Origin of the sequence: Phocaeicola sp. RTP21359st1_B8_RTP21360_211022 (assembly GCF_040911965.1) — a bacterium.
GTDB classification, from domain to species: domain Bacteria; phylum Bacteroidota; class Bacteroidia; order Bacteroidales; family Bacteroidaceae; genus Phocaeicola; species Phocaeicola vulgatus.
Genome location: NZ_JBDFXP010000035.1, coordinates 1 through 55,404, shown reverse-complemented (window position 1 = coordinate 55,404; position 55,404 = coordinate 1). Strand labels below are relative to the sequence as shown.

The following is a 55,404-nucleotide window of genomic DNA, read 5'->3' as shown; positions in this document are numbered from 1 at the left end:
TATAGTAATTTTGTAACAAGTTATGGATGGAGCTCTTTTCAATTAGAATACAGCGCACTTTTCAATTAGTATCTACAATGATACAGCAAAGCGAATACGCAGGAGGGTAACTTTGCAACAGAAACAATTTAAAGATTATAGTATTTGCAACCAGTTATTACTCAATATTTTGTGAGTTATAAGTCAGAAATATGGGCATAACCTTTAGGGGTACATTCTAAAAGGTGAAGATTTAACCTTTTTATTATTTCTTAACACTCAAAGAGCGGTGGTAGAGGGTATTTTCCCTCTTTTCGGTACTTTATTGATGGTTCGATGTTCCCATCTTTCCACATTGCTTGGCTCGTTCGCACAAGCCACTACAAAGGTACTACAATTTCCAATAAAGGCAAGAGGACAGCAATTCAAATCTATTATTTTTGAGGGAGTGAAATCTGCCGCTTGCCAAATTTCTCTCTGTCGAAAATAATAGTCCTCTGAAAAGAATGAAAACAGCATTGATAAAATTGCCTTATTAAGGGGGGGCTATGCTGTTTTATGCTATTATTTCGTCAGTCGTTTATCTCCGTTGCCGGATGCAGTTTTCAGCCAAGCCGATGAATAAGAAAAGGTTTTGGAGCTGTTTACTCTCCAACGGAGGACGAAACTGCTCCAAATGGTTTACCGCTTGAACTTTTCGTTTTCTAAAAGAGGTTTGGCAACCTTTGCATCCGACAAAAGGAGATAAATGACCAGATATATAACAGTAGTATTACATTAAGGTAAAGAACAACCATGGTATAGTATTATTGCAATTTAACTATTTAAAGTTTGTTTATAATCAAATCATTTAAAGATTTTTGTCCTTCTATGATTTTTTGTATTTGATAAATGTCGTAATTAAATAAAAAATATCACGCATAATGACTTTTTCTTTTTTCTAAATTTCTTCAAATGACAAATTATTGTTACCTTTGTAATGTAATGTAGTTAATGGTTGCGCTTATAAAGTCCTTGGAAAGGATTTATGTATAAAAGAGGTAGATGTTTACTCTGTTCTTGCTTGGATTATCAGCATCACTGATATGAAATAACAAAAAAAAATATACAATGGCTAAGCGGACGGACAGGCAGGGAAATAGTACAGATTCCCAATCCCCCTCTTTATAATACATTGCGTATAAGATTTATTAACTGTCTGGTCTGGGGAATCTACAGAGATTTAACGAATCAAGATGGGAAGAGTCAGTCTTTGTCTTGTCATAATGTTCTTCATCTGTAGTGCTCAAAAAATTGATGCACAAGTACAGAATATCAGAGAGAAACAAGATACCATTTCGGCGACTAAATCATTAGAGCATATCAGGCCCGAGAATATCAAGAAGGGACCATTGAATAATGCTTTGGATGTATTGAGTGGTCAGTCTGCCGGTGTGAACGTCACCACTAATGGGACTGACAGGCTCGCTATGCTGAATAGTATCCGTGTGCGTGGTACCACATCCATTATGGGTGGCAATGACCCGTTAGTAATTATTGACGGAGTGACATCTGACATCGCTACGCTATCTACCATATATCCCGCAGACATCGAGAGTTTCACTATTTTGAAGAATGCTACCGAAACGGCAATGTACGGTTCCCGTGGTGCTTCAGGTGTAATTGAGATTAAGACCAAGAAAGGAACGGGGCGAGGTTTCGAAATATCATATGATGGCAACTACGGATTCGAGTCAATGTATAAACATCTGCAAATGCTCAACGGCCCGGAGTATATAGCTACAGCAGAGGCACTTGGATTAGATTACAATAATGGTGGCTACAACACCAATTTTCACGATGTAATTACTCGTACGGGCTTGATACATCAGCATCACTTGGCTTTTAGCGGTGGTTCGGAAAACTCAAACTATCGAGCATCGTTCGGTTTTATGGATCATAATACAATTGTCAAAGTTAACGATTACCGAAATTTAGTGGTAAAACTTGATGCTACACAAAAGGCTTTCGATGGTCGCTTAGTTGGCGATTTTGGTGTATATGGCTACTCGTCAAAGATACACGACATTTTCGATACACGAATGCTGTTTTACTCGGCAGCTGCACAGAATCCTACATATCCAGCAGGAACTGATGTTAATGGCAACTGGGTGAAGAACTCGGCTGCATCACACATCAACCACCCCGGAGCACTCCTCTATGAGAAAAATGACTCCGAAGAACGGAATTTCAATACACATTTGGGGCTGAAATTTAATATCCTTGACAATTTGATATTGTCGGCTTTCGGCTCTTATTCATATTCATCTACGGGAAATGCTCAATTTTGTCCTACATGGGTGTGGGCGCAAGGCAATGTTTATCGTGGAGAGTTCAAGGGTGAAGACTACTTTACAAATGTGTCCCTCTCATATAACAATGCTTGGGGAGACTCACACCTTGATGCTGTTGTTGGCGCAGAATATCTTAAACAGGTAAGGACTGGTTTATGGGTGCAGGCAAAAGGAATAACAACAAATGATTTCTCCTATAATAACATCGGAGCAACATCATCGCGTCCTTTCGGTGGTACGAGCAGTAGCTATGAAGACCCGTCACTTGCTTCAATAATGGGTAGTGTCACATATAGTTACAAGGATAGATATTCTATTGCGGCAGCACTCCGTGGAGATGGCTCTTCAATGGTAAGCGATAACAATACTTTCGGATTCTTCCCATCAGTATCACTGGGTTGGGATGTAAAAAAAGAAGGCTTCCTCTCTGATACTGACTTTATAACAATGTTGAAACTAAGAACCGGATATGGTCGGTCAGGAAATCTTGGAGGTATAACATCCTATACAACACTTAATACCGTAAAGGAGAATGGTATCGTATCCATCAACGGTGCACCTACCGTAACAATGGGAAGTATACGCAACACGAATCCGGACCTTAAGTGGGAGACTCGTTCAACATTTAATATCGGTTTTGACTTAGGTATATGGGATAATCGGTTGATGCTTACCTCGGAATTATATTACTCAAAGACAACGGATATGCTCTATGAGTATGATGTTCCCGTTCCGACCTTTGCGTTCGATAAACTGATGGCAAATATCGGCTCGATGTCTAACCAGGGTGTCGAACTAGGAATCTCGGTAGTTCCCATTCAACGAAAGGATATGGAGATGAATATCAACTTCAATATGTCCTACCAGAAGAATAAGTTACTTTCGCTTAGTGGAGAGTATAATGGTATGCATATGACAGCTTCAGATATTACTCCGATTGGCTCGCTTTATGGTGCAGGTCAGAACGGTGGAGACAATAATGTAGTATATCAGATTGTAGGTCAGCCATTGGGGGTATTCTATCTACCTCACTGCAAAGGGCTTAAAGAAAATGAACTTGGTGGCTACAGTTACGATATTGAAGATTTGAATGATGATGGCGAGATTGATTTTAGCGATGGCGGAGACAGGTATATAGCAGGTCAGGCAACCCCCAAGGTAACTATTGGATCAAACATCAGTTTCCGTTACAAGTCCTTTGATATTGCCATGCAGATAAATGGTGCTTTCGGTCATAAGATATTCAATGGCACGGGCTTGGCTTATACCAATATGTCTATATTCCCTGACTACAATGTATTGAAGGGTGCTCCTGAAAAAAATATTATTGATCAGAATGTTTCAGACTATTGGTTGGAAAAAGGTGACTATGTAAATATTGAACATATTACCATAGGCTACAATATTCCAATGAAATCCAAGGCTGTGAAGTCATTGCGTCTTTCGGCAGGCATTAGCAACCTTGCAACAATCACAGGCTATAGCGGTCTTACTCCAATGATAAACAGTTATGTAGTAAGCAACACTTTGGGCATTGACGACAAACGCACCTATCCTTTATATCGTACCTATTCGTTAGGTCTTAGTATTCAATTCTAACCGCTTACAGTTATGAAAAGATATATAAACATATTGATGGTTGCTTTGGCAACGATGATGACCTCTTGTCTTACTGAAGACCCTAGAGATCAACTTTATGAAGAAGACATTTACAACAATGCCAACAACATATATATTAATGCAGTGGCTGTGCTCTACAATTACATTGGTGGCAGTGCAGACAGTGAGGGTTTACAGGGGACCTGTCGTGGGATTTATGACTATAACACACTTACTACAGACGAAGCCATGATACCTATTCGTGGTGGCGACTGGTACGATGGAGGTTTGTGGACGAATATGTATCAGCATAAGTGGAGTCCTAATGATTTACCACTCTACAATACTTGGAAATACCTCTACAAGGTTGTTGTGTTATCGAACAAATCTCTGCATATCATCGATAAGTATAGCCATAACCTATCTGAGGAGCAGAGAGTGGCCTACGAAGCTGAGGTGCGAGCTCTGAGAGCACTTTTCTACTACTACATTATGGATATGTATGGCAGAGTGCCCATCGTAACATCCTATGAACAACCGCAGGATGAAGTTGTGCAGAGCGAGCGTAGCGAGGTTTTCCGTTTTATCGTGAATGAGTTGCAGGAGGTTGCCGAGTTGTTGCCAAATGAGCGTAGTAATAAGATGGGTAACTACTATGGTCGTATAACAACACCTGTAGCTAATTTCCTTTTGGCTAAGTTGGCTCTTAATGCCGAGATATATTGTGATGATAATTGGACTGATGGCGTTCCACGGAACGGTAAAGAGATATTTTTCACCGTCGATGGTGAGAAACTCAACGCTTGGCAGACCTGTATCAAATATTGCAATAAACTTGCCGAGGTAGGTTATCGGTTGGAGGACGATTATAGCTATAATTTCTCTGTGCATAACGAGAACTCCAACGAAAACATATTCACCATTCCGTTGGATAAGAACCTCTATGCTGCGCAGTTCTGGTATCTCTTCCGATCACGACACTACAACCATGGCGGTGCGTTGGGTGGCTCATCGGAAAATGGTACCAGTGCCAATATCTCAACAGTCTTAGCCAACGGATACGGCACAGATGATGTAGATGCTCGCTTTGAAAAGAACTTCTATGCCGGCATCGTAGAGGTTGATGGAAAGCCTGTAATGATGGACAATGGACAGCAGTTGGAGTATTTCCCATTGGAGCTAAAGTTGAATCTTACGGGAAGCTCCTATGTCAAGACAGCTGGTGCTCGTATGGCAAAATATGAGGTTGATAGGACCTCACATTCCGACGGTAGACAACCGGATAACGACATCGTGCTATTCCGCTATGCCGATGCTCTCCTGATGAAGTCCGAGGCAAAGGTACGTAATGGTGAGGATGGCTCGTTGGAGTTGAACGAAGTCCGAGGTCGTGTTGGTATGCCATATCGAGAAGCTACGCTTGAGAACATATTGAAAGAGCGTTTGTTGGAGTTAGTATGGGAAGGCTGGCGACGACAAGATATGGTGCGTTTTGGAGTTTATCACAAATCATACGATCAGCGAGTCCAACTGGCTGATGAGAAAAATGGGTATACCACAGTTTTTCCTATTCCACAAAAAAGTATAGACTTGAACCCAAAATTGAAACAAAATGTTGGATATAAATAACTTTAGCCTATGAGTATTCAATTTGACATTGCAAAACAGATTATAGCTGAAACATGCCCTAATCGCAAACTTAAGTTGGAGAATATTCGCCTTTTTGCAGATATTATTCAGCCTAAGAAATATCAAAAAGGTGATATAATTCTAAATGAAGGTGATATCTGTAATTGCCTATTTTATATAGAAAAGGGATTTATTAGACAGCACTACCTAAAGCATGATAAGGATGTGATAGAACATTTAGCATGTGAAAAAGATGTTGTCTGGTGTATTGACAGCTATTTTAACCGAGAGCCAACACATCTTATGATGGATGCTGTAGAAAACAGTGTTTTATGGGAAATTCCGCGTGATATAATGGAAGAACTTTCTGATGCTAATGGTGATATAGCTTATCTATATCGGAGTTTTTTTGAAAATTCCTTAATGTTATCACAATTAAAGGCTGACATTTTACGTTTCGAATCAGCAAATGACAGATACGCTAGATTACAGCAACATTTTCCTGAAATAACTAGAAGAGCACCTTTGACAATGATTGCTTCATATCTTCAGATGACATTGGAAACATTAAGCAGAGTACGTGCATCAATAGCTAATGCTGAGAGCAAATAAAGCAAACTAACTATTAGGACTTAACTAACATCAAAAACAGGTCAGGATATAGCGTCCTGACCTGTTTCTTTAATAAACTTAAAAGCTATGGATTAATGAGATGTTAGTCATCGTCATCATCATCGAATTCATCCTCATCGTCGTCATCATCATATTCTATTGCTTCACTTTCTTCAATAATGTTACTAAAAGCTCCTGTTAAATCAAAATGATAGTTCTTTTTATTGTTAAAAAATTCATACGTGATAGAGCCGAAAGTATTCATAATATGTAACTGATGTTTATGACTCACTCATCTTATTCGAAAAATAAGGGCAAACTAAAAAGTGTATGTTTACTATATTGAAGTCATATCTTTTGAACGACAAAAAGTAAATACTTATATAGAACAACTTCCAACATAATAATCACTTTTTAGCATGCCGCATACATTGTTAACCTTAAAAATCTTTTTACCTGTTGCAAGTAAATCTTACATTTACTATGCATAAACTAAACCCTATTTACTTTCCTCTCTTGCTTGACTTTAAATTATAAAAGACAGGGATCATACCAGTGGGGCACAAGTAATTTATTCTCAAACTATTGTTATCAACTATATTAGTCATTTTTACAATCTTTTTTATACCTTTAGCTGTTAAGCTCTTTAATGTAAAAAGTTGGTTAATACTAATTATAATTGGTGATTGCCGTAGGTTCTATTATTCCATTAGTCTTGATAATACTTGATCTGATGATGGAATATTGGATTCATCCCGGTTGGACACCAAAAGTTGATATTGTTGCAGTCGTTGGCATTCAAATTAGTAGGATGATTTGAAAATATTGAACCAATATAAACTATAATCTTTCTCATACCTATCTGAATTAGTCTCTCTAGTTTCGAGAGAACGTTAGTACTACTGAGCTGCCAATTCACAGCGCTCGATTATTATAAAATTCTAATGTGTCTCAAATTCATTTGCTTTGAAAATCACAAAAGATGGGGGGCATCCCAGTCGGACACCAAAAGTTAATCTTATTACACTTATTGGAATTTGCACTATTATTAGCAAACACAGTACTTAAAAACATTTCAATCTTTTTCATACCTTTCCAAATTTAGTTCCTCCGAAGAGGGGTTTATACTCACTTTTTTCTTTCTTTGACAATTTGATATTATTATCCTAACAATCACCAATATTTGTATATTCAAATCGTCATTTAATAGTTATTATTTATGACTTTCTTTTTATTTTCTGTTATCCTGTTTTGTTTTTCTGGTGCAAATGTATGTCGATTTAGAATTACAGACTGCAATAAAAGTGTGAAAATTTAAATTTAAGCAGATTTATTTGACATTTATCAAATCATGAATTATGTTTGAAATGATATTGAGATAAAAAACTAAGATATGACTCTTTAAATGGAATGTTAATTAACGTTTTTTTCTTCCTCTTATAAATCACCTTGTAAATTAAGTTATTATCTAACCGTATCACATTATCTGAATAAAGTTTAATAAGTGATAATACTAATTATAGAAATAGTTTATGTATCTATGTATGAGATACAAAATAGCATAGGTAAGATGAATTCACACATATGGAGAGACATTTATATATAATTGGTAATGGTTTTGATTTACACCATGGCATAAATAGTTCATATCGAAATTTTCGTGATTGGTTATATGAAAATGAACCGACTGTCATTCAAGACATAGAAGAAGCCTACGGCTGTTGTGATGATGAGTGGTGGTCTGATTTCGAGAATCAACTTGGTTCACTAGATATATTAGAATATGCTAGTGCTGTAGCAAGTGAAAATGTGCCGGATTTGATGTCTGACCATTGTGATAGAATGTGGAATGATGCCCAAATAGAGGTGGAGCAGAGCCTTGATGGACTATATAGCGATTTAAGAAGTTGTTTTAGAAATTGGATACTGCAACTGAATTCTCCAAGAGAAGACAAAAAGATTGAATTGATAAGAGAAGGATCTCGTTTCTTAACCTTTAATTATTCGAAAACTCTTGAGAATATGTATGGTGTTCCTTCCGCACAAATTCTTCACATACATGGCTGTATTGATGATAATGAAGAATTTGTTCTAGGACATTGTGTAGGAGAGGATGAATTACGGAAGATGATAATAGTAAATGATCCAGAACCACCTTCTGACGATGATCCAGAAGCATATGAACAATGGAGAATGGAGATGGAGGACAATCATCAATTACACCAACAATTAGCAGAAGATGCCGCAGTAAGTGGCGTTGCATCTCAACAAAAACCTGTCAAAAAATTATTGCATAGGTATAAAGACTTCTTTGATAGCCTTTACGATGTGACACATATACATGTTTATGGAATGTCATTCTCGGAAGTTGATGCGCCATATTTAAACATGGTTGCTCAAATAGCAAGAGACGCAGAATGGGAAATAAGTGATTATCAAGGATATTGTGAAATGGAAATCACATCGTTTATTGATTTACATAAAATAACCAACTATAAGGTGATTGAACTGAACACATTAATATCTCGATTACAATTAGAAATAGATTTTCCAGCCAACTAATCAATTTCTCTCTCTTATTACATTCAAATTATGTGGATTAGCCTGTTCACACTTATTTGTGCAATAAGTCACTCATTTAATATATATGCTGTGGTACATCTATTTGTTTCACGGTAATAAAACGCGACCCGCCAGCAGTTCTTACGAGATGCTGACGGATTCTGTTATTTTTTGTTTGAGTTTTTATGCTCTATAAGAACCTTTTTACAGGTCCATTTACAAACTCACACAGATAGACTCACTGTTTATCTCCAAAGAGGTTCATTCTTCCAGTTGATAGGAATACCAATTTTATGAATAGGTATGACTTGGGAACTTGTCTCAAACAACGCCTTTACTTTTTCTTGGATAGATTTGCTACCACTTACGGCTCTACAGAGATAAACCAATGCACAAGTTACTGCATAGGGCTTTTTCTTCTGCATTTCTGAGAATTCGTTATTCAACCAAAGGTCTCTATGCCCCTTGATATTCGATATTTTCTTGCTGAGTGCTCTGTTCCATAGACGAGAATGGTGTGCTATGATATTTCGCATTAACGAGATTATCTCTATCCAGTTAGAAAACTCTCTCGATGAGTAAAGTCCAAAATCATTTGCAATGGCTGACTTTTGAGGCAATTGATTCTTCAAGTTCTTATACATCTTCGACAGTGTGCCGAAAGTAGCCACCTCAATTATCATCCAAGCATCAGGGTTATCACCCTCAAAACTATCCCCTTGCCAATTGGGATGATTCTCAATGTACTTCTTAGCAAATGGTTCAGTACTTCTTTCAAACTCATATTTCAAGTTAAGCACAAACTCTTGATGTCTGTCGGCATCTTCAAACAATGATGCATCAAGATACCAAAGTCCATTGCCTGCTGCTTTTGACATATGATTGATGATTTTAGCACGAAAAGCTACTTCGATCATTTCTATTGCATCAAACAACACCAATCGTAGGTTATGGTCGAAATTATAGCGTTTCATGACCATATCAAAAGATGTATCAGGCAAGAAATCACCATCTGTAGAGTCATCAATCAGGTCTGTCCAGAAATACTTCAACCGGAAATAACTGATTCGAGCAAGCAAAGCTTTTGCTTCGCCTAAATCTTCAAATTCCATCCCTTTTGCTCTGAGCAATGAGACCTGTTCTTCTATTGTGCGTGGGCGCTGGTTCATAGTAATAAAAAAAGCGACCCGCCAGCAGTTCTACGGGATGCTAACGGGTTCTGTTATCATTGACTCGGCACAAACCGATGATCATCATATTTACGATGCAAAGGTAATGCTTTTTGTCTCTAATAACAAATAATTGCAGAAATATTTTACAAGAATCATGCTTTTTTACCTAAATCCTTACAGTTTTAGAGAATTTCCACGCTTCTGCGCCTGTTCATATCTGCCGATAGCAACATCATCCACTTCGCGAACAGCCTTGCGGTACTCGCTGTTGGATAGGTTCTCTTTTTTGTCTGCCGTGAACACGAGGAAAGTTCCAATAGCTCTGTAATCCTCCTTATTTTTACCAAAGGCTTCCATCACACTCTTGATGGTCTTTGCCTCCTCTCGGCTGAAGATACTACGATATGTATCTTTGGCAAAGTTGATGATTGAATCGACTGCCTTTCTGAAGGTGCCATTACTTTGCATCAGGATTTTTGTGAACATCCCCAGCATCTTGTCTCTCCACGAAATGCGGTCTTTCAAGTTGTTAATTTCATCGTCCTTTTTGAGTGTGGCATTGCGAACGGCACTTTCCATCTGCTGTGCAACTGTTTTCTTGTAGGCTTCAAGTTTGGCGGTTTCAGCCTGCGTCCGTTTGCGTTCTTCGGCTATGGTTTCGTGTGCTTCCGCCAAGTCAAATTTTAAGTCCTCAATGTCGCCTTTCAAGGCTTTGGACTTTCCCGTAGCCCAATCAGCAACTGCTCCGAGCAACTGGTTTCCTTTCTCCTTGTTCAGTTTGGAGCGTTTATCACTGATAGCCTTATCGAGCATTTCACTCTGCTTCTCTTTTTGCAGGGCTTCATCACGTAGGGCTTGTGTTATACTCTCTGCTTCCTGAACCTCCTGCTCGGCACATTTCACTTGATACTCCTTGTATCGCATTACGGCATCCAAATTACGGAGTTCGGATTTCTGTTTTTCAAGGATGAAGTCGTTACGTTCCAGATGTTCCTTGCCTGTCTCGGCTTTCGATTGTCCTCGCTCCATTTCAAGAATCTCGGATGCTGATGTCTGTATTTCCATCATATCGTTATCATTAAGTTTGCAGCTCTTTCCTGTGTCGTGGTTCATCCAATCAAAAACGATATGGGCATGGTAGTTCGGTTTGAACCATCTGTCCCCAATTTTGAAGCTCTCCTTATCGCCTGCATCGGGTTCGCCAGGGAGCCAATGCCCTTCATCCTTGTGTATGAAAATCTGTATCGGAGTGATACCCCAACGCTGTTCGCATATATCACAAAATCTGCGAAGATCATTCAAGGTGGTATCTGCTTTGATAAGCAATACTCCTTCACGGATGGGCGAGCACCCGGCCACCTTGATAATCTTTCCGTTTTTGCCTTTGCGTTCACGTTCCTTTTCCTGCATCGCACGCCCAGTCTTTTCCTTAACCATACGCTTGATGTTGTCATAATGCGTCTGCAAAGCGACATTGCCGAAACTGGGATTTATCCACTGCTCGTTATCGGCAGAGAGTTCGGGTACGATATAGATTTTGGAGTCCCCGATGTTACGCATGTATTCGGGAGTCCTGCGGTTATGAGCCTCGCTTGATGTTATATTGCAAGGCTTGATATGTATACTGCTTTTTGTTGCCATTTTTTTGAATTTGATTTGAGTTATTGACTAACATTTCTTTTATTTGTCCGCTCATAACCGCAAGGGGTTCTTAGGGGTACAACCCATAAGCGGAGATTGCAAAGAGAGGGTCACTCTTTGCTCTGGGTGCTCAGGGGAGAAACGCCCTAAGTGGGTCATTAGGGCAAAGCCTTAATCCCCTCGGGAGAGCCCACAACTACGTAAGCGAAGCGTGTAGTTATAGTGGGCTATATCAAGGGCAAGCCCTTGTCAGTCCGCTACAGCCTACGGCTTCCGCTCTCCTGCTGTCAAGGAGGGCTTTTGTCATCGCTTGCGATGTGACTTGCATCGACCAATACAAGGTCGAGTTCATCAATCAGCTTTTGCAGTACAGGGTTCTTCTCTATCATCTGTTGGAGGATTTTTTCAGCTTCTACCAAGTGGTTGGCAGTGGACATTAACTTGCCTTCCTGTATCTGAAAAATAATCCAGTCGGCTATGTCGATATGGTCTGCTTTCTGCTTGGGAGTAGCGTGTTTTTCCAAGAGGTCAGAAACGATAGCTTTGCAATAGGTCATGCTCTCGGCACGCTGTTTCCACTCGGTATATCCGTCTGCATCGGGAAAGAGAAGTACGGTTCTTCCGCTCAACACACGAAGTTTGTCCTCTTTCATCTGACTCTTGCCACCTGTCGCCAACCATACATAGTTAGGGAAGATAGCAGAGCCGATGATGGCACTCTTCTCGGATTCAACCAATACCACCACCTTGTCGGGATAGAGGCTTAGCAGGTGTTCACCGAAAAGACATTGGGATAGTAGCCATTCTTCTGGCAATACATTCTGCTTTTTCAGTATGTTATGTATCCAGTTGATGGCTACACCTTGTTCCTTGATACGGTGTCCATCTTCGGGATTGTACTGCATTACCTTTCCTGTACGCACCTTTCCGTTCTTGTCTATCTGCCAAAAGATAACAGCACCGTCACGGGTCGCCCCCAAACGATACTCATCCAACAAGCGGTTCAACACCTCCTGAGACTTGCTGCCATAGTAGTTGCCAAGCAATATAGAGAGAAAGCGGAAGAAATTACTCTGCACGCTTTTAGATTTCTCCACATAGTGAATCGGAACATAGCCGATGGGCGTAGGTTTCATTGGCTCGGTCGGAGTGCTCTTGCTCTTCACTTCTTTCATTTGCCCATCAAAAGAAGAAGCATCAAAGGTACGGCATTCGGGATGATCCTGAAAGTATTGCTTGGGAGTGTAATGATACCCGCAGCTGCTTTCGTAGTTGCATCTTCCGACTGACGGATGCAGAGGTGTATTCTCCTCGTCCACATAATAGACAAAGGAACGCTTGTCGCCACAACTTGGACAGGTATGCCGTGTGGCTATACCTTTGTAGCTTTGTAATGAATATCGTTTCATGCCTTGGCCTCCTTTCTCTCGGTATTATCGGGTGTCCCGTCCTGTCCCATCTCCCGTTCCCCTAAGGGCTGGGACGGTGGGACACTTGGGACGATGGCTTTTTCATTCTCTTTGCTTCGGTGGATTACTCGCCCGACAGTTGATTTACCGCAACCTACTTGTGAAGCAATCTCCCTTAACGACTTGCCCATTCGGGAGAGCTCCAATATCTGGCTGTCCCTACGGGTGGATTCATCGTCTCCCAACTGCTTCAGATGTTCCTTTTCCGTGGAGTACCCTCGGTGTACAAATTGCAGAAAGCAATCGACCTTCTCAATCTCATAGATGATGACATTGTCGCCATCGTATGAGTATGTCCCATAGCGCACCTTAAGTTGCTTCACATAGCGTAGACTTCCATCTTGGGCACTTTTGCCAATGGCAAATACACTGTCAAAGAAGTTGTACAGGCGTTTGCTTCCGGCAAGGTCGTTCGAGGTGATGGGACAGTCCAAGGAGCGTTTGGGAGTATGTGCCAGGACGAGGAGGGACAACCCGTATTTCTTCTTGAGATTGTTGAGCTGGATCATCAGCCGTCCTGCCGCATCCCCCTTTTCCATGGCACAGCACAGATAGGTAAGGTTATCAACGATGAATATCCTGCATCCTGTCTGCAGTGCCATCTGCTCGATGCTACCGATGATTGCCTCCTCGAAGTTGGCATCAAGGAGGGAATCACAATCAAGGGATACACGGTACAGCCTTTCGGGGAAGGAATACAGATTGCCGTGCTCGTTGGTATAGCGGAGCTGGAACTGTTTCTCGGACAACTCGAAATCTAGATTATAGAATATGGAAAATAAGAAGGAAGAGCCAACTTTGAACAAGGTAACGTTCGTAAACGGTGTGCAGATTAAAAACAAAAGTGGAAAGCACTGATGTGGGATAATTTTATCTATTATGGTAAGATTAATCAAAACAGAGACAGTCATAAGTGTACTGATGGGGCATTTTATAAAGAAATTATTGTTTATCTTGCTGTTTGTCGGGGTACTGATTGCTCCGGCAAACGCACAAAACGAAAAGAATATGTATTCGTACAAGAAAATTGGCAACAAGTATATTGTCAGCATTAACAATCATACTGAAATTGTGAAAGCCCTGAATGCTTTCTGCAAGGAGAAAGGAATTCTGTCGGGTTCTATCAACGGGATTGGTGCTATCGGAGAGCTGACCCTCCGTTTCTTCAATCCCAAGACAAAAGCATATGATGATAAGACATTCCGGGAGCAAATGGAAATATCCAACCTTACAGGGAATATATCATCTATGAATGAGCAGGTATATCTTCATTTGCATATAACCGTCGGCAGGAGCGACTATTCCGCTTTAGCCGGACATCTACTTTCCGCAATACAGAATGGTGCAGGGGAGTTCGTGGTGGAAGATTATAGCGAGCGGATAAGTCGCACATATAATCCGGATTTAGGACTGAATATATACGATTTTGAAAGATAGTTGCCTATAAATATCGCTTGGAATACAGGATAATACATCATTCAGCTTAGATGATATATATCAAAAAAAGTTTATCAATTCTGTCACGTTAACTTTGCAACAGAAATAATTTAAAGACTATCAAATATGGATAAAGACAAGGATATGAGCCGCCGGAGATTCCTTAAAATGGCGGCATTGACAGGAGCTGCCATGTGTGTCGGGCCTACCTTGAACAAGGTAACGGCAGCAGAACGGGTATGGATGGGGAAACAACAAGTTGCAAACAACATCCCTGCAGGCATGGCGGCGGTGCGCACTCGGCGAACATTGGGACACGGAAATACGGCATTCACTGTTTCTGCAATGGGATATGGCTGTATGGGCTTGAACCATAACCGCAGCCAGTACCCGAGCAGGGAAAAAGAAATCGCCCTGGTGCATGAAGCTGTTGAACGTGGGGTGACCCTTTTCGATACAGCCGAAAGCTACGGCTACCACATCAATGAAAAATTGGTCGGCGAAGCCTTGAAAGGATATACCGACCGGGTATTTGTGTCATCGAAGTTCGGACATAAGTTTGTAAACGGTGTGCAGATTAAAACCGAAGAGGACAGCACTCCGGCCAACATCCGCCGGGTTTGTGAAAACTCGTTGCGCAATCTCGGAGTTGAAACATTGGGCATGTTCTACCAGCACCGCATAGACCCGAACACACCGATTGAAGCGGTGGCTGAAACATGCAGCAAACTCATCAAGGAAGGTAAAATCCTGCATTGGGGCATGTGTGAAGTAAACGTTGATACCATCCGCCGTGCGCACAAGATATGTCCGGTTACGGCAATCCAAAGCGAATATCACTTGATGCACCGCATGGTAGAGACGAACGGAGTGTTGGAGCTGTGCGAGGATTTGGGCATCGGTTTCGTTCCATACAGTCCGCTGAACCGTGGTTTTTTGGGCGGTATGATCAATGAATATACCAAGTTTGATGTTACCAACGACAACCGGCAGACCTTGCCACGCTTCCAGCCCGAAGCCATACGCGCCAACTATCGTATTGTGGAAGTTCTTAACGCTTTCGGCCGTACAAGAGGCATTACCCCGGCACAGATAGCTTTGGCCTGGCTGATGAACAAGAAGCCTTTTATCGTGCCTATTCCGGGCACCACCAAACTCTCTCATCTGGAAGAGAACCTTCGTGCCTGCGACATCCGTTTCACGGCAGAAGAGATAGAAGAACTGGAAACAGCCGTAGCTGCCATTCCTGTGGTGGGTAGCCGCTACGATGCCTTGCAGGAGTCTAAAATCCCAAAATAATCCGTGTATGAAGAAACAGATATTTTACATGACGTTCATCGCTTTACTGTCGGGCTGTAATTGTTACAAAGGGAATATTCTGCAAATAGAGGAACAAGGCAGTTTTGCCGTAGGTGGCACCGTACTGACCGATTCATTGGGACACAAATACCACGGCGACCATGCTTATGTATTTTATCAGAAACCGGTTGATGCACGGAAATATCCACTTGTTTTTGCACATGGTGTCGGCCAGTTTTCCAAAACATGGGAGACCACTCCTGACGGACGCGAAGGGTTTCAGAATATATTTCTTCGCAAAGGTTTCTCCACCTATCTTGTCGACCAGCCTCGCCGGGAAAATGCCGGACGGAGTACGGAAGCTGTCACACTGGAACCGGTATTCGATGAAGAAGAATGGTTCAACCGTTTCCGTGTGGGAATCTATCCTGATTATTTCGAGGGTGTACAGTTCAGTCGCGACCGGGAAGCCTTAAACCAGTACTTCCGGCAGATGACGCCGACCATCGGACCTTTGGACTTCGATGTCTATTCCGATGCCTATGCTGCTCTTTTTGACAAAATCGGTCCGGCCATATTTGTCACTCATTCACAAGGCGGTCCGGTGGGTTGGTTTACTTTGCTCAAAACGAAGAACATCAAAGCCATTGTAGCATACGAACCCGGTGGAAGTGTACCCTTCCCAACCGGTCAAGTTCCCGAAGAAGGCAAAGTCTTGACACGGTCTAAAAAAACAGAAGGAATAGAAGTCCCTATGGCAGTTTTCAAGAGATACATGGAAATTCCCATCATCATTTACTATGGGGATAACCTGCCCGAAACAGACGAACATCCGGAACTTTACGAATGGACACGCCGTCTGCATCTCATGCGCAAGTGGGCCGAAATGCTCAATAAGCTGGGCGGTGACGTGACGGTCATTCATCTGCCCGATGTCGGTCTGCATGGGAATACGCACTTCCCGATGTCGGATTTGAACAATGTGGAAGTAGCTGACCTGCTGTCGAAGTGGCTGTATGAGAAACAGCTGGACAGATAGAAATTAACAGAGGATAACCCCAAAACCTAAATAAAAATAGTTATGAAACTGAAGTGCTTATTGGCAATGCTGCTCTTAACCTTCCTTTCGTGCAGCAACACTCCGGCTGTTGAAGATAAGATAGATTCGTTGCCTCACTCAGAGCCGGGGAAAACATTGATAGTCTATTTCTCATGGAGCGGACATACGCAAACTGTAGCCAACATTATCCATGAACTTATTGGATGCGACATGGTGGAGATTGAACCGGAAGAACCCTATTCTGATGAATATAATGAAGTGGTTGACCGTTTCAAAAATGAAAGAGACAATCATATTCTTCCAGCTCTGCGTACAAAAGTAGAGAATATGGATGATTATGATACATTGATTATCGGTAGTCCTATTTGGGGTGGTCTTCTGTCTTCTCCTGTAAAAAGTTTCCTGTCCGGTTATGATTTGTCCGGGAAAAAGATACTCCCATTCTGTACACATGGAGGAAGCGGAACAGCACAAAGTGTGGATAATATCCGCAAACTATGTCCCCATGCTGAAATATTGCTGTTTATGGCAGTCAAACTGCAAACTCTCGGAATGAAGTGAAAAAATGGCTGTCAGAAGCCGGATTTTCTGTCGAATTAAATTACGCCCGTTTAATAGTTTTAATACTGAAATGAAATATCCTTTGTTATCCGCACTCTTTCATCCCCTTTTTCAGAGATTTGCAGATAGACCAGTAGTTGAGATTAGGGAATATGAGATTGTCTTCCTGACAGGGTCGGTAACGCTCGATAATCTGCAAAGGAGTATCCAACAGTTTCACTTGGAACGGCACTTTTGTCTTGTACCGTTTGGACAATATCCACTTCTCACCATTCACTTCTACGATGTTGCTATTGGTTAGTTCCTTGATGTCCACGAAAGAGAGGGCAGTGAAGCTGGCGAAAACAAAAATGTCACGAATATAGAACAGTTGGACATCCCCAACTCGTGCGTCATCAACGTTTTCAGTTCATCTTCCGTCAGGAACTCACGTTCCGTCACATTAGGGCTGATGTGGAATTGGGCAAACGTTTTTTTCGGTATTAGTCCGTTAAAGTGCACACACATGACAACGCCTTTCAGCCACATGCATTTTTCCCATATCGTCCCGTTGTGAAGTCCCGCTTTCGTTGATAGGTAGGCTGCAAACCCCTTGATGAAGTCGGGCTTAATCTCCAGCATGAACATATCCGTCCGTCTGTAAAAAGACTTGATGAACGCTGCCACATGGTTTCTTGCCACCACCCGTGAACGGTGGTTGCCATTACCCTGTCTTTTCCGACACGCTTCTTGAATACTTCGTTCTCACGTCCGGACGCTTTGAGCAGTGTCTCATACTCACTGCCGATACCCTGATAAGCATTGCTCACCATTTCAGCCGTCACGAACGCTTCACGGTCGAATATACGCAGGTAGTGCTTGATGATTTGAGCCTTGATGTTGTCAAGGGCAAGGTTGATATCACGTACTTCCGCACTCTTGCCTTTCGCCCTGTTCCCTTTCACGTCCCAAAGCGTTTTCGGGATACTCTACTTATAGCTGAACTGCGTCACAATCCCGTTAATCGTTACCCGTCCTATGATGCGGACAATATCGTTTTTCTCCTTGTTGCCGTTCACGTAGAACAGCACTTTGAATGTACTTCTTGCCATACTCGTTTTTTAAGTTTAAAATTAAGTATCAATGAGTTATGCCTTGTAAACCAACCGAAGCCATACGGAGAAAAATTCAGCACGGAGTATCAAAAACCACCTTTCACGGGGTAATGATTTAGCAACCTTTCTACTTCATAAATTTACTTTTTTTTGCGTTACCTCGTTTTATGCCTTTGTCCTCATTTGTCCTCACAAACGCTTTATTCATAGCCGTTTTAAAAACATTTCCGCCTTTCTATTCCTCTTTTCCACAGATTTTTAGTAAATTTATATCCGTCTAATTTTTAAGGTCCTATGTTCAGACTCAATCTAACCAAACATTGCATAAAGTGGTACTGTTTCATCCAAATGCAACTGATGGACACGTTCGTACATTATTTTGTGCTTGTATCGTTATATCTATTGCAGCTATTATCTGTAGTTCATTTGTATCCATGGCCCATTACAGACAGGCGTTATTCAGTATGACTTATTTTTCCTCCCTGGTGTTTTTTGTGGAGTATGCATTGCGCATTTGCGGCACCGGTCAAATATCCGGATAGAGACATAAACCGTACACGATGGAAATATATTTTTTCATTCTATGGTTTGTGGACTCCGTGACCATTCTCCCTTATATGTTAACCTATATGTATTGGGATACGAATATTGTCCATGTCATTATCCTCCTTTACATTTTTATTATTGTCAAATAGATAAGATACTTACGGAAGAGTGGGTTATGACCTATATACCTGCGGTATCATGGTCTGTTTTTCTGCTATTCTGCTATACTATATAGAGCTTAATGTACAGCTTGAGGATTTCAAAACATTCGTGACGGGCTTTGGTGGGCAGTAATTCTAAGACTTTAAATAAAGAAAAATTAAGCCACCCCTTAAAAAAAAGAGATATTTCCTTTCAAAGAATTCATTTCTTTTATTACATTTGTATTAGTCTTTTGAAAATAGAAGATTTATAGTAAAGCGTTAAGGCATTATCCAAGTTCAGGAAATCCCCAATTTCGAAACAACAATTGGATAATACATTGGACGCTCCACGTTCTATCTATATAGATTTTTGTTATATATAGACGTGGGGCTTTGTGTATTATATGTTGTTGAGTATGGGGATACTTCTGAACGGTAATACCAAAGTTCCCACGCTTAACTTTATATAAACACAACTCCAGGGAACAGGGTTGGCTTATAATAAACATTATGAAAGCAACTTGTTTTAAAAGCGAGACAACTGTCTCCAACGACTTTCCCCCTTTGTTTGTTACTGTCTTTTGTGGAATATTCTATCCTTTCATTTCCATTCCTGTCTCTTTCGGAACATACCGTTCATTATCATACAAATTACATGCCAAAGCACTTTTCTGCCTTCTCCTGCTATGGTACTAGATAATAGTAACTCCCCCTATCACATAGAGGAAGAACTTTGGTTACAGATACTTTCTCTGTCAAGAGAGTTGCAGGAGTGTAAAGCTAGTCTGCACCATAATACTTTGGACTGTATTTCCGATAAGATTGAAGGAATAGAAAGAGAACTGGATGTCTTATTGGATATTCTGCAAGGGAGGCAAGACAAAAAGACATCATAGTGCTATTTTTTATGACAATTTGTCTACGCCGATAAGTTATCCTATTATTTAAGCCTCGTTTAAGAATTCCGTTTTATGGGTTACCCACAATCGAATGGAATTTTTATATACTGAGAATAACACATGATATTAGTAATGGATTTTCAATATTCAGAGTGATAATGGATAAACGAATAGAAAACGCCATGAATGAGTTGATCAATACAGAAATATGGTCAACCGGTTTATACCTGTCATTGCAGGTTTATTTTGAAGATGAACGGCTTCCAATACTTAGCTCCTAGCTGAACTCCCAAGCACAGGACAATATGAACAAGGTTTATCAGATGATGAATCGGATATGCCATGATGGAGGATGTGTTGTAATCAATGAAATGAAACGGGATACACATGAATGGACAACGCCATTGAATGCCTTGAATGAATTGCTTGAACATGAGCAGTACATATCACGTCAGGTAAACACATTTCTCATATTATGCTGGAATGTAAGCATGTCCTTCCATTCTTTCATCAGCGGGCTGTATGCAGACCGTATATATGTAAGTACGGCATTTATGGAATTGTTACGTATCCTCGCCAAGGAAAACGAACGGAAACTACCTTATTTTTGACGGTATGGATTTAAGATTGATGTTATGCAAAATTTAATATTGCAGAATGCTATCTGGTATGTTTTTTGCGATATAATAATCGATAATAAACTATATGTCATCATGGATATATTTGTATATTTAACATTGTGTTTCACTTCGCTATTCACCTTGATGGACCCTCTTGGAGTGATGCCGGTATTCCTGCAAATGACTGATGGAATGGATACGAAAGAACGCAGATATATCGCCTTGAAAGCATGTACCATTGCATTTATCATATTAGTCCTTTTTACATTATCGGGCAGGTTTCTGTTTCATTTTTTCGGCATCTCAACAAACGGATTCCGGATTGTGGGAGGTATCATCATCTTTAAAATCGGATATGATATGTTGCAGGCACATTTTACCCATGTGAAACTGAATGAAACTGAACGAAAAGAATATTCCAAAGATATAACCATCACACCTCTTGCCATTCCGATGTTATGCGGTCCGGGAGCGATTTCCAGTGGAATAACATTGATGGAAGATGCTTCGGAATATACTTTCAAAATAGTATTGCTTGGCGTAATCGCTTTGGTCTGCATTCTTTCCTTCTTTATTCTGTGCGCGTCCACCCAGCTTTTAAAAATCTTGGGAGAGACGGGAAACAATGTGATGATGAGACTGATGGGACTTATTCTAATAGTGATCGCCGTGGAATGTTTTATCAGCGGGATACGTCCGGTATTAATTGAAATCTTGAAACAAGCCCATGCTTGTTCTTAAAGAAGAGAGATAATTTGGATTTATTATTAACATTAAAAGTTTGATTCATCATGACTGAAAAATTGCAAAATGCTCTGAATGAGCAAATCACAGCAGAATTATGGTCTGCCAACCTGTATTTATCAATGTCTTTTTATCTGGAAAGAGAGGGCTTTTCCGGAATGGCTCGCTGGATGCAGAAACAGTCTGCAGAAGAGACCGGGCATGCATATGCCATTGCCGGGTACATGATTAAGCGTGAGGCAACCCCGAAAGTAGACAAGGTCGATGTGGTTCCACAAGGTTGGGGTAACCCTGTTGAAGTATTCGAGCATGCTTTGGAGCATGAAAAACATGTTTCCAAACTGATTGATGAGTTGGTACAGGTAGCATCCGAAGAGAAAGACAATGCCACTCAGGACTTCTTGTGGCAATTTGTTCGTGAGCAAGTAGAAGATGAAGCGAATGTACTCAATATTGTTAGTCATCTGAGGAAAGCCGGAGACTGTGCTATCCTTTTTATGGATGCAAAACTGGGTGAACGGGAGTCATAAACCAGAATAATCAATAAAAATAAATAAAATGAAAATAGTAGATTTATTGGGAGGAAAGGCTGAGTACTACCTGAACCATACATGTAAGACGATAGACAAACAACTTATCCATATTCCGGGACCGGATATGATAGATAAGGTATGGATGAATTCCGACAGGAATATCCGTACATTGGAAAGTTTGCAGGCTTTATACGGACATGGACGTCTGGCCAATACGGGCTATGTATCCATTCTGCCTGTAGACCAGGGCATAGAACATTCTGCAGGAGCGTCTTTCGCCCCCAATCCGCTTTATTTCGATCCCGAAAACATCATAAAGCTGGCCATTGAAGGAGGGTGTAATGCCGTGGCATCCACATTCGGTGTGTTGGGCGCCGTGGCACGCAAATATGCACACAAGATACCTTTTATCGTCAAGCTGAACCATAATGAGTTGCTGACTTATCCGAACAGCTACGACCAGGTAATGTTCGGTACGGTGAAAGAGGCATGGAACATGGGAGCCGTAGCTGTCGGTGCTACCATTTATTTCGGTTCGGAACAAAGCCGCCGCCAGATAGTGGAAGTGTCACAGGCTTTTGAATATGCCCACGAACTGGGAATGGCTACTATTCTGTGGTGCTATTTGAGAAACAGCAGCTTCAAAAAGGATGGTACCGACTATCATGCCGCTGCCGACTTGACAGGACAAGCCAACCATATCGGGGTTACCATTAAAGCCGATATCGTGAAGCAGAAGCTCCCATCCAATAACGGCGGTTTCAAGGCTATCGGATTCGGAAAGACAAACGAGTGTATGTATTCGGAACTGACCACTGACCATCCGATAGACCTTTGCCGTTATCAGGTGGCGAATGGCTATATGGGACGTGTCGGATTGATTAACTCGGGCGGTGAATCCCATGGGGAATCCGACCTGCATGATGCTGTCGTAACGGCAGTAGTAAATAAGCGTGCAGGTGGTATGGGGCTGATCAGCGGTCGTAAGGCTTTCCAGAAACCGATGAAAGACGGAATTCAACTTCTGAACACCATTCAGGACGTATATCTGGATTCTTCAATAACCATTGCATAAAGAAGAAGTATCCATGAAAAGAATAGTGTTATTACGTCATGGCGAAAGTCTATGGAACAAAGAAAACCGTTTTACTGGATGGACGGACGTGGATTTAAGCGAGAAAGGAGTTGAAGAAGCCTGCAAGGCAGGCGATGCATTACGGGAGGCTGGATTTTCTTTTGAGGCAGCTTACACTTCTTACTTGAAACGTGCCGTAAAAACGTTGAACTGTGTCTTGGACCGGCTGGATAAAGACTGGATTCCGGTTGAAAAGACCTGGCGGCTGAACGAGAAGCATTACGGCATGCTTCAGGGACTGAATAAGAGTGAAACAGCGGTCCAATATGGTGAAGAACAAGTACACATCTGGCGAAGAAGCTATGACGTGGCTCCCGCTCCGGTAGGCAAAGATGATCCCCGTAATCCGGGCATGGATATCCGCTATGCCGGTGTACCAGATAGCGAACTTCCCCGTACGGAATCCCTGAAAGATACTATTGGGCGTGTCATGCCTTACTGGAAATGCATCATCTTTCCCGCATTGATGTATAAGGACAGCCTGCTGGTAGTCGCCCATGGTAACAGCCTGCGCGGAATCATCAAGCATCTCAAAGGAATTTCCGATACGGATATTTCCAACCTGAACCTGCCTACGGCAGTTCCTTATGTCTTTGAATTTGACGACAGGCTGGTTCTTGTCAAGGACTACTACCTTGGAAACCCGGAAGAGATACGGAAACGGGCAGAAGCTGTGGCCAAACAAGGGATGGCTAAAAAATAAAAATCTGTCTATCAAGCAGATGCTTTTTTTTAAGTTTTAATTATTAACTTTTAAAGAGGAGGTAAAAATGGTACCTGTAAAAACAAACCAGAATTGGTTACCGAGTATTTTTAACGATTTCTTTGACAATGAATGGATGGCAAGAGCAAACGCTACGGCTCCAGCCATCAATGTGATTGAGAATGAAAAGGACTACAAGGTAGAACTGGCAGCTCCGGGAATGACCAAGAATGATTTTAAGGTAAGTGTGGATGAAAGCAACAATCTGGTAATCTGCATGGAAAAAAAGGACGAGAAAAAGGAGGAGAAGAAAGACGGAAAATACTTGCGCCGTGAATTCTCCTATTCCCGATTCCAGCAGAGTATCCTGCTGCCGGATAATGTGGAAAAAGATAAAATTTCGGCCAAAGTGGAACACGGGGTCCTGTTTATCGATATTCCCAAAGTCGTAGATAAGAAGGTTCAGGAAACCACCAAAACTATTGATGTCAAATAAGATATCTTGATGAGACTCTACAGAAGGCATTTCTTATTATCAGGGAATGCCTTCACCCGGATATTTGAATTCCAAAATAAATATAATGAGAGGATTTGATTTCGATAAAGCGCTGGTAGCCCTTCAGAATGAACTGCATTGTTTTGCATATAAACTGACTGCTGACAAGGATGAAGCAGAAAACTTGTTGCAGGAAACAATGTTGAGGACGTTGGATAATAAGGATAAGTTTGATTCCGGTACGAATTTTAAAGGCTGGATGTATACCATCATGCGCAATGCATTTATCAATAATTGCCGGACAAAGAAAATACGAGGGAATTTATATGTATTATCAGAACCTGAATATCATTTCCTGTTAAGGGACGACTCTTTCATTTTCGTGGATAACGGGCATGATGCAAAAGAGATAAGGGAAGCCCTTAAAACATTGCCTAAAGCACATTATGTCGTTTTTATGTTGTACCGGAGTCAAATATCGGGAAATAGCCGCAAAGATAGGAGTGTCACTGAGTACGATAAAAAGCCGTATCTTTTATAGCAGAAAAAGGCTAAAACAGTTGCTTTCTAATTTTGCCTGATTAATTAAAATATAAAAAACAAATTATGGATAACAAGTATATTGGAATTCTGACTTCCGGAGGGGATGCTTCAGGAATGAACGCGGCTATCCGTGCCGTGACCCGCGCCGCCATTTTTAACGGATTTAAAGTGAAAGGAATTTATAGAGGTTACGAGGGGCTGATTGCCGGTGAAGTGAAAGAACTCACGACGGAAGATGTAAGTAGCATTATCCAGAGGGGAGGCACCATACTGAAAACAGCTCGCTCCGAGACTTTCACCACTCCCGAAGGACGCAAGAAAGCTTATAAGGTCATACAGAAAGAGAACATCAATGCTTTGATAATTATCGGTGGAGACGGTTCCCTGACGGGAGCCCGTATCTTTGCGGAGGAGTATGATGTGACGTGCATAGGATTGCCCGGCACCATTGACAATGACCTATATGGTACCGATTTTACCATAGGATATGATACGGCATTGAACACCATTGTGGAATGCGTGGATAAAATCAGGGACACGGCAACCTCCCATGACCGTATCTTCTTTGTCGAAGTGATGGGGCGTGATGCGGGCTTCCTGGCACAAAACAGCGCAATAGCTTCCGGTGCTGAAGCGGCCATCATCCCGGAGGACAGGACGGACGTGGACCAGTTGGAAACATTCATCGGGCGCGGATTCAGAAAGACGAAAAACAGCAGCATCGTAATTGTGACCGAAAGTCCTGAAAACAAGAATGGAGGTGCCATATATTACGCCGACCGGGTAAAGAAGGAATATCCCGGGTATGATGTCAGGGTTTCTATCCTGGGCCATCTGCAACGGGGTGGTGCTCCGAGTGCCAATGACCGTATACTGGCAAGCCGGCTGGGTGAAGCCGCAATCCAGGCCTTAATGGAAGGCCAGCGAAATGTTATGATAGGCATACGGAACAACGAGATTGTTTATGTTCCTTTTGTCCAGGCAATCAAAAAGGACAAGCCTATTGACAAAAGCCTGATCCGGGTCCTTAACGAATTATCGATCTAAAATAACCGTTAATATGTCAGAAGTTGCTCCTTTAATATCGGATCTTGCCATAATTCTGATTATTGCCGGTATTGTAACCGTCATTTTCAAGTGGCTGAAGCAACCGGTCATATTGGGCTACATTGTAGCCGGTATTATGGCGGGTCCTTCCGTTTCTCTGGTCCCGACTGTTTCCGATCCTGCCAATATCAAAATATGGGCGGACATCGGTGTCATTTTTCTGCTGTTCGCGATGGGACTGGACTTTTCGTTCAAGAAATTGATAAATGTGGGCATTACGGCTATCGTTGCCACTGTCACTATTGTATGTGGCATGATGTTCATAGGTTATACAGCGGGGAATGCAATGGGGTTCTCCCACATGAGCAGTATTTTTCTGGGTGGAATGTTGTCCATGTCGTCCACGGCCATCGTATTCAAGGCCTTCAATGACATGGGACTTCTCCAACAGAAATTCACTGGCATTGTCTTGGGGATTCTTGTTATCGAAGATCTGGTGGCTGTAGTGATGATGGTTGTTCTTTCCACGTTGGCGGTAGGCAAACATTTTGAAGGGAAGGAGATGCTGGAAAGTATATTGAAGCTGGCCGCTTTCCTGATTTTCTGGTCGGCATTGGGTATCTATCTGATACCTACCCTGCTGAAGAAGATACGCCGTTTCACCAGCAACGAGATTTTATTGATAACCTCTCTGGGACTTTGCCTGGGAATGGTGATGATTGCGACAAAAGCGGGATTTTCTGCCGCATTGGGAGCCTTTGTCATGGGGTCCCTGCTGGCAGAGACCGTTGAAGCGGAAAAAATCGTACATATCGTACAGCCGGTAAAAGACCTGTTCGCTTCCATATTTTTCGTGTCGGTAGGAATGATGATCGATCCTGCCATGATGTGGGAATATGCCGTCCCTATTCTCATCCTGACATTGCTGGTACTGTCCGGTCAGGTACTGTTCGGGAGCTTTGGTGTCTTGCTTTCCGGCCAGCCGTTGAAAATTGCCATACAGTCCGGCTTTTCACTGACACAGGTCGGTGAATTCGCATTCATCATCGCATCTTTAGGCGTCAGTCTGAATGTTACGGACAAGTATCTCTATCCGGTCATAGTGGCAGTATCTGTCATAACGACTTTTCTTACCCCCTATATGATACGGCTTTCGGAACCAGCATACCGGTTTATAGACATCCACATGCCTGAATCCCTGAAAGATTATCTCGTACACTATACGTCCGGGGCAATGACTGTAAAACACCAGGGTACTTGGCATAAACTGATCCGGTCTATGCTGGTGTCTGTCACACTCTATCTGGTCGTATGCGTTTTTTTCATCACTTTATATTTTTCCTATGTGCATCCTTTGATTAGGAAAAGTCTGCCGGGAATGGAAGGGAACTTGTTGGGCTTCATCATCATCTTTCTTGTCATATCCCCGTTTCTATGGGCCATCATCATGAAAAGGAACAATTCAACCGAGTTCCGTAAACTCTGGACGGACAACAAGTTCAACAGAGGGCCTTTGGTATCAATAGTACTTGTCAAAATACTGATCTGCACGATTATCATGATGAGTATCATTACCCATCTTTTCAATGTTGCCTTGGGAGCCGGGTTGGTAGTCTCTTCCATTATCATTGCCGTCATTTATTTTTCCAAGCGGATCAAGAAACGGTCGCTGACTATAGAGAGACAATTTATGGCAAACTTTCAGGGGACGGACGGGAATGGACTTTCTACAGAAAGTGATACAGGCTCCACCTTTGGCAGCAATATCCCGTTCAAGGAATTACATTTGGCGGATTTCACAGTATCCCCTGATTCCATATATGTGGGCAGAACATTAAAAGAAAGCAGCTTGCGCACCTTGTTTCAGATAAATGTGATTTCAATCACCCGTGGAGAAAAACGCCTAGATATACCACAAGGGGAAGAACATCTCTATCCATATGACAAGGTTACGGTCGTAGGTACGGACCGACAGTTGGAAAGCTTCCGGACATCCATGGAGCAAAAGAAGGTAGAAAGGAACGGGAACGGAACATCCTCGCAGGATGAGATGGAAATAGGGCAATTTCCTGTCGAAGGAGGTTCACCATTGATCGGAAAGACGATCCGGGAGGCAGACATATCGGATAGCATCATTATCGGAATAGAGAGGAGTACCGTGAATATTATGAATCCAGACCCTGATACAATTTTCAAGGAGAATGATACGGTATGGATTGTCGGTAAACGAAAAATAATAAAAGGACTGAATAAAGATTAGGACTTATTTAATTAAAATGTCATGGAATATTCAAGTTATAATGTAAATACCCCTCAGTGGAGGGAGATTACAGTAGGTTCACATCTTCCTGCAGAACTGCGAAAACTTGCAGAAATCGCACATAATCTCTGGTGGACATGGAATGATGACGCAAAGAAACTGTATTGTGATTTGGATTCGGAACTTTGGAAAGAGGTGGAACAGAATCCGGTATTGTTTCTGGAGCGGATAAATTATGAGAAGCTTGTAGCGCTGGCACATGATGAGAACTTTGTCTATAAAATGGATGCCGTCTATTCCGCCTTCAAAAAATACGTAGATGTGGAACCGGATCACCAGCGCCCGTCAATAGCTTATTTCAGCATGGAATACGGCTTGGATGAAGTCCTTAAGATATATTCCGGCGGTTTGGGAATGTTGGCGGGGGATTACCTGAAAGAGGCGTCGGACAGCAATGTGGACCTTTGTGCCATAGGACTTTTGTACCGTTACGGTTATTTTGACCAGTCGCTTTCCATGGACGGCCAGCAGACAGTCAATTATAAAGCGCAGAATTTCGGGCAGCTCCCGATTGAAAAGGTAATGCAACCGGATGGGAAACAACTGGTAATCCACGTCCCCTATGCCGACAGTTTTGTGGTACATGCCAATGTCTGGAAAGCCAGTGTGGGGCGTATTCCCCTTTATCTGCTGGATACGGACAATGAACTCAACAGCGAGTTTGACCGCCCTATCACTCACCATCTGTATGGAGGCGACTGGGAGAATCGGCTAAAACAGGAAATACTGCTTGGCATAGGCGGGATGATAACGCTGAGAGCTTTAGGTATAACGAAAGATGTATATCACTGTAATGAGGGGCATGCCGCACTGATCAATATCCAGCGGCTTTGTGATTACATAAATGGCGGCTTGAATTTCGGGCAGGCCATGGAGCTGGTACGTGCTTCCTCACTTTATACCGTACATACTCCCGTACCCGCTGGTCATGATTATTTTGACGAAGGGCTTTTCAATAAATATATGAAGGGATATCCTGGCAAGTTGGGTATAACCTGGGATAACCTGATGGATCTCGGGCGTCACAATCCGGGAGACAAGGAGGAACGTTTCTGCATGTCTGTCTTCGCCTGCAAGACCTGCCAGGAGGTAAACGGTGTCAGCAAGTTGCATAAATCGGTATCCCAGCAAATGTTTGCGCCGATCTGGAAGGGATACTTCCCGGAAGAGAACCATGTGGGTTATGTAACCAACGGGGTACATCTGCCTACCTGGTGTGCGGCAGAATGGAAAAAGCTTTTCAAGGACAATTTTGATGAGAATTTTTTCTGCGACCAGTCCAATCAGAAAATCTGGGAGGCCGTCTATGGCATCCCGGATGAAGAGATATGGAATACCCGGTTAAAACAGAAAGCAAAATTGCTGGACTATATCAAAAGCAAATGCAGCAAGGACTGGCTCAGGAGTCAGATTGATCCGGCATTGAGCGTTTCCATTTTTGAGAGATTCAATCCCGATGCTCTTCTAATAGGCTTCGGACGCCGTTTTGCTACATATAAGAGGGCTCATCTTCTGTTCACGGATATAGACCGACTTGCCAGGATTGTGAATAATCCGAAATATCCGGTACAGTTCATCTTTGCAGGCAAAGCCCATCCCAATGACGGTGCCGGGCAGGGGCTGATCAAGCAAATCGTGGAAATATCCCGGCGTCCGGAATTTTTAGGTAAAATCATATTCTTGGAGAATTACGACATGGACCTGGCACGCCATCTTATCTCGGGGGTGGATATTTGGATGAACACCCCTACGCGGTTGGCAGAAGCTTCGGGTACGTCGGGCGAGAAGGCATTGATGAACGGTGTGCTTAATTTCTCCGTGCTGGACGGTTGGTGGTATGAAGGATACCGTAAGGATGCTGGATGGGCACTGACTGATAAAAGGACTTATCAGAATGAACAGTACCAAAACCAGCTGGATGCCGAAGCCATCTATTATTTGTTGGAGCATGACATCCTGCCACTGTATTACGAGCATGGGGGGAAGAACTATTCGGAAGACTGGGTCAAGTATATCAAGAACTCAATCGCACAAATCGCTCCCCATTTTACCATGAAAAGACAGTTGGACGACTACTATGACAGGTTCTATAACAAACTGTCAGAGCATTTCCACATTCTGGCAGCCGACAACTTTGCGAAGGCGAAAATGATGGCTGACTGGAAAGCAAACGTCCGAAGCAGATGGGATGCCATAGAAATCAAATCCATAGAGGCAGGGAATGGGCTGAATGCCACGGTTGAAGCCGGAAAGGAATATGAGGTGACGGTTGTCGTTGATGAGAAAGGCCTGGATGACGCAATCGGAATAGAATCGGTCATTATCAGGCGTGAAGACGGTCAGGATCACATATATGAGGTTATTCCCCTTTTGCCGGTTTCCAAGAATGGGAATTTATATACCTTTAAGGCGACATCCGGCATTTTCAACGCTGGAAGCTTCAAGCAGGCCTTCCGTATGTATCCCAAGAATGCTTTGTTACCTCACCGACAAGATTTCTGTTATGTACGATGGTTTTAATGAACAGTAAAAGGATATGCAAAAACAACGTATGAGCGGGCAAAATCAAAAAACAGATAAACGGATAGCATGGCCGATCATCATCATGAACTTCACGGGAGTGTATGACTACGAGGCGTTTGCCCGGAACAATAAATTTATATGGCTGGATTGTCGTCATCTTTATGGTACAGATGGCTACTGTGACAGGGAGGGGGCTTTGGCTTTGAAGGGGATGATTGCTGATTATCCGGCGGAGGGAGTCCATTTCATCGATTCAGGCAATTATCATTATTTGACTAAATTCTGGACAGACAAACTTGAAACTCCGTTTTCGCTGATTGTGTTCGACCACCATCCCGATATGCAGCCACCGTTGTTTGACAACATACTTTCTTGCGGAAGTTGGGTAAAGGATATATTGGACCATAACAACAACTGCAAGAAAGTAATTATCGTAGGTTCTTCAGACAAACTGATACAGGCTGTGCCGAAAGGATATGAAAGACAAGTTCGGTTTTACAGTGAAACTACGCTCATGCACGAAGAGGGTTGGCAGAACTTTTCTTCCGGACATATCAACGGACCGGTTTACATTTCCATAGACAAGGATGTCTTGAATCCGGCTTCGGCAGCAACAAACTGGGATCAAGGTTCTCTCAGCTTATGGGAATTGGAGAAACTGCTGGCTGTTATTCTTCAGAAAAAACAGGTAGTAGGCATTGACATCTGTGGGGAATGCTCCACAACACTCAATCTTTTTGAAGAAAAACGGGAAACCGTCATGGATAGCCAGGCAAACAAAGAATTGCTCAGATTTATCCGGTCATCCTCCGGCCTTCAATAGAATTAGTTTTTTTGTTATTATAATTATCATATAAAAATAAAATAATTTAGCTTTATGGAAACAATTGTTCGTAGAATTGGACTTGTTGCACACGATGCAATGAAAAAAGACATGATAGAGTGGGTTCTCTGGAACTCGGAACGTCTGATAGGACATAAATTCTATTGTACGGGTACAACCGGTACACTAATTAAAAAAGCCCTTGAAGAAAAACATCCTGAAATCAAATGGGATATCACAATCCTGAAATCTGGTCCTTTAGGAGGTGACCAGCAAATTGGTTCGCGGATCGTAGAAGGAGAAATAGACTATCTGTTCTTTTTTACAGATCCGATGACACTACAGCCGCATGATACGGATGTGAAAGCATTGACCAGACTGGCTGGAGTTGAAAATATTGTTTTCTGCTGTAACCGTTCGACTGCGGACCACATTATTACGAGTCCCTTATTCACTGACCTAACTTACGAACGTATTCACCCGGATTACACCAATTACACGCAGCGTTTTGAAAACAAGGGAATCATATCTGAAGCAGTGGAGCAAGTGAAAAAGCGGAGGAATAAAAGTGAGAATAACATTTCTAAATGAACTGTAATAAGTAGTAGAATATTTATAAGGCTATCTAAGAAACAAGTTGTTTACATCTTTCAGAATAGGTATCAGCTGAATAGTAATCTGCTAAGTTTGTGTCAAAACGTTGGCACAAACTCTTTTATATTTTACAGTTCTGCTATATTTTCTTTTGGCTATGCTGCTTTTTCCAGGGGCAGCGGATTTTTCCGGTTGGCAAGCTTTCCTTTAAGCGTATAGCCTAGCCAGTCTGAACATGAAGAATTTCAGATCAGCCACCCCTCTAAACTGGCTTCGAAGAGCTTTGATTTTAGCATTGAACGACTCCGCTGAAGCATTTGTCAATCGTTCTTCAAAATTTTAGGGGAAATACCTAAAGATACAAAAAGCCAACTAATTCGCAATACTTTTAGTATGAATTAGTTGGCTAATTTTATAGGATTTACTGAATATCCCCTAGTTAAAACAGCTATGCACAATTCCTTTTATTCCGTTTTCAGGTATATGGCATACAAATTGTCAATAATACCATCTGCTAAGCCAATGACCGGAACATGGATATACTCAGCTTTGACAATACCTGCAATTATCAGAAATATCTCAGCGGCGGGAACAATAACATCTGCACGGTCAGTTTTCAGATTAAATTCTTCCATGCGCTGTTATACCGGCACCACGAGTGACCGTTTCTCCGGATGGTATGAATTTGAAGTATCAACATAAAATCGGATTGTTATGGAAACCGTATGTTTTGAAAGGAAGGCGTTCGAGGAATTTGCCATGAAAATCGAACGGTTCATACATAGGGTGGAGGGAATCCCCATCTGGATTTGAAAGGCGTGAAGAGGACGGCTGGCTGGCTCGACCACCAGGATGTCTGCCTGAAGCTGAAAATCAGCAAGCGCACCTTGCAGACCTTGCGGGATAACGGCACGCTCGCCTATACCAAGATAGGCAACCGTACCTATTACCTGCCGGAAGACGTGGAGCGTATCGTCACGAAAGTGGAGGACAGACGCAAGGATGCACGCTACAGGGGGCACACCATTTGAAGGAATTGAACTGAAGTATCAACAAAAGACAAATGAGCAGTATGTATAATAGAGTTTATATCGAATAATTGATTAAAGCGTTCTTTGATTTATCTTTGTGATCTAAAAAGTTCAATTGATGTATTACGACAAGATTCGCCACCGTCATAGCCAAGTGCTTGCTGCGACAGGATTAACTCCTGCTGAGTTTGACGCTTTGCTAATAACTTTCAAGTACCATTGGGATGAATATTACAGCCATTTTACCTTGGAAGGTAAAGTGCGCCAACGTATATCTTACAACAGTGTTGTCTCTGATTCAGGACAAAATGTTCTTCATATTGGTATATCTGAAGACCAATCCCCTTCAGGAACTCCATGCTATTCAGTTTGAGATGACCCAGCCCCAGGCCAATAGATGGATTCACCTTCTTTCTGAGATTCTCCGGCGTACATTGAAAACGCTTGGTGAATTGCCTGACCGTAACTCCAAACGTCTGATACACATTCTTCAAGGGTGCGAAGAAGTCTTGTTGGACGGAACCGAGCGACCTATTCAGCGTCCTTTGGATGAAGACTGGCAGTCTGCATGCTATAGTGGTAAAAAAAACTCATAGCATAAAGAATAACCTGTTATGTACTAACAATCTTCGGATTGTATGGTTGAGCTCCACATACAAAGGTCATGTCCATGACAAAAAGATTTGTGATGAAGAACCTCTTCTACTTCCCAAAGGTATTAGGCTCTGGCAGGATACAGGTTTCATCGGACACAAACCGGATGGAGTTGAAATATGCATGCCCAAAAAGAAACCTAAAGGGAAAGAGCTTACTTGTGTTGAAAAACAAGAGAACAAGCGGATTTCCGGAGTTAGGATTAAAGTGGAGCATGCCATAGGTGGTATGAAAAAATGCCGTATTGTCAAAGAACGATTCAGATGCCATAAATTCGGTTTCGAAGATATGGTGATTCTTATTGCTTGTGGATTACACAACTTCAGAATCAGTCACAAAATGAGTCATATAACAAATTAATCTATATAATGTTTAATGAATTGAAAACGAAAGACGATGCGTGGATGCAGTCCATCCACGAGCGTATCGACCGGCTGTCGGCGATGATTGACGGCATTTTCGGAGATGGCGCGGTTCCGCCAAAAGAAGACGTGTACCTGTGCGACAGTGAGGTGGCGTGTATGCTGAAAGTCAGCCGCAGGACATTGGGCGAGTATCGGAGCAACGGCACGCTGCCTTACTATGTACTTGGTGGCAAGGTCTTGTACAAGAGGAGCGAGATCGAGCAGGTGTTGGAACGGGAATATAGGAGTGTCGGCAAGGCGCGGGGAAGCGGATGAAGATTCCATTTACCTGTTTTTTTACGCACTTGTACAGGCTGCGGGCATTAAGGCTGTCCGCATAAAGGCTGGACGTTTGCGTGCGCCAGCCACAGACTGTTTTTTAGAGGTGAGGGAGTTTGCCGTCTGGAAAAAGAACCTCTTTTTGGACTTTGGCACAAAGTTGTCCCCTGCCCGGTATCAGACTGTAATTCCTGTATGCAATCCTTTTCTGACTGTTCTCGTAACAGTCTGTTTCAATCCTGCCTGACCTTTGTTTACTTTTCATAAAGAGACTGTACCGCCTTTGTGACCGGGATATGAAACCGAAAGATTGTTTTTGACGGTTGCTAAAAAAGAAAAATCAAAGGTGTTTTGCATGTTCCGTAAAAAATCGTACCTTTACATAAAGTGAGTTGCACATCAACGCAATTGATGCAAGTATGTAGAAACCAGAACGGTTGCCAACTCGTTACCTCGTTTTTTGATGATCCGCATAAACTTTTATTCTTAGCGGATTATGTGATTCTTTCAAAAATAATCTCTATTTTGGGAATACGGCTTTCTGAATATCGGAAATTCTATGTGCCTGCCGTTTTACATCCCCTCCCTACAATCTACAACGACATGCTATCAGAACACTTCCCCATAAAATTTCTATTTTTCCTGTGAAATTATTCTCTTATTCAAAAAAAATAGTATCTTTGTCCTATAAAAGTTGTTCATAAGTATGAGACTGTAAAGTACTGAAATTAGCACAATCTCCAAATCGTTACCTTAGACTTTTCAGAACTTCCATAAGCGTTTGTCTTTCAAATTAATCCATCAAATTGATAAGAATTTAAAGTATAAAAACATATATACACCATAACAGAATTTCGGCGACTGTTATTTTTGGGCAGGTTAGTATGAACAGCAAGGCAAACTAAAGTTAACATTCACCAATGGGATGAAAAATGAAAAAATTACGTTCCGCCACAGTCGAATCGGTTTTAGACACATTGCTTGATTTTAGGGCCATGAGAAAAGTACATACCAGAGGTATAAAATTCGCGAACAAACATGTCTTGTTGGCAACTATGGCTTATAACCTAAAAAAGTTAATGAACCATGTTTATTATAAATTCTCAATCTTCAATCTCGATTGCCAACGTAATCAACAATTGGTTGGATTATATGAAATCAGTAACGATCTTTAACTTTGACAAAATAAATTTGTTTGCAGATATTTCTTTCCGCTTCCCATATTCGAGTGATATGTTTCTGCTCGAATATAGGAGGCAGCTCGTTTTGTATTCCTTTATCTCTATAAACTAAAATTGTACTTTTAGAATCTATTTTTGGTATTTTCTAATAAATTCCCTACATTTACACCCGTTTCATTTGAATTAATCTTAATAATGATTGTAGAACCGGAAGTTGTAGGAGAATTTGCCTCTGGCAGCCATGAAGCCTTTCATAAGATATTCAAGCTGTTTTATCCTAAGGTATATGCTTTTATACGGGGATTTATAAAAGATTTGGATGATTCTGAGGATTTGACTCAAATTGTCTTTATAAAACTATGGAATAAGAGAGCGATTTTTCACAAGGTACATCATTTTGATTCTTATTTGTTCATGCTTACCAAATATACCGTTTTTAATTATATCACAACTAAAAAAGTCTCCCGGTTTACAAGCGAAGATAATGTTCCCGAGATTTCTGATGAATATACTCCTTATGATAAATTGATAGCGAAAGATTTGCAATTATTAATTGATATGGTAGTGAATGAGATGCCTCCTAAAAGGAAAATGATATATAAGTTGAGTCGGATAAAAGGACTTTCTAACGAACAAATAGCAGAGAAACTGGGGATACAGAAAAAAACGGTGGAGAATCATTTGAATATCGCTTTAAATGAACTGAGAGACGCTTTGGCTCTTTCTATTTTAGTTTATTTAATACTGCCGGTTTAGGTGTATCATAAGATAGAACTATCTTTATTTATATAAAATGTGAAAATGAATAATTATATACATAAGATAATAGACTTTTTCTTTCATCATGAAGTTTCTGATGAGATAACGGAACGTGTTTATAATCGTATGGTTTTTCCTGTGGAAGATAAAGCAAGAGAAGAAGCTGTTTCACACATTTGGGATAAACTGGACGATGCTTCTTGCTCTGACGAAAAAATAGAGAAGGCTTTTTATAATTTGGAGACCTCTTTAGGATTAAAAAAAGAAGAACAGACTGTCGAATTAGTACATCGGGAACATATAAGAAATACGAAAAGAATAAATTGGGGAAGAGTAGCTGCTATTTGGGCTATTCCTTTCATTATGGTGTGTTTTTCGGCTTACTATTATTATTCTGCAAAGGATTATGTGAAGGAGACGTTGTCCGAAGTGACTTATATGCAGCGTTATGCAGCTATGGGTACACGTGAAGAAGTGGTTCTTCCTGATGGGAGTAAGGTTTGGCTTAATGCCGGTACTTTGTTGGTATATCCCTCCAGTTTCATATCTGAATCTCGCAATGTTTATATTGCGGGAGAAGGTTTCTTTGAAGTTTCAAAAGATAAAGAGCATCCTTTTATTGTCACTACCAATCATTTAGAGTTGGAAGTGCTTGGTACGACATTCAATATTTCGGCGTATCCGGACAATAATCAGATAATGGCTACATTGGAAACCGGCAGGTTACAGGTAAAGGTAAATAAACAACCGGAGAAATATTTTCTGGAACCCAATGACCAGTTGATATATACTCCTTCCACAGGGATAGTACAGCAGCATAAAGTGAATGCTGTTTCCCACTCCGATTGGCGTATGGGAGGGTTGTTCTTTGGCAATGTGCCGTTTAATGATGTTCTTCATACTTTGGAACGTGTGTATGGTGTGAAATTCCATGTGCGTACATCTATTTACCAGAATCAAAGTTTGAGAGTTCATTTTAATAGAAATGAATCGTTGGAGCAAGTACTTCAAATCATTAAAATATTGGTTCCCGGTATAGAATATGAAATTGTTGGCAAGAATATCTATTTAAGATAGCGGTTTAGTATTTGTTAACACAAAACCATTGGGTGTAGTATTTATTTTAATTGTCTTTCTCATGTACGTACACCTTATGTCGTTAATAAATCTAATATGAAATGAACAAGAAATTTATTCGAGTGTTGGGGCTTGGTGTTGGCTTATTTCTGGCCGGCAGCCTCTCTGTTAATGCACAGAAAGTTTCCTTCAATGGGGAACGTCTTTCTTTAAAACAAGCGTTTGAGAAAATTGAATCTGTTTCGAAGTATAAGATTGCTTATAACACTTCACAACTGGATGTCAATAAGCAAGTTGTCTTGAATCAAAAGAATCAGGATGTATTGCAAATTCTGTCGGATTTGCTAAAAGGAACTAATTGTGTCTATCAAGTGAATGACAATTATATTGTTATCACTCTGAAAGATGATGAGAAGGTTAAGAAAATTAAGGGTACTATAAAAGATTCGGCCGGGGAACCTATTATTGGTGCCAATGTAATTTTAAAAGGAGATGCCACTGTAGGAAGTATTACAGATATAGATGGTAACTTTGATTTGTCCGTTCCAAGCAATGCTACTTTGCAAGTTTCTTATATTGGTTATAATACTCAGGATGTTCCGGTCGGAAATAAATCTTTCCTTAATATTACTCTGAAAGAAGATACGGAAACATTGGATGAAGTGGTGGTTGTAGGTTATGGCTCGCAGAAGAAAGTCAATGTGATTGGCTCTATTGCATCAGTGGACAGTAAAGCATTGGAATCTCGTGCAGTGCCTGACGTTTCTAATATGTTGACCGGTCAGATGTCGGGTGTTACCATTACACAGGAAAGCGGTAATCCGGGACAGGATGCTGGTACTATTCGTATCCGTGGTGTCGGTTCGTTTGGAGCAACTCCTAGTCCTTTGGTTCTAGTAGATGGACTTCCCGGTTCTTTGAGTGATTTGACTCCGGCCGATATTGATAATATTTCAGTTCTGAAGGATGCCTCTTCAGCAGCTATTTATGGTTCTCGTGCTGCCAATGGTGTTATTTTGGTAACAACCAAGAAAGGAAAGGAAGGTAAAGCCCGTATTATTTATAATGGTTCCGTGGGTATGAGTCAGGCTACAGAATTGCCGGAATTGGCTCATTCTTATGAATATGCAGAATTTTATAATAAGGCGATTGGGACAGAAACCTATACGCCTGAGATGATTCAGAAGTATCGTGATGGTTCTGACCCTGACAACTATGCTGACGAAATGTATCTTGATGATCTTTTGGGCGGTCATGCACTGCAAACCAAGCACGAGTTGAGTGTAAGTGGTGGTACGGAAAAGGTACAATATATGGTATCATTGGGATATTTGCGTCAAAATGGTTTGTTGGACAATAACTATTATAACCGTTACAATGCTCGTGTAAACCTTGGTGCGGAATTGGCTAAGAACTTGAAACTACAAGTGCGTCTGAGCGGTATGACTTCTGATCGTCATGAACCTTCTACTCCGGGTTCTTTGGATATTGGCGGATTTAAAGGGATTATTTCTAATGCCGTTCGTTTTCCCGGTTTAACTCCGACTTACTTGCAGAATGGTGAGGTCGGTTTAGGACCTAAATTGCAAGGTACACCGGTGGCATGGGTAGACTGTGCGTCTTCATATCGTGAAGACTATGACAAATTTAAAAATAATATTGAATTGTCATATCAGCCGATAGATGGATTGACTTTGAAAATTTTAGGCGGTTATAATTATACATTAAGTCACGTTCGCCATTATCGTTGTGATATGATTCTTACGGGTGACAAGAGTACTGGTCCTTCTACATTGAGCGATGAAATGAAGCGAACTGTTTATAAGACCTTCCAAGCTGTAGCTGATTATAATAAGTCTTTTGGTAAACATAATCTTGCTGCATTGGTAGGATATACTTGGGAAGATGAAGGTCAGCGTACTTTATCGGGTAGTCGTAATAACTTTCCGTCTGATGACGTACCTTTCTTAGGGGCCGGAGGGGCAGACGGTCAGACAAATGGAGGTGGAGGATATGATTGGGCTATACAGTCTGTCTTCGGTCGTTTGACATATAACTATGATCAGCGCTATTTATTTGAAACAACAATGCGTTATGATGGCTCTTCTCGTTTTCCGACAGATAGCAAATATGGTTTTTTCCCTTCTTTGGCTGCAGGTTGGCGTATCTCTGAAGAACAGTTTTGGAAGGAAAATGAAAATTTGTCTTTCATTAATAATTTAAAACTGAAAGCTTCTTACGGTATATTGGGTAATAATAATATCGGTAACTATCCTTATCAGTCGGTATACTCTTTAGGGCAAGAACAGAACTATGTATTTGGCGGAGTGTACACACAAGGAGCAGCTGTTACTACTTATGTGGATCCGGGTTTGAAGTGGGAGCGTACTCGTACTACCGATGTTGGTATTGAGACTGCATTCTTTAATAATAAGTTGACATTTAATGCTTCTTATTTCTATCGTAAGACTACAGATGTATTGTATAAGCCGGCTGCAAGTTATTCTTCGATTTTCGGATTAAGTGTATCGCAAGTAAATACCGGTGAGTTGGAAAATAAAGGTTGGGAGTTTGAAATAGGTCATCAAAATACAATTGGTAAGTTCCATTATCATATTAATGGTAATTTCTCTATTATTGATAATAAGGTATTGACATTGGGTATGGGAAATGTGACCCAGAACAATGGTATGGTAGGTAACGGTAGCGATTTGTTTATCGGTTATCCGATGCAGATGTTTTATGGGTATAAAACGGACGGAGTATTTCTGACCGATGATGAAGTAGGTGACTGGTATGATCAGACTGCGATAGCCAAAGGTTCTAAAGCCGGAGATATTCGTTATGTTGATATTACAGGTGATGGCAAAGTAACACCGGATGACAAAACGTTCTTAGGTTCTCGTATACCTAAATATACTTTTGGATTGAATTTCGGTGGAGAATATAAAGGATTTGATTTCAGTGTATTGCTTCAGGGAGTTGCTAAGGTGAAAGGTATGTTGTCTGTTTATGCAGGTCATGCATTCTATCAGGAGGGTAATATTCAGAAATGGCAAATGGAGAATTGCTGGAATGTGCAGCAGGATAACCGTTATCCTGAATATCCTCGCTTGGAGATTATGTCAAATGCAGGTAGCAATAATACACTGACTTCTGATTTCTGGGTATTGGATGCTTCTTTTCTGAAAGTACGTAATGTTCAGTTAGGTTATACATTACCCGAACATATAGTTAAAAAGTTTGGTTCCACCGGTATGCGTTTCTATGTTTCTTTAGACAATCCTTTAACCTTCAAGGGATATCGTAAAGGCTGGGATCCTGAAAACACAAGTAATAACGGTCAATACTATCCAACTATGTCAACTTATACTTTGGGCTTAACTTTAAAATTCTAATGACTTATGAAAAGATTAAAATATATAGCTTTTACTGTTTTATTAGCTTCATTTTCATTGCAATCATGTGATTTGGAGCGTTATCCATTGACAGATTTGTCGGAAGATAATTTTTGGACTGATGATAAGAATGCCGAATTAGCTTTAACTTCCTTATATAGAGGTAGTATTACAAATGGTTTGGAATATAGTGTTTCGGACTTTTGGTCTTATCATGGTATGTTGTTTATGGAACATCTGACAGACAATGCTTATGACCGTCGTGGAGAAAATAATCCATTCTTTAATATTTCTAGTGGTAAACTGTTGAATAATAACTCTTTTATTAAAAACTATTGGTCATCGGCTTATAAGCGTATCGGTTTATGTAACCGTTTCTTGGAGGGTATTGCCAATGCTCCCGAATCAGAACAGAAAACCAGAATGATTGCCGAAGCCCGCTTTTTGCGTGCCACTCAGTATCATTATCTGGCCAGTTATTTTAAGGATGTACCTTTAGTGACCAAAACTTTGACAGGTGAAGAGGCCAATATAGTTGAAAAGGAAACTCAGGCTAATATCTTGTCATGGTGTGTGACAGAGTTTAAAGAGTCGGCAGCTGATCTGCCCCGTTTTAAAGATATTCCGAATAGCGAAACAGGACGTGCTTGCAAACAGGCTGCTTTAGCATTTTGGGGCAGAACTTGTATGCTGATGCAGGATTGGGCAGGTGGAGCAGCCGCTTATAAGGAAATTATCGATTATGGTGATAACTCAATTCATCCTGTGTATCGGGAACTGTTCCATCCTTCAACCGGTGTAGGCAACAAGGAGAATATTTATTATATATCCTATCTTGAAAACTATTTTGGTTGCGGTCTTCCACAGCATATTTTGTCTGCAAAAGACGCTGGATGGAGTCTGTCTAATCCTTCGGCCGGATTATTTGAATCTTATGAGTTTAAAGACGGAACTCCGTTCAGTTATGACGATTCACGTTACAACCCGGATAATTTAGGTGAGAACCGTGATCCGCGTCTTGATTATACCATCTATTATAATGGAGCGACTTTTATGGGTACTGAATATCGCATGAGTCCGGATTATGAAGCATCAAAGAAAGAACGTTTGGATTATTCTTCAGAAGCATCTAAGACTGGTTTTATGTGGCGTAAATATTTTGATGAGAATCCGATCAATGATTTGAATAGCTATAGTGCAGTGACTCCGGTAATCAGATATGCAGAAGTTTTATTGAGCTATTTGGAATGTTTGATTGAAAGCGGGCAGGCCATTGATCAAACAGTATTGAATTTGACCATTAATCAGGTGCGTGGACGTGCTGATGTTAAGATGCCACCTATTACAGAAACTAATTCAGACAAATTGCGCGAATTACTCCGTAATGAGCGTCGTGTTGAATTGGCTTTTGAAGGTATCAGATATTGGGACTTACTGCGCTGGAAACTTGCTGAAACAGTGCTTGTTGGTGAGGTATGGGGTGCTCCTTATCCTAAATCTACCACTTATGCTGGTTCTACCAAGTTTGTAGATCCAACAGGACATTGCCGCTGGTATGTAGGAAGACGAGATTTTCGTAATCCTCAGGATTATAAATGGCCGATTCCTTTGTCAGAACAAAATATTAATCCTAACTTGCGTGAGTAATTCTAACAATAGGAAAAAGTGTGTCAAAAATGCTATATTAGGTTTTTGACACACCTTATCTGACTAAAATGTTAAAATATCATGAAAAAACAGTATTTGGCTTTATCTCTCTTAACACCGGTGTTGTGTTCTGCTCTGACTGTGGAAGCTAGGACTCCCAAAGAGAATAAAGTGACCAATCGTGAGCAGCCCAATGTGATTATTATTTTGGCTGACGACTTGGGTTATGGTGATTTGGAATGTTATGGTGCAAAGAATGTGCAGACTCCCAATGTCAATCGTTTGGCGGGTGAAGGTATTCGCTTTACCAATGCTCACACCATAGCTGCTACCAGTACCCCTTCCCGTTACTCTTTGTTGACTGGTGAATATGCATGGCGTCGTCCTGATACCGATGTGGCAGCAGGAAATGCCGGTATGATTATTCGCCCGGAACAATATACTATGGCAGATATGTTTAAAAATGCGGGATATACTACTTGTGCAATCGGTAAATGGCATTTGGGGCTGGGAGATAAAACGGGACAACAAGACTGGAATGCTCCGCTTCCTGCTGCTTTAGGGGATTTAGGGTTTGATTATCATTATATCATGGCAGCAACAGCCGACCGTGTTCCGTGTGTATTCATAGAAAATGGTAAAGTGGCAAATTATGATCCTTCTGCTCCTATAGAGGTTAGTTATAAACAAAATTTTCCGGGTGAGCCTACCGGTGCTGATCATTCCGAGTTGCTCTATAATCAGAAACCGAGTCACGGACACGATATGTCTATTGTGAATGGTATCAGTCGTATTGGTTTCATGAAAGGTGGTGGTAAAGCTCTTTGGAAAGATGAAAATATTGCCGATTCTATTACTACTCATGCCATTGACTTCATCAAACAGCATAAAGATGAGCCTTTCTTTATGTATTTTGCAACCAATGACGTTCATGTTCCTCGTTTCCCGCACGACCGCTTCCGTGGAAAGAATCCGATGGGTGTACGCGGAGATGCTATTGTACAGTTTGATTGGTCGGTAGGTCAGATTATGGAAACACTCGACAAACTGGGGCTAGCGGAAAATACATTGATTATCCTGTCTAGTGACAATGGTCCTGTGGTAGATGATGGTTATGATGATAAAGCAGAAGAATTGTTGAACGGGCATAGTCCTGCCGGTCCGTGGAGAGGGAATAAATACAGTGCATTCGAAGGAGGTACTGCCGTTCCTGCTATCGTGCGTTGGCCTAAGAAAATTAAGGAAAATCGTGAGTCGGATGTCTTGATGTCACAGATTGATTGGATGAGTTCTTTGGGGGCACTGATCAATGCTAGACTTCCCAAGGGTAGTGCTCCTGATAGTTACAATCGTATCGGTAATTTGCTGGGAACAGACAATGCAGACCGTCCTTGGGTAATTGAGCTTGCTTCTAATCACGTGTTGTCTGTTCGTACCAAAGATTGGAAATACATTGAACCGAATGATGGTCCTGCAATGATACAGTGGGGACCCAAAATTGAAACCGGTAATTCAAGTACTCCCCAACTTTATGATATGAGGAAAGACATAAATGAACGCGCTAATATCATATTACAGCATCCTAAGGTGGTATATGATATGCAGAATATACTTCGCAGAGTACGTAATAAAACCATAAAGATGGAATAATAGTTTCTAATAAACAAAATTTCTATATTAATGTGAGTTCGATATAAATCAAAAAATAGAAAGTTGTCCGTCATTGACCAAATTTACGTCAATGGCGGGCTTCTTTTCAAAAAAGCAGTATGCCGCGATAACCGACAAGGAGTTGGCTATAAAGTTACTGAATGAACGATGTCTGGAATGTTCAATCTGTGCGATGTTCTTCAGTTCGTCATTGACCATTTCAATCAAGGCTCTTTTTCTTAGCAAAATCTTGTCGGCAATACTCATCAGTGAGTTCCTCATATTATTTTTAACTTTAGTAACAAGCTGTATGCCATTAAGGAAAAGGTTTTCAAACAGAGCCTGACCTATGCACATAGTTTTCCTTTGATGTTTTCCAGAAACTTACCCTGTTTCAACGGTTCCCGGTCATCCACGTTTCCAGGCGTGAACATGAAATTGAGGATCTCTCCTTTGTCATTGATTATCAGATGCAGCTTGAATCCGAAGAACCATCCCATAGAACATCTTCCACGCTCGGCAAGCCCTTCAAATGTCTTATGAATCAAGATTCTTTGGTTACGGCATACACGTAAGGGAGGGGAGTCAACGAAACTGATGCCGGTACAGGTTTCCAGCAGTACTTTTTTGATGAAGATGGTCATGAGAAGCAATACTTCCTTCTCCAGTTCCACAAAACGGTTATAGGACACCCGGTGCGGAAACAGGTGTTCCAAATGTTTGCAGACATACTCTTTGTAATAATGCTTGAAGCAGCGGAAACCACCGGAGTGGAACAGAATAAGAATGACCATCATCTCCGCATCACTCATCCGGTTAGGCTTATTACGATGTCCGATCTTCTTGTCTTCAATCATATATTTTTCCTGTTGAAACGAAAATTCCTTGCAAAAATCATCGGTCATACAATAAATCTCTGTAACTTTAGACTTTGGAAACATAGTGGTAATCGTTTAAATGTTATAATTGGACACTATAAATTTAATGATTTTATCGCTATGTTTCTAATTGTCAGAAAAATATATTTATTCTTATATCGAATTCACGTTAAACTACTATGAGTCATCTTTCCCGAAGTTTTAATGGAGTATTTCGATATCTCCGGTTGGCATGACGCCCCTGTAAAAATCGAAGTCTGGCTTGATGAAAAAACTACTTGGAACGTTCCGATTACAAGAGTGGAACTGTGATTTCACATGGTTTTACAGATGAGAAAGTTATTTAGGATTTTCCTCTTTGTGGCAAACCTGTTTATCTCTACGTAAGACATTGTCGAGGGTATGACAAAGTTTCCACAATCGTTGTTTCACAACTTCCCTTTGTCCAATGATATAACTATCTGGGAAAGCCGGCAACAATCGCTGATGCAAGCATAGACCGTTTGGTAAGCAATATCAACAGGATAGAGTTAAAGGGGGAATCTCTAAGGAGAAAGAAAGGAAAATAATATTATTTTTGTAAGACTCTTATATAGTTATAAAACAAGTGTCAACCATGGTACTGTTTAAGCACTATCATCAGCGATAACTGAATATGAACAGTACCTGAAGATACTATCAAATTTCGTTGAATAGAATAAATATGAAAAGAAGGTGTGCATTTTGACACACCTTCCATATCTACAAAAGGGATTGTCGGTTCACGACCTCATTTCAAATAAATAATAAGAGGAATTCCACTCCTCTCATACCTTCTCCTGTTTTCCCGCCTCTCTCTTTTTCTCCATATCCTTTTCAACCAGGGTTGTGATCACCCTGGAAGGGGAGGAATTATGGATATACATGAACAATCCCGGATTTTCTTTCAGGGCGACAATCACCGCCTTCTCGCAGGGTTCCTCTATATATCTGACCGTCTCACAATCTTGTGACACCGCACTTATCTGTAGTTTTTCAGATGGTCTGGATATATACATGATATTGTCCGCACAGGCGCTGACCGCCGCATACCTGACCTTTTCCGTCGGGGAGCCGATATAAATGAAAAGCTCCGGATCGGCCGTGACAGCCCTTATCTGAACCTTCTCGGTGGGATGTTCAATGAATATGATGGAGCCGCAGTCACTCTCCACAGCCTGCATCTGGAGGTTTCCGGACGGGTTATCCATATAGATGATCTGTCCGCTGTCACTCTTCAGCACCTCGGACTTTACCTTTTCCGTCGGTTTGTTGATATACAGGAACACTCCTGTATCCTTCCTGACCGCTTCCAGCTGTACCTTCTCGGATGGCGCATCAAGAAGCATGATCAGGGAGGCGTCCTTTCTGACCACCTCCAGCTGCACCTTTTCAGACGGCGTGCTGATGAATTGTATCATCTCCGGATTTTGTCTGACAACATACAGCTGGGCTGCCTCGGACGGGCGTTCCATGCTCATTATCTCCATCGGATCTTTCCTCACCTTCCGCAAATCTGCTCCGGACAGATTGTCAATCAATCTTTTCAATATATTTTTTTTCATCTTTATACTTCTCTTTTCTTCAGTCTTTGATCATATTTCCTGAGCGGCAGCTGAATGAACCTGTTTGGCGATCTGGAAGGCCTTCAGACCGTAGCCCGCCGGTCCCTTGACAATAGCGAACACCGAGTTTCCCGATGCTCCGGGCAAAGCGGTCTTGTTACCTTTCAACATCTCGCTCATGGCCTTTCCGGATACCCTGCCTATGTCAACCCCGTGGGCCCTCATGTCTTTCAGGATATCCGTCGCGTCAAAACTCTCCCCGTTGGTACGGAGCACCGCACTTCCGTTCCTTATTGTCAGTTCACGGCGGCCGCCCTTGAACCTCATTTCTCCGGAGGATGGTTGCGCTTCCGTTGCTTCCGTTTTCTCCACGACAACAGTCTTTTCCGGAACAGCGGAAGTTTCCAGGACCGCCTCTTTCCTGAACGTGCCGACTGCCGCGGAAATTTTTCTTGTACGGTAGGCTTCCGCCTTTTCCGTCGCTTCGTATCTGGCGTCGTAGGTGTCCATATGCCCGGCATCCCGCATAAGCTCTCCATATCTCTCCTCTATTTCCCCGAGCCTGGTAAAAAGATTCTTTACCGCTTCTGAAATGTCCTCCTTGAAATGGATGCCTGCGGTTCCTCCGGGCATGACGGAACCGAGACATGACAGGCATGCCTGCCGGGACGGGTTCTTTATCCTCAGGATGTTTGCCGGACTGTCATGCACCGCCATCAGCTGGACTTTCTCCGTGGGATTCTTGATATGGCCTATCAGGGAGGAATTTCTGCCAACGGCCAGCATCTGTGCCTTTTCCGTGGGGGTTCTCACGAGTCTTATCAGGGAGGCGTCCCCGTTAAGGACAGACAGCTGTATTTTTTCCGCCGGTTCGCTGATAAACCTTATCAGTTCCGGATCCTGTCCGACCGCATACAACTGGGCCTTCCAGTCGGGTACGCTTATCTCCCGGATGAGATGCGGGTCCTTCCTGACAACGGAGAGCTGCGTGTTTGCGGAAGGGCTGCCGATGGCGGTGATCAGTCCGGAATCCGCCATCACAGCCAGCAGCTGCGCCCTCTCGCATGGATTTTCCAGAAGGGTGATCATTTCCGGATTCCGTCTGACGACCAGCAGCTGCATCTTTTCCGTGGGTTCATGGATATAGCGTATCATTTCCGGATTTTCGGCTATGGCGGCCAGACAGACCTTTTCTGTCGGCTCACGGAGCTGGAGCAGACAGTCCGCCTTTTGTCTGACAGCGGCCAGCTGTACCTCTTCCGTAGGATTGTCCAGAACCGAAACCAGATCCGGATTCTGCCGGACGGCGGCCAGCTGCATCTTCTCTGACGGATTCTCGACCGCGGTGATCAATTGCGGATTTTTTCCCAGTTCTCTGAGCTGGGCACGTCTTATAAAAAAATCTGTTATTCTCATATATGTATGCCCGTCATGCCGGTGGCTCAGCGTTTGGTTATCATAATTCTCTTTGAACTGATGAGGAAATTTTTCCGCTGATGTCCGCTATGCGCACACCGTAGCCGGAGGGCTGTTTCCGGATAGAGAACAGCATTTTCTGTTTTGCAGGGTTCAGGACGGTTCCCCGGCCCCGTAACATGCTTTCCCATTGGCTGCCGGATATGTTCCTGACATCTATTCCGGCTTTTTCCAGCCCCTTCAATATGCCGGTCGCGTCATATTGGTTCCCGTTGGTACGTATGACCGCGCCTTCGGATGTGATCTCTATCTCACGACGGCCGCCCTTGAAAAGAAGAGGGGGCGTCATGCTCTTGTCCGGCGCGGCTGCTTTCTCATAATGGTTGATTGCGACTTTGCTGCCTGCCTTGATTATACTACGGAGATGCGTATCCAGATCGACGTGACGGAACGAGGCTGTCATGACCGGCGTGCCGTCTTTTTCCGACACCGCTTTCCTTGCGCATACGCCAAGTACCTCATGGAGTCTTTCCGCATCCTGATTATATGCCTTGTATTCATCCCCCACACGGATGAGGGCCATTGTATCCGGATATTGTTCTTTCGAGCGGTCATACATATCGAGAATGCCGGAAGAGACCGTTTCATTGTTTCCTTCTTCTTTTATGGGAAGTGGGGATATGTCCTCTTCCCTGGCGGATGTGTCTGCCAGGGTGTGCTGTTTTTCCACACTTTCCTCTATCATGGCGGATGCCTTGCCGGCCTCCCGTAACACACTCATGACATAGCCGGGGTCCTCCTTCAAATTTGACAGCCAGCTTTTCAGATACTGTGCGTTCTCCTTTCTCGGAGTTACGGCTATTCCCAGATCCCTGCCTGTGACGGCAGCAGTGAATTCGGCGATGATTTCCTCCCGGGCATATCCGCACGTTCCGAACGGGTGATGCAGGCCGCGGTCCAGTCGTGAGGAATGCCCGGTGGAGTGGGCCATTTCGTGAAGGGCGGTCATCTGGAATGATTCCATGTCCTTGAATTGTCCCGGAGTCGGAAGAACGATCCTGTCTTTGGACGGGCTGTAATATGCCCTGTCCTGCACCTTCAGTTCTATGGGACAGAGCCATTTCTGTTCCTTTATCATTTTATCCAGCCAGGGGTTCCCGTTTCCTTTTACGTTGTCCACTACGGCAGGACCGGAGAATCTGACCCTCATGTCCTCATATCGCTCCGGATATTTTTCTTTGAAATCCGTCTGGTCTATGTTGAATACATAGAAATGTTTCATGAAGGGAGTCACCTTATATTCCTGCTTCTGAAGTTCCGGGAGGCTTTTGTAATCATCGAAGCTGATTTTTTCTCCCGTCGTCTTATGCTTCACGGTGATATCGTAAAAAGTCACGGGAAGGGCGTGCGATCCTTTTATGACCATCAGGTTCTCATCCTTCAGCTGACGGAAGGTCATGAATACCGGGAGGGTGTATCCCATCCTGTCCATCTCCATGTAGAGCATAAGACGGTTCATGCTGTTGTACGGACGCCCTGATATGTTCTGTGGCAGGCCGGTACGGGGGGTGAACCAGGGCTTCTGCCATTCACCGGCGGACATCTGCCTGATCTTGTCAATCATCAGTTCCGCATATCTTTCCAGTACCTTCCCGTTCATGGCAGCAGTTCCTGATAAAGTCTTTCCTCGTATTCCTTCAAAAAACGCACCGCATCCGCTGCTGTGGGACAGGTGATGCCATTGCCCCGGGCATAGTCCGAAAACGGTTCCTTCAATTCCGGGTTGAGCATGACATAACCAAGCATGTCCAATTCCCCGTTTTCCACTTTGTGTATCAATTCCATTTCTTCCATTGTGTATTTTTTATAATTGACGGGACAAATGTAAGGGCGGCCCAGTATAACGTTTTTATACTCTTTGTCATTTTTCTGTAGTTTTTTTGGCTGTTCCAAATATTATTTCCATATTTGCAGTGCCAAATAATCACGGAAAATTCGTGCCGCGAGCTTCGGTTAATGCTCAAAGTTCAAAGAAATACAATGGGCCTTTTATGCCCAGCACACTATCTTTTGCTTACAATAGCAAAATGATATATAAGAAATTGTAGAAGTCACAACTTATTGTGAACAACTGCGGCTGCTTTTCCCATTACAATTTTAGCTCTCGGGCGAAAATCTGTGATTGTTTGGCGACACGGGAAATGGCAGCCGTTTTTTCTGTCTAGTAAACGCCAAATAATCACAGTCATGAAACAAACAGTTTCTATTTTTGCTCCCGACATAAATGTCGCTAGTAAATCTTCAGCTATTCAATTATGGCTGAACCGTAAAAACCAATTCTTTTCTTCTGTACTTGAAGAGGATGTATCCAACCGCCAGGTCCTGCTGCTTGGTCATGCTTCCTTTGTTTTCTCTGCATTAATATGCGCATCTTTCGTATCACAGGTTCCCGCTCTGATTTGTCTGGCCTGGTTCATGGTGGCATTACGGCTTTGTGTGAAAGGAGGCTTGGGATGAAGTTCATTATAGAGCCTTCCGCGGCTTCCGGTATGATCCGTCTTCCTTTGAAAAAAGAAATGAAAATTCCTTCGTTATGGGAGATTATGGTATCAAAATATTTTAGTGTTAAAATATATAAATATTAAAGCATTAAAACATCAAAATATTGGAAAAGAGAATTATTTTCCTTAACTTCGTAACATACTAAAAAACAAATAGATATGGTGAAAATTATAGCAGTCCATAATCAGAAGGGTGGAGTTGGCAAGACTACTACCACTACCAATGTGGGGTTCGAACTGGCACGAAAAGGATACAAGGTCCTTCTTGCTGATTTGGATCCGCAAGCCACTCTGACCTCGGCTTTGGGGGTGACAGATCCGGAAGAAACGGTTTTCTCGGCCTTGCAGGGTGCGGTGGATGGCAAGGAAACGCGGCTTCCATGGATACGGTTGCAGGAGAATATATCCTTGTGCCCGTCATGCAGGAAAATGGCGGATGCGGAGTATCTTCTGCAGAACGAATACGGGAGGGAAAACTTCCTTAAAGAACTGGCTGCCAGAACGGATGGAGGGTACGATTTTGTGCTCCTTGACTGCCCGCCGGCTGTCGGACTGATCACGGTCAACGCGCTTGTGGCCGCTACCGACCTGATTATACCGGTGCAACCGGAAGTGGCTTCTTTATATGGTCTGGTTTCCATCCTGGATACGGTTGCTGTGATACGGAGGAAGATCAACAGAAGACTGAACCTGCTCGGCATGCTGGTGACACAGTATGACAGAAGGACTACATTGCATGCGGAGATATTGGAAGCGATGCGGAAACAGTACGGGGAAACGGTCTTTTCCACGGTCATCAGCCGTTCCATCAGGGTGGCAGAGTCCATGAGCAGAAAGACGGATGTCGTATCTTACAGCAGGAACAGCAGTGGAGCGGCGGACTACCGGTCCCTTACCCGGGAGATCCTGTCCAGATTGAATATGGTTGACAACAAATAAAAGTAAAAAAGAATATGGGAAAATTTATTGGAATTGACGAGATTCTGCAGGGCGGAACACCAAACCGTCCCACACACTCCACTCCGGAGGAGGGGAAGAAAGGGGAAGTACTGGCCAGAACCTCACTGGAGTATCCGTTGGAACTGCACCGCAAGGTGAAAAAATACGCGGTGGACGCTGGAATGAAGGAGAAGCAGGTCATAGCACAGGCTATACGGGAATTCTTCGAGAGAGTGGAGAAAGAATAAAGAACATAAAATTGAAGAAAATGAAGACATTCGGATATTTGTTGATGGCGGTCATGGCGTGCATGACATGTTCCTGCCGGGATGAGGAACCACTGCCGGACCCGGTACCTCCCGTAGTGGAGCCGGAAAATCCCGGAAACCCGGAAGAGCCGGATACGGGAAAGGTGTACCTCGGCATCGCCCCTATCATCGAGAACATGCAGGAACAGAGGGCCGTGGTGGAGAACTGGAAGGAGGGGCATTGCCTGGGAGTGACAGCTGCAGGGGATGTGAACATACCCTTCACTTTTGACGGTAGGCGGTGGAAAGCCGGAAAACAGGTGGAGGTGACGGCTGAGCAGAAAGTGTCCGCCTATTATCCTTATAATGTACAATATACGGACATGACCGCCATACCTGTGGACATCACGACACAGGAGGATTATATGTATGGAGAAGGAGGAGTAAGCGTTGAGAAGCCGAGCGCGGCCCTTGTAATGAAGCATGCTCTCTCCCTGGTCAGGATCCTGATAAAAAAGAATGATTATACAGGTGACGGGATGGTGGATGCGGTCACTTTTGGAGGTGTAAGGCTGTCTGCGTCCATGGATGTCACGTCCGGAAAGCTCCTTCCGACAGGACAGCCCGGAGAATATAAGGCCGGAGGGAACTACACACTGGACGATGCCTCTCCGGTATATGTGGAGGCAATCCTGATGCCTGTGGGTACGGCTGAGGGTATCACTGTCAATGTACATGTGGACGGGAGGGATTTCACCTATGCCCTGCCGCCTACCCATGTGTGGAATCCCGGCATGATCTATACTTACACTCTGAATATGAAATCCGGTTATAACTGTGAGGTGGACGTGGACCATGTGCCGATGGATGAGGAGTATTGGAGCACTTTCGGAAAGACCGACCGGATTGTCATGAGGGATTGCGGGACGGACAGGATTTATATATGGCCGAATTATACGGAATATGGCTATGACACCTATACCGGTGAGGGTAAGGTCTGGGGATTCTTTTTGCGGTATAGAAACCGTGGAGGTGGGGAAGACTTCGCCGGACAGGCACGGTTCGTGCTGATGGATGGGAACAGGATTGTGGAACAGTACCAGCCGTTTGATATCAAATGCGGAAACGGTGCATGGGACGGATACTGCAAGTATTGTTATGTGCAGGCTGTGCCGGGAACATACCGGCTGGCAGTGCTGTTCAAAAAGAACGGGGAGTCAGCCTGGTTCAAGCCTTACGGATACGATCAGAATTCCAATGACGGGGAATGGATGTATGAGGTGAGACCGGCCACTGATATGCCGGCACTTCGGATGATAACATTGGAGAACCAGAAATGCAATACGTTTCTGGTATATCCTGTACCTGATAATGACTGGTTCAATATAGTCTATACGCTTTCAAACAAAAGCAGGAAAGCCATGAAAGGGACTATAAAGGTTGTATGGGAGAGGGAGTTCAAACTGGAATCCAACTCCTACAGACCGAGTGATAAAAAGGAGAACAAGATTGATGACTATGAATGGCGCGATGAACTGGGAAGCTGCACTGTTGACATAGCGGCAGGAGTACGTTTCTGGAAAGGGATAGTGTCTTGCAAGTTCCCGGTCCAGAGAAAAGAGCCGAGAGATGCTACCAGCGGTGTCGGTTATTGCGCTTCAATGGTACATCTGTATTACCAGCTGGAAGGAAGCAGTGAGTGGAAGCTTCTGCGGTGTGACACGGAATACCTGTTCAATCGGAATTATCCGGGCTCCGAGTCTGCAAAAATGGATGAAGCGTTCAATTATCTCTATATCGCTCCGGAAAGTTGGAGTAGGAAACAGTAATATATAAACTTTCAAAAGCAGGAAAAATGGAATGGCATGGACTGTTTGACAGCCTGGCAGGGAGGCTGCAGGAAGGATGGCCGCAGGTTGTCCGGACTATACAGGACGGAAACTTCGGGGAGCTCCTGCAGCAGCCTGCAATGATCATGGCTGCGGCGGGACTGCTCCAGCTGGCGGCACTCGTGGTGCTGGTGAGGATGAGACTTCTGGGACCCGTCCTGAAATTCACCGGGTTTGTATTGATAGCCGGAATAGTCCGGCTGATGGTAGCAGCCATCAGGGATTCCATGCGCTGGTAGTACCGAAAAGGGGCGTATCAGAGCTCAGTCCTTGATAATATGAACCTGTAATTTGAAATTTGAGCATCCTGAAAAGATTAAAAAAAGGATCGTATCATTACTCAATAAAGAGTCTGATATGGTCCTTTTAAGCGTTATAATTAGTAACCGTAACTTTTCGGAGCTGTCATTTTAGTTTTGAAGTACCTCTTTTCCTATCACAGGAACATGGTAAAAAACATACAATAAAAAGATTGTGCTCTTGCCGCTTCCGGGCTGGCCGGGAACAGGGTAGAATCTGGGTAGCAAATGTTTTCTCCACCCTTTTGAAGGAGAAAAAGTATGGACAGACGGTCTTGCAATCGCTCCGTTCCGGTGTTTTATCTTGAGTTTTGTTATGTTTTTTCTATTTTCTACCATTGTTCTACCAGTAGGGCGGGGAAAGTAATGATATCACACTTTTATCAAGGAATTACATATAGAATGCAGGGGTATATTGGTCAGATTTAGTATCTTTGCAAAAAATGGTACTGATATGGAGGACAAGTTGATTTCCCGATATGATATTTTAGTGAACCGGTACAAGGAACTTGTATCTGAGAAGCTGAGCAGGAAAGATTTTATAGAATACAATGAAATTCTATTCTCGGCGCATAGCTGTGCTATAGAGGGGAACAGTTTTTCAGTGGACGAGACCCGCACCTTGAAAGAAAAAGGGCTGGGCATGATCCCCAAAGGCAAGACCTTGCTGGAGGCATTTGAAATCCTGGATCATTTCCAGGCTTATGAATATCTTCTGAAGAATTTGGACAGGCCGCTGACCGAGGAACTCCTGAAGGAAACCCACCGGCTGCTGACGGAACATACCCTCTCTTACAAGACCCAATACGATGAAATACCGTCCAACCCGGGAGAATATACAACAGTGGACATGTGTGCCGGTGATACGATATTTGGGGACCATGAGCAGCTGATAAAGCAGGTTCCCCGCCTGTTGCAAAGCACCCAGCAGGTCCTGGACTCCGGGAAGATCCATCCGATGATCATCGCGGCAAGATTTCATGGATTTTATGAATATCTGCATCCCTTCCGGGACGGAAACGGTCGTTTGGGACGTCTGATGTCCAATTTTATATTGCTCAAAAAAGAACAGCCGCTGCTGATAATCCCCGGTTCGCAGAGAGAGGAATATATCACCGCCTTAAAATATATCAAAAAAGAGCGTACAGATGAATTTCTGATAGATTTTTTCTTCCGGACATCCATAAAACGGATGGAACAGGAAATAGAGGAAAAAAAGAATCTCACGGAGAATTTTATCAGGGGGATGGAATTTGTTAGAAATGTAAAATCATCCAATGATGACATTTCAGAAATCTAATATTACATTCTGACAGTCCGAACAGTACTTTGCAGGCGAACTTTTCAAAAGCCGGTAAAACGTTCTATTTCTCCATCCGGACAGGAAGAGGCAAA

General features: G+C 42.5%; 42 protein-coding genes and 8 pseudogenes. 37 read left to right on the top strand and 13 right to left on the bottom strand.

Going from position 1 to position 55,404, the window contains the following annotated elements; translation table 11 throughout:
• The first annotated feature begins 1,214 nt into the window (after window positions 1-1,214).
• The 3 genes from AB5062_RS16630 to AB5062_RS16620 are packed head-to-tail and all read left to right on the top strand — an operon-like array spanning window position 1,215 to window position 6,152.
• On the top strand, window positions 1,215-3,911 hold the full coding sequence (locus tag AB5062_RS16630) for a SusC/RagA family TonB-linked outer membrane protein (RefSeq protein ID WP_005835700.1): 2,697 nt from the start codon (window positions 1,215-1,217) through the stop codon (window positions 3,909-3,911).
• Window positions 3,912-3,923: 12 nt separating this feature from the next.
• The gene (locus AB5062_RS16625) at window positions 3,924-5,540 is read left to right on the top strand and encodes a RagB/SusD family nutrient uptake outer membrane protein (protein WP_005641955.1); all 1,617 of its coding nucleotides are present in this window, start codon (window positions 3,924-3,926) and stop codon (window positions 5,538-5,540) included.
• A 9-nt stretch (window positions 5,541-5,549) separates the two neighbouring features.
• On the top strand, window positions 5,550-6,152 hold the full coding sequence (locus AB5062_RS16620) for a Crp/Fnr family transcriptional regulator (RefSeq protein ID WP_005835699.1): 603 nt from the start codon (window positions 5,550-5,552) through the stop codon (window positions 6,150-6,152).
• Between the two features lie 103 nt (window positions 6,153-6,255).
• Here the strand turns inward: AB5062_RS16620 and AB5062_RS16615 are convergent, their stop codons facing one another.
• Window positions 6,256-6,444 (bottom strand): hypothetical protein, encoded by a 189-nt coding sequence (locus AB5062_RS16615; RefSeq protein ID WP_038606157.1) that lies wholly within the window; start codon window positions 6,442-6,444, stop codon window positions 6,256-6,258.
• 1,292 nt (window positions 6,445-7,736) lie between these two features.
• On the opposite strand from AB5062_RS16615, the gene AB5062_RS16610 reads away from it, so the two are divergent.
• Complete coding sequence (locus tag AB5062_RS16610; protein WP_005835694.1) at window positions 7,737-8,714, top strand: bacteriophage abortive infection AbiH family protein; 978 nt, start codon at window positions 7,737-7,739, stop codon at window positions 8,712-8,714.
• A 245-nt stretch (window positions 8,715-8,959) separates the two neighbouring features.
• Here AB5062_RS16610 and AB5062_RS16605 read toward each other — a convergent pair whose 3' ends face one another.
• The 4 genes and pseudogenes from AB5062_RS16605 to AB5062_RS16590 form a co-directional block, all read right to left on the bottom strand.
• Complete coding sequence (locus AB5062_RS16605) at window positions 8,960-9,826, bottom strand: Abi family protein (RefSeq protein ID WP_016662435.1); 867 nt, start codon at window positions 9,824-9,826, stop codon at window positions 8,960-8,962.
• 234 nt (window positions 9,827-10,060) lie between these two features.
• Complete coding sequence (locus AB5062_RS16600; protein WP_005835689.1) at window positions 10,061-11,527, bottom strand: hypothetical protein; 1,467 nt, start codon at window positions 11,525-11,527, stop codon at window positions 10,061-10,063.
• Window positions 11,528-11,814: 287 nt separating this feature from the next.
• The gene (locus tag AB5062_RS16595; protein ID WP_016662433.1) at window positions 11,815-12,936 is read right to left on the bottom strand and encodes a DUF6371 domain-containing protein; all 1,122 of its coding nucleotides are present in this window, start codon (window positions 12,934-12,936) and stop codon (window positions 11,815-11,817) included.
• Window positions 12,933-13,772: pseudogene (locus tag AB5062_RS16590) on the bottom strand (helicase); the annotation flags it as partial. The pseudogene AB5062_RS16590 and the gene AB5062_RS16595, both read right to left, overlap by 4 nt.
• A gap of 103 nt (window positions 13,773-13,875) precedes the next feature.
• Between AB5062_RS16590 and AB5062_RS16585 the strand changes: the two are divergent.
• The 4 genes from AB5062_RS16585 to AB5062_RS16570 all read left to right on the top strand — a co-directional run bounded on the left by AB5062_RS16585 (window position 13,876) and on the right by AB5062_RS16570 (window position 17,353).
• Window positions 13,876-14,433, top strand: coding sequence for a PPC domain-containing DNA-binding protein (locus AB5062_RS16585; RefSeq protein ID WP_005641953.1), 558 nt, complete (start codon window positions 13,876-13,878; stop codon window positions 14,431-14,433).
• A gap of 126 nt (window positions 14,434-14,559) precedes the next feature.
• The gene (locus tag AB5062_RS16580) at window positions 14,560-15,732 is read left to right on the top strand and encodes an aldo/keto reductase (protein ID WP_004295292.1); all 1,173 of its coding nucleotides are present in this window, start codon (window positions 14,560-14,562) and stop codon (window positions 15,730-15,732) included.
• A gap of 7 nt (window positions 15,733-15,739) precedes the next feature.
• Window positions 15,740-16,771 carry an alpha/beta fold hydrolase gene (locus AB5062_RS16575; protein WP_005835680.1) on the top strand — a complete coding sequence of 344 codons (1,032 nt, stop codon included), beginning with the start codon at window positions 15,740-15,742 and terminating at the stop codon, window positions 16,769-16,771.
• 42 nt (window positions 16,772-16,813) lie between these two features.
• Window positions 16,814-17,353: a flavodoxin gene (locus AB5062_RS16570; RefSeq protein WP_004295290.1), complete on the top strand. Its 540-nt coding sequence runs from the start codon at window positions 16,814-16,816 to the stop codon at window positions 17,351-17,353.
• 88 nt (window positions 17,354-17,441) lie between these two features.
• Here AB5062_RS16570 and AB5062_RS16565 read toward each other — a convergent pair.
• Window positions 17,442-18,444, bottom strand: a pseudogene (locus tag AB5062_RS16565) (phage integrase SAM-like domain-containing protein); the annotation flags it as partial.
• A 1,378-nt stretch (window positions 18,445-19,822) separates the two neighbouring features.
• Here AB5062_RS16565 and AB5062_RS16560 point away from each other — a divergent pair.
• The 14 genes and pseudogenes from AB5062_RS16560 (at window position 19,823) to AB5062_RS16495 (ending at window position 32,113) form a co-directional block, all read left to right on the top strand.
• A complete protein-coding gene (locus AB5062_RS16560; RefSeq protein WP_004295287.1) occupies window positions 19,823-20,032 on the top strand; it encodes a hypothetical protein in 210 nt (69 codons plus the stop codon).
• A 185-nt stretch (window positions 20,033-20,217) separates the two neighbouring features.
• Window positions 20,218-20,646 (top strand): annotated as a pseudogene (locus AB5062_RS16555) (ferritin-like domain-containing protein).
• A gap of 102 nt (window positions 20,647-20,748) precedes the next feature.
• Complete coding sequence (locus tag AB5062_RS16550; protein WP_005835670.1) at window positions 20,749-21,396, top strand: MarC family protein; 648 nt, start codon at window positions 20,749-20,751, stop codon at window positions 21,394-21,396.
• Between the two features lie 50 nt (window positions 21,397-21,446).
• Window positions 21,447-21,929, top strand: a complete 483-nt coding sequence (locus AB5062_RS16545) for a ferritin (RefSeq protein ID WP_004295284.1) — start codon at window positions 21,447-21,449, stop codon at window positions 21,927-21,929.
• Window positions 21,930-21,957: 28 nt separating this feature from the next.
• Window positions 21,958-23,007 carry a class I fructose-bisphosphate aldolase gene (locus AB5062_RS16540; protein WP_004295283.1) on the top strand — a complete coding sequence of 350 codons (1,050 nt, stop codon included), beginning with the start codon at window positions 21,958-21,960 and terminating at the stop codon, window positions 23,005-23,007.
• Window positions 23,008-23,020: 13 nt separating this feature from the next.
• Window positions 23,021-23,770, top strand: a complete 750-nt coding sequence (gene gpmA / locus AB5062_RS16535; protein ID WP_004295282.1) for a 2,3-diphosphoglycerate-dependent phosphoglycerate mutase — start codon at window positions 23,021-23,023, stop codon at window positions 23,768-23,770.
• Between the two features lie 67 nt (window positions 23,771-23,837).
• Window positions 23,838-24,266, top strand: a complete 429-nt coding sequence (locus AB5062_RS16530; RefSeq protein WP_004295281.1) for an Hsp20/alpha crystallin family protein — start codon at window positions 23,838-23,840, stop codon at window positions 24,264-24,266.
• Between the two features lie 85 nt (window positions 24,267-24,351).
• The gene (locus AB5062_RS16525; protein WP_005641942.1) at window positions 24,352-24,807 is read left to right on the top strand and encodes an RNA polymerase sigma factor; all 456 of its coding nucleotides are present in this window, start codon (window positions 24,352-24,354) and stop codon (window positions 24,805-24,807) included.
• A pseudogene (locus AB5062_RS16520) lies at window positions 24,773-24,847 on the top strand (RNA polymerase sigma factor); the annotation flags it as partial. The gene AB5062_RS16525 and the pseudogene AB5062_RS16520, both read left to right, overlap by 35 nt.
• 25 nt (window positions 24,848-24,872) lie before the next feature.
• The gene (gene pfkA, locus AB5062_RS16515) at window positions 24,873-25,856 is read left to right on the top strand and encodes a 6-phosphofructokinase (protein ID WP_004295279.1); all 984 of its coding nucleotides are present in this window, start codon (window positions 24,873-24,875) and stop codon (window positions 25,854-25,856) included.
• A gap of 13 nt (window positions 25,857-25,869) precedes the next feature.
• On the top strand, window positions 25,870-28,116 hold the full coding sequence (locus AB5062_RS16510) for a cation:proton antiporter (RefSeq protein WP_005835662.1): 2,247 nt from the start codon (window positions 25,870-25,872) through the stop codon (window positions 28,114-28,116).
• Between the two features lie 21 nt (window positions 28,117-28,137).
• Window positions 28,138-30,696, top strand: coding sequence for an alpha-glucan family phosphorylase (gene glgP / locus AB5062_RS16505; RefSeq protein ID WP_004295277.1), 2,559 nt, complete (start codon window positions 28,138-28,140; stop codon window positions 30,694-30,696).
• Window positions 30,697-30,712: 16 nt separating this feature from the next.
• Complete coding sequence (locus AB5062_RS16500) at window positions 30,713-31,522, top strand: arginase family protein (RefSeq protein WP_195642174.1); 810 nt, start codon at window positions 30,713-30,715, stop codon at window positions 31,520-31,522.
• Window positions 31,523-31,576: 54 nt separating this feature from the next.
• Window positions 31,577-32,113 carry a methylglyoxal synthase gene (locus AB5062_RS16495; protein WP_005835659.1) on the top strand — a complete coding sequence of 179 codons (537 nt, stop codon included), beginning with the start codon at window positions 31,577-31,579 and terminating at the stop codon, window positions 32,111-32,113.
• 210 nt (window positions 32,114-32,323) lie between these two features.
• On the opposite strand, the pseudogene AB5062_RS16490 reads toward AB5062_RS16495, so the two are convergent.
• Both AB5062_RS16490 and AB5062_RS16485 read right to left on the bottom strand, forming a co-directional pair.
• Window positions 32,324-32,452, bottom strand: a pseudogene (locus AB5062_RS16490) (transposase); the annotation flags it as partial.
• Between the two features lie 128 nt (window positions 32,453-32,580).
• A pseudogene (locus tag AB5062_RS16485) lies at window positions 32,581-32,757 on the bottom strand (Ppx/GppA family phosphatase); the annotation flags it as partial.
• Window positions 32,758-32,830: 73 nt separating this feature from the next.
• On the opposite strand from AB5062_RS16485, the pseudogene AB5062_RS16480 reads away from it, so the two are divergent.
• The 9 genes and pseudogenes from AB5062_RS16480 to AB5062_RS16440 all read left to right on the top strand — a co-directional run bounded on the left by AB5062_RS16480 (window position 32,831) and on the right by AB5062_RS16440 (window position 44,196).
• Window positions 32,831-33,147: pseudogene (locus AB5062_RS16480) on the top strand (helix-turn-helix domain-containing protein).
• Window positions 33,148-33,371: 224 nt separating this feature from the next.
• Window positions 33,372-33,743 (top strand): transposase family protein, encoded by a 372-nt coding sequence (locus tag AB5062_RS16475; RefSeq protein WP_005641938.1) that lies wholly within the window; start codon window positions 33,372-33,374, stop codon window positions 33,741-33,743.
• Window positions 33,697-34,161: an IS5 family transposase gene (locus AB5062_RS16470; RefSeq protein WP_005650024.1), complete on the top strand. Its 465-nt coding sequence runs from the start codon at window positions 33,697-33,699 to the stop codon at window positions 34,159-34,161. The genes AB5062_RS16475 and AB5062_RS16470 overlap by 47 nt, the downstream gene beginning before the upstream one ends.
• Before the next feature lie 8 nt (window positions 34,162-34,169).
• The gene (locus tag AB5062_RS16465) at window positions 34,170-34,481 is read left to right on the top strand and encodes a helix-turn-helix domain-containing protein (protein WP_004295270.1); all 312 of its coding nucleotides are present in this window, start codon (window positions 34,170-34,172) and stop codon (window positions 34,479-34,481) included.
• A 1,379-nt stretch (window positions 34,482-35,860) separates the two neighbouring features.
• A complete protein-coding gene (locus AB5062_RS16460) occupies window positions 35,861-36,421 on the top strand; it encodes an RNA polymerase sigma-70 factor (RefSeq protein WP_032953279.1) in 561 nt (186 codons plus the stop codon).
• Window positions 36,422-36,466: 45 nt separating this feature from the next.
• Window positions 36,467-37,501 carry a FecR family protein gene (locus tag AB5062_RS16455; RefSeq protein WP_032953278.1) on the top strand — a complete coding sequence of 345 codons (1,035 nt, stop codon included), beginning with the start codon at window positions 36,467-36,469 and terminating at the stop codon, window positions 37,499-37,501.
• A 101-nt stretch (window positions 37,502-37,602) separates the two neighbouring features.
• Window positions 37,603-40,899 (top strand): TonB-dependent receptor, encoded by a 3,297-nt coding sequence (locus AB5062_RS16450; protein ID WP_032953277.1) that lies wholly within the window; start codon window positions 37,603-37,605, stop codon window positions 40,897-40,899.
• Window positions 40,900-40,905: 6 nt separating this feature from the next.
• Window positions 40,906-42,546, top strand: a complete 1,641-nt coding sequence (locus AB5062_RS16445) for a RagB/SusD family nutrient uptake outer membrane protein (RefSeq protein WP_032953275.1) — start codon at window positions 40,906-40,908, stop codon at window positions 42,544-42,546.
• A gap of 81 nt (window positions 42,547-42,627) precedes the next feature.
• Window positions 42,628-44,196, top strand: a complete 1,569-nt coding sequence (locus tag AB5062_RS16440; RefSeq protein WP_032953272.1) for an arylsulfatase — start codon at window positions 42,628-42,630, stop codon at window positions 44,194-44,196.
• A gap of 48 nt (window positions 44,197-44,244) precedes the next feature.
• Here AB5062_RS16440 and AB5062_RS16435 read toward each other — a convergent pair.
• The 5 genes and pseudogenes from AB5062_RS16435 to AB5062_RS16415 all read right to left on the bottom strand — a co-directional run bounded on the left by AB5062_RS16435 (window position 44,245) and on the right by AB5062_RS16415 (window position 49,927).
• A pseudogene (locus tag AB5062_RS16435) lies at window positions 44,245-45,137 on the bottom strand (IS982 family transposase).
• Window positions 45,138-45,880: 743 nt separating this feature from the next.
• A complete protein-coding gene (locus tag AB5062_RS16430; protein WP_057099000.1) occupies window positions 45,881-46,657 on the bottom strand; it encodes a hypothetical protein in 777 nt (258 codons plus the stop codon).
• Between the two features lie 30 nt (window positions 46,658-46,687).
• Entirely contained in the window at window positions 46,688-48,073 is a 1,386-nt protein-coding gene (locus tag AB5062_RS16425) for a hypothetical protein (protein WP_032953283.1), read from the bottom strand.
• A gap of 40 nt (window positions 48,074-48,113) precedes the next feature.
• Window positions 48,114-49,733 carry a zincin-like metallopeptidase domain-containing protein gene (locus AB5062_RS16420; RefSeq protein ID WP_032953627.1) on the bottom strand — a complete coding sequence of 540 codons (1,620 nt, stop codon included), beginning with the start codon at window positions 49,731-49,733 and terminating at the stop codon, window positions 48,114-48,116.
• Entirely contained in the window at window positions 49,730-49,927 is a 198-nt protein-coding gene (locus AB5062_RS16415) for a hypothetical protein (RefSeq protein ID WP_005841751.1), read from the bottom strand. Before AB5062_RS16415 ends, AB5062_RS16420 begins: the two co-directional genes overlap by 4 nt.
• A gap of 393 nt (window positions 49,928-50,320) precedes the next feature.
• Between AB5062_RS16415 and AB5062_RS16410 the strand changes: the two genes are divergently transcribed.
• The 6 genes from AB5062_RS16410 (at window position 50,321) to AB5062_RS16385 (ending at window position 55,309) form a co-directional block, all read left to right on the top strand.
• Window positions 50,321-50,590, top strand: coding sequence for a hypothetical protein (locus AB5062_RS16410; protein WP_007839694.1), 270 nt, complete (start codon window positions 50,321-50,323; stop codon window positions 50,588-50,590).
• 203 nt (window positions 50,591-50,793) lie between these two features.
• Window positions 50,794-51,573 carry a ParA family protein gene (locus AB5062_RS16405; protein ID WP_057099003.1) on the top strand — a complete coding sequence of 260 codons (780 nt, stop codon included), beginning with the start codon at window positions 50,794-50,796 and terminating at the stop codon, window positions 51,571-51,573.
• Between the two features lie 14 nt (window positions 51,574-51,587).
• A complete protein-coding gene (locus tag AB5062_RS16400; RefSeq protein ID WP_007839690.1) occupies window positions 51,588-51,821 on the top strand; it encodes a hypothetical protein in 234 nt (77 codons plus the stop codon).
• A gap of 11 nt (window positions 51,822-51,832) precedes the next feature.
• A complete protein-coding gene (locus AB5062_RS16395) occupies window positions 51,833-53,650 on the top strand; it encodes a fimbrillin family protein (protein WP_057099004.1) in 1,818 nt (605 codons plus the stop codon).
• 76 nt (window positions 53,651-53,726) lie between these two features.
• Window positions 53,727-53,984, top strand: coding sequence for a hypothetical protein (locus AB5062_RS16390; protein WP_134992933.1), 258 nt, complete (start codon window positions 53,727-53,729; stop codon window positions 53,982-53,984).
• Between the two features lie 479 nt (window positions 53,985-54,463).
• Complete coding sequence (locus AB5062_RS16385; RefSeq protein WP_005841739.1) at window positions 54,464-55,309, top strand: Fic family protein; 846 nt, start codon at window positions 54,464-54,466, stop codon at window positions 55,307-55,309.
• Window positions 55,310-55,404: the final 95 nt, after the last annotated feature.

Excerpts from the sequence above, each read along its gene's own strand:
- AB5062_RS16530 (WP_004295281.1), top strand. The coding sequence starts at position 23,838 with ATGGTACCTGTAAAAACAAACCAGAATTGGTTACCGAGTATTTTTAAC.
- AB5062_RS16445 (WP_032953275.1), top strand. The coding sequence starts at position 40,906 with ATGAAAAGATTAAAATATATAGCTTTTACTGTTTTATTAGCTTCATTT.
- AB5062_RS16385 (WP_005841739.1), top strand. The coding sequence starts at position 54,464 with ATGGAGGACAAGTTGATTTCCCGATATGATATTTTAGTGAACCGGTAC.
- AB5062_RS16390 (WP_134992933.1), top strand. The coding sequence starts at position 53,727 with ATGGCCGCAGGTTGTCCGGACTATACAGGACGGAAACTTCGGGGAGCT.
- AB5062_RS16465 (WP_004295270.1), top strand. The coding sequence starts at position 34,170 with ATGTTTAATGAATTGAAAACGAAAGACGATGCGTGGATGCAGTCCATC.
- AB5062_RS16400 (WP_007839690.1), top strand. The coding sequence starts at position 51,588 with ATGGGAAAATTTATTGGAATTGACGAGATTCTGCAGGGCGGAACACCA.
- AB5062_RS16545 (WP_004295284.1), top strand. The coding sequence starts at position 21,447 with ATGACTGAAAAATTGCAAAATGCTCTGAATGAGCAAATCACAGCAGAA.
- AB5062_RS16495 (WP_005835659.1), top strand. The coding sequence starts at position 31,577 with ATGGAAACAATTGTTCGTAGAATTGGACTTGTTGCACACGATGCAATG.
- pfkA (WP_004295279.1), top strand. The coding sequence starts at position 24,873 with ATGGATAACAAGTATATTGGAATTCTGACTTCCGGAGGGGATGCTTCA.
- AB5062_RS16470 (WP_005650024.1), top strand. The coding sequence starts at position 33,697 with ATGAAGACTGGCAGTCTGCATGCTATAGTGGTAAAAAAAACTCATAGC.
- AB5062_RS16595 (WP_016662433.1), bottom strand. The coding sequence starts at position 12,936 with ATGAAACGATATTCATTACAAAGCTACAAAGGTATAGCCACACGGCAT.
- glgP (WP_004295277.1), top strand. The coding sequence starts at position 28,138 with ATGGAATATTCAAGTTATAATGTAAATACCCCTCAGTGGAGGGAGATT.
- AB5062_RS16560 (WP_004295287.1), top strand. The coding sequence starts at position 19,823 with ATGGTACTAGATAATAGTAACTCCCCCTATCACATAGAGGAAGAACTT.
- AB5062_RS16525 (WP_005641942.1), top strand. The coding sequence starts at position 24,352 with ATGAGAGGATTTGATTTCGATAAAGCGCTGGTAGCCCTTCAGAATGAA.
- AB5062_RS16510 (WP_005835662.1), top strand. The coding sequence starts at position 25,870 with ATGTCAGAAGTTGCTCCTTTAATATCGGATCTTGCCATAATTCTGATT.
- AB5062_RS16420 (WP_032953627.1), bottom strand. The coding sequence starts at position 49,733 with ATGAACGGGAAGGTACTGGAAAGATATGCGGAACTGATGATTGACAAG.
- AB5062_RS16550 (WP_005835670.1), top strand. The coding sequence starts at position 20,749 with ATGGATATATTTGTATATTTAACATTGTGTTTCACTTCGCTATTCACC.
- AB5062_RS16500 (WP_195642174.1), top strand. The coding sequence starts at position 30,713 with ATGCAAAAACAACGTATGAGCGGGCAAAATCAAAAAACAGATAAACGG.
- AB5062_RS16570 (WP_004295290.1), top strand. The coding sequence starts at position 16,814 with ATGAAACTGAAGTGCTTATTGGCAATGCTGCTCTTAACCTTCCTTTCG.
- AB5062_RS16605 (WP_016662435.1), bottom strand. The coding sequence starts at position 9,826 with ATGGAATTTGAAGATTTAGGCGAAGCAAAAGCTTTGCTTGCTCGAATC.
- AB5062_RS16610 (WP_005835694.1), top strand. The coding sequence starts at position 7,737 with ATGGAGAGACATTTATATATAATTGGTAATGGTTTTGATTTACACCAT.
- AB5062_RS16575 (WP_005835680.1), top strand. The coding sequence starts at position 15,740 with ATGAAGAAACAGATATTTTACATGACGTTCATCGCTTTACTGTCGGGC.
- AB5062_RS16425 (WP_032953283.1), bottom strand. The coding sequence starts at position 48,073 with ATGAGAATAACAGATTTTTTTATAAGACGTGCCCAGCTCAGAGAACTG.
- AB5062_RS16450 (WP_032953277.1), top strand. The coding sequence starts at position 37,603 with ATGAACAAGAAATTTATTCGAGTGTTGGGGCTTGGTGTTGGCTTATTT.
- AB5062_RS16585 (WP_005641953.1), top strand. The coding sequence starts at position 13,876 with ATGGTAAGATTAATCAAAACAGAGACAGTCATAAGTGTACTGATGGGG.
- gpmA (WP_004295282.1), top strand. The coding sequence starts at position 23,021 with ATGAAAAGAATAGTGTTATTACGTCATGGCGAAAGTCTATGGAACAAA.
- AB5062_RS16600 (WP_005835689.1), bottom strand. The coding sequence starts at position 11,527 with ATGGCAACAAAAAGCAGTATACATATCAAGCCTTGCAATATAACATCA.
- AB5062_RS16625 (WP_005641955.1), top strand. The coding sequence starts at position 3,924 with ATGAAAAGATATATAAACATATTGATGGTTGCTTTGGCAACGATGATG.
- AB5062_RS16410 (WP_007839694.1), top strand. The coding sequence starts at position 50,321 with ATGAAACAAACAGTTTCTATTTTTGCTCCCGACATAAATGTCGCTAGT.
- AB5062_RS16620 (WP_005835699.1), top strand. The coding sequence starts at position 5,550 with ATGAGTATTCAATTTGACATTGCAAAACAGATTATAGCTGAAACATGC.
- AB5062_RS16630 (WP_005835700.1), top strand. The coding sequence starts at position 1,215 with ATGGGAAGAGTCAGTCTTTGTCTTGTCATAATGTTCTTCATCTGTAGT.
- AB5062_RS16580 (WP_004295292.1), top strand. The coding sequence starts at position 14,560 with ATGGATAAAGACAAGGATATGAGCCGCCGGAGATTCCTTAAAATGGCG.
- AB5062_RS16415 (WP_005841751.1), bottom strand. The coding sequence starts at position 49,927 with ATGGAAGAAATGGAATTGATACACAAAGTGGAAAACGGGGAATTGGAC.
- AB5062_RS16430 (WP_057099000.1), bottom strand. The coding sequence starts at position 46,657 with ATGAAAAAAAATATATTGAAAAGATTGATTGACAATCTGTCCGGAGCA.
- AB5062_RS16540 (WP_004295283.1), top strand. The coding sequence starts at position 21,958 with ATGAAAATAGTAGATTTATTGGGAGGAAAGGCTGAGTACTACCTGAAC.
- AB5062_RS16455 (WP_032953278.1), top strand. The coding sequence starts at position 36,467 with ATGAATAATTATATACATAAGATAATAGACTTTTTCTTTCATCATGAA.
- AB5062_RS16440 (WP_032953272.1), top strand. The coding sequence starts at position 42,628 with ATGAAAAAACAGTATTTGGCTTTATCTCTCTTAACACCGGTGTTGTGT.
- AB5062_RS16405 (WP_057099003.1), top strand. The coding sequence starts at position 50,794 with ATGGTGAAAATTATAGCAGTCCATAATCAGAAGGGTGGAGTTGGCAAG.
- AB5062_RS16460 (WP_032953279.1), top strand. The coding sequence starts at position 35,861 with ATGATTGTAGAACCGGAAGTTGTAGGAGAATTTGCCTCTGGCAGCCAT.
- AB5062_RS16475 (WP_005641938.1), top strand. The coding sequence starts at position 33,372 with ATGAATATTACAGCCATTTTACCTTGGAAGGTAAAGTGCGCCAACGTA.